At 69.4% G+C, this 56303-nt stretch carries 50 protein-coding genes (2 of these 50 cut by a window edge); 17 read left to right on the forward strand and 33 right to left on the reverse strand.

The window, feature by feature from the left end; genetic code table 11:
- From FHT26_RS17345 to FHT26_RS17355, 3 genes are all read left to right on the forward strand, one after another.
- Positions 1–368 carry the end of a sulfurtransferase gene (locus FHT26_RS17345; RefSeq protein ID WP_168561428.1) on the forward strand. Its footprint begins 373 nt before the window's first position, so 368 of the gene's 741 nt are visible here — the last part of the coding sequence; its start codon lies off the left edge, out of view; it ends in the stop codon at positions 366–368.
- A gap of 46 nt (positions 369–414) precedes the next feature.
- Positions 415–1722 (forward strand): ergothioneine biosynthesis protein EgtB, encoded by a 1308-nt coding sequence (gene egtB / locus FHT26_RS17350; protein ID WP_168561351.1) that lies wholly within the window; start codon positions 415–417, stop codon positions 1720–1722.
- Positions 1723–1811: 89 nt separating this feature from the next.
- The gene (locus tag FHT26_RS17355) at positions 1812–2612 is read left to right on the forward strand and encodes an OTU domain-containing protein (RefSeq protein WP_168561352.1); all 801 of its coding nucleotides are present in this window, start codon (positions 1812–1814) and stop codon (positions 2610–2612) included.
- Here the strand turns inward: FHT26_RS17355 and FHT26_RS17360 are convergent, their stop codons facing one another.
- The 4 genes from FHT26_RS17360 to FHT26_RS17375 all read right to left on the reverse strand — a co-directional run bounded on the left by FHT26_RS17360 (position 2613) and on the right by FHT26_RS17375 (position 4832).
- Positions 2613–3332, reverse strand: a complete 720-nt coding sequence (locus FHT26_RS17360; protein WP_168561353.1) for a DUF599 domain-containing protein — start codon at positions 3330–3332, stop codon at positions 2613–2615.
- Between the two features lie 115 nt (positions 3333–3447).
- Positions 3448–3687, reverse strand: a complete 240-nt coding sequence (locus tag FHT26_RS17365; RefSeq protein WP_210427446.1) for a hypothetical protein — start codon at positions 3685–3687, stop codon at positions 3448–3450.
- Positions 3687–4094 (reverse strand): DoxX family protein, encoded by a 408-nt coding sequence (locus FHT26_RS17370; protein WP_168561354.1) that lies wholly within the window; start codon positions 4092–4094, stop codon positions 3687–3689. Before FHT26_RS17370 ends, FHT26_RS17365 begins: the two co-directional genes overlap by 1 nt.
- A 39-nt stretch (positions 4095–4133) precedes the next feature.
- Positions 4134–4832, reverse strand: a complete 699-nt coding sequence (locus FHT26_RS17375) for a pirin family protein (protein ID WP_168561355.1) — start codon at positions 4830–4832, stop codon at positions 4134–4136.
- Between the two features lie 126 nt (positions 4833–4958).
- Between FHT26_RS17375 and FHT26_RS17380 the strand changes: the two genes are divergently transcribed.
- The 5 genes from FHT26_RS17380 to FHT26_RS17400 all read left to right on the forward strand — a co-directional run bounded on the left by FHT26_RS17380 (position 4959) and on the right by FHT26_RS17400 (position 11666).
- Positions 4959–5966 (forward strand): LysR family transcriptional regulator, encoded by a 1008-nt coding sequence (locus FHT26_RS17380; protein ID WP_168561356.1) that lies wholly within the window; start codon positions 4959–4961, stop codon positions 5964–5966.
- Between the two features lie 5 nt (positions 5967–5971).
- Entirely contained in the window at positions 5972–6865 is an 894-nt protein-coding gene (gene gluQRS, locus FHT26_RS17385; RefSeq protein WP_168561357.1) for a tRNA glutamyl-Q(34) synthetase GluQRS, read from the forward strand.
- Positions 6866–7083: 218 nt separating this feature from the next.
- Complete coding sequence (locus FHT26_RS29555) at positions 7084–9819, forward strand: hypothetical protein (protein ID WP_210427447.1); 2736 nt, start codon at positions 7084–7086, stop codon at positions 9817–9819.
- 75 nt (positions 9820–9894) lie between these two features.
- Positions 9895–11310: a decarboxylating NADP(+)-dependent phosphogluconate dehydrogenase gene (gnd, locus tag FHT26_RS17395; RefSeq protein WP_168561358.1), complete on the forward strand. Its 1416-nt coding sequence runs from the start codon at positions 9895–9897 to the stop codon at positions 11308–11310.
- Positions 11311–11348: 38 nt separating this feature from the next.
- The gene (locus FHT26_RS17400; RefSeq protein WP_168561359.1) at positions 11349–11666 is read left to right on the forward strand and encodes a hypothetical protein; all 318 of its coding nucleotides are present in this window, start codon (positions 11349–11351) and stop codon (positions 11664–11666) included.
- Between the two features lie 9 nt (positions 11667–11675).
- Here FHT26_RS17400 and FHT26_RS17405 read toward each other — a convergent pair whose 3' ends face one another.
- Positions 11676–11966 carry a DUF1294 domain-containing protein gene (locus tag FHT26_RS17405; RefSeq protein WP_168561360.1) on the reverse strand — a complete coding sequence of 97 codons (291 nt, stop codon included), beginning with the start codon at positions 11964–11966 and terminating at the stop codon, positions 11676–11678.
- Positions 11967–12325: 359 nt separating this feature from the next.
- Here FHT26_RS17405 and FHT26_RS17410 point away from each other — a divergent pair, with 359 nt between their 5' ends.
- The gene (locus tag FHT26_RS17410) at positions 12326–12610 is read left to right on the forward strand and encodes a hypothetical protein (RefSeq protein WP_168561052.1); all 285 of its coding nucleotides are present in this window, start codon (positions 12326–12328) and stop codon (positions 12608–12610) included.
- A 16-nt stretch (positions 12611–12626) separates the two neighbouring features.
- Here the strand turns inward: FHT26_RS17410 and FHT26_RS17415 are convergent, their stop codons facing one another.
- The 12 genes from FHT26_RS17415 to FHT26_RS17470 form a co-directional block, all read right to left on the reverse strand.
- Positions 12627–14018 (reverse strand): right-handed parallel beta-helix repeat-containing protein, encoded by a 1392-nt coding sequence (locus tag FHT26_RS17415; RefSeq protein ID WP_168561361.1) that lies wholly within the window; start codon positions 14016–14018, stop codon positions 12627–12629.
- Entirely contained in the window at positions 13972–14760 is a 789-nt protein-coding gene (locus FHT26_RS17420) for a YdcF family protein (RefSeq protein WP_168561362.1), read from the reverse strand. The genes FHT26_RS17415 and FHT26_RS17420 overlap by 47 nt, the downstream gene beginning before the upstream one ends.
- A 117-nt stretch (positions 14761–14877) precedes the next feature.
- On the reverse strand, positions 14878–15735 hold the full coding sequence (locus FHT26_RS17425; protein ID WP_168561363.1) for an XrtA system polysaccharide deacetylase: 858 nt from the start codon (positions 15733–15735) through the stop codon (positions 14878–14880).
- Between the two features lie 17 nt (positions 15736–15752).
- On the reverse strand, positions 15753–17900 hold the full coding sequence (locus tag FHT26_RS17430) for an XrtA/PEP-CTERM system-associated ATPase (protein ID WP_168561364.1): 2148 nt from the start codon (positions 17898–17900) through the stop codon (positions 15753–15755).
- A 7-nt stretch (positions 17901–17907) separates the two neighbouring features.
- A complete protein-coding gene (locus FHT26_RS17435; RefSeq protein ID WP_168561365.1) occupies positions 17908–19524 on the reverse strand; it encodes a TIGR03016 family PEP-CTERM system-associated outer membrane protein in 1617 nt (538 codons plus the stop codon).
- Positions 19525–19529: 5 nt separating this feature from the next.
- Positions 19530–20516, reverse strand: a complete 987-nt coding sequence (locus tag FHT26_RS17440; protein ID WP_168561366.1) for an XrtA-associated tyrosine autokinase — start codon at positions 20514–20516, stop codon at positions 19530–19532.
- Positions 20517–20682: 166 nt separating this feature from the next.
- Positions 20683–22239, reverse strand: coding sequence for an XrtA system polysaccharide chain length determinant (locus tag FHT26_RS17445; protein ID WP_168561367.1), 1557 nt, complete (start codon positions 22237–22239; stop codon positions 20683–20685).
- 75 nt (positions 22240–22314) lie between these two features.
- The gene (locus FHT26_RS17450) at positions 22315–22932 is read right to left on the reverse strand and encodes an XrtA/PEP-CTERM system exopolysaccharide export protein (protein WP_168561368.1); all 618 of its coding nucleotides are present in this window, start codon (positions 22930–22932) and stop codon (positions 22315–22317) included.
- A gap of 35 nt (positions 22933–22967) precedes the next feature.
- Entirely contained in the window at positions 22968–24383 is a 1416-nt protein-coding gene (locus tag FHT26_RS17455) for a TIGR03013 family XrtA/PEP-CTERM system glycosyltransferase (RefSeq protein WP_168561369.1), read from the reverse strand.
- A 166-nt stretch (positions 24384–24549) separates the two neighbouring features.
- Complete coding sequence (gene ubiE / locus FHT26_RS17460; protein ID WP_056812651.1) at positions 24550–25281, reverse strand: bifunctional demethylmenaquinone methyltransferase/2-methoxy-6-polyprenyl-1,4-benzoquinol methylase UbiE; 732 nt, start codon at positions 25279–25281, stop codon at positions 24550–24552.
- Between the two features lie 23 nt (positions 25282–25304).
- Positions 25305–25721 (reverse strand): gamma-butyrobetaine hydroxylase family protein, encoded by a 417-nt coding sequence (locus FHT26_RS17465; protein WP_168561370.1) that lies wholly within the window; start codon positions 25719–25721, stop codon positions 25305–25307.
- A gap of 23 nt (positions 25722–25744) precedes the next feature.
- Positions 25745–26206 (reverse strand): HIT family protein, encoded by a 462-nt coding sequence (locus FHT26_RS17470; protein ID WP_168561371.1) that lies wholly within the window; start codon positions 26204–26206, stop codon positions 25745–25747.
- 61 nt (positions 26207–26267) lie between these two features.
- On the opposite strand from FHT26_RS17470, the gene FHT26_RS17475 reads away from it, so the two are divergent.
- Complete coding sequence (locus FHT26_RS17475; protein WP_168561372.1) at positions 26268–27245, forward strand: Bug family tripartite tricarboxylate transporter substrate binding protein; 978 nt, start codon at positions 26268–26270, stop codon at positions 27243–27245.
- 166 nt (positions 27246–27411) lie between these two features.
- Here the strand turns inward: FHT26_RS17475 and FHT26_RS17480 are convergent, their stop codons facing one another.
- Complete coding sequence (locus tag FHT26_RS17480; RefSeq protein WP_168561373.1) at positions 27412–31329, reverse strand: DUF3683 domain-containing protein; 3918 nt, start codon at positions 31327–31329, stop codon at positions 27412–27414.
- Positions 31330–31865: 536 nt separating this feature from the next.
- On the opposite strand from FHT26_RS17480, the gene ugpB reads away from it, so the two are divergent.
- The 5 genes from ugpB to ugpQ all read left to right on the forward strand — a co-directional run bounded on the left by ugpB (position 31866) and on the right by ugpQ (position 36967).
- Complete coding sequence (gene ugpB, locus FHT26_RS17485; protein ID WP_168561374.1) at positions 31866–33191, forward strand: sn-glycerol-3-phosphate ABC transporter substrate-binding protein UgpB; 1326 nt, start codon at positions 31866–31868, stop codon at positions 33189–33191.
- 112 nt (positions 33192–33303) lie between these two features.
- Positions 33304–34188 carry a sn-glycerol-3-phosphate ABC transporter permease UgpA gene (gene ugpA, locus FHT26_RS17490; RefSeq protein WP_168561375.1) on the forward strand — a complete coding sequence of 295 codons (885 nt, stop codon included), beginning with the start codon at positions 33304–33306 and terminating at the stop codon, positions 34186–34188.
- Positions 34189–34197: 9 nt separating this feature from the next.
- Complete coding sequence (gene ugpE / locus FHT26_RS17495) at positions 34198–35049, forward strand: sn-glycerol-3-phosphate ABC transporter permease UgpE (protein WP_168561376.1); 852 nt, start codon at positions 34198–34200, stop codon at positions 35047–35049.
- A gap of 6 nt (positions 35050–35055) precedes the next feature.
- Positions 35056–36132, forward strand: coding sequence for a sn-glycerol-3-phosphate import ATP-binding protein UgpC (locus FHT26_RS17500; RefSeq protein ID WP_168561377.1), 1077 nt, complete (start codon positions 35056–35058; stop codon positions 36130–36132).
- A gap of 85 nt (positions 36133–36217) precedes the next feature.
- Positions 36218–36967: a glycerophosphodiester phosphodiesterase gene (ugpQ, locus tag FHT26_RS17505; RefSeq protein WP_168561378.1), complete on the forward strand. Its 750-nt coding sequence runs from the start codon at positions 36218–36220 to the stop codon at positions 36965–36967.
- Positions 36968–37035: 68 nt separating this feature from the next.
- On the opposite strand, the gene FHT26_RS17510 is transcribed toward ugpQ, so the two are convergent.
- Positions 37036–38391, reverse strand: coding sequence for an MFS transporter (locus FHT26_RS17510; RefSeq protein WP_246867944.1), 1356 nt, complete (start codon positions 38389–38391; stop codon positions 37036–37038).
- Positions 38392–38522: 131 nt separating this feature from the next.
- Between FHT26_RS17510 and FHT26_RS17515 the strand changes: the two genes are divergently transcribed.
- Entirely contained in the window at positions 38523–40124 is a 1602-nt protein-coding gene (locus FHT26_RS17515; protein ID WP_168561379.1) for a sensor histidine kinase, read from the forward strand.
- A 10-nt stretch (positions 40125–40134) separates the two neighbouring features.
- Here the strand turns inward: FHT26_RS17515 and FHT26_RS17520 are convergent, their stop codons facing one another.
- The 5 genes from FHT26_RS17520 to FHT26_RS17540 all read right to left on the reverse strand — a co-directional run bounded on the left by FHT26_RS17520 (position 40135) and on the right by FHT26_RS17540 (position 45925).
- On the reverse strand, positions 40135–41163 hold the full coding sequence (locus tag FHT26_RS17520) for a cupin-like domain-containing protein (protein ID WP_168561380.1): 1029 nt from the start codon (positions 41161–41163) through the stop codon (positions 40135–40137).
- Complete coding sequence (locus FHT26_RS17525) at positions 41126–42571, reverse strand: tetratricopeptide repeat protein (protein ID WP_210427448.1); 1446 nt, start codon at positions 42569–42571, stop codon at positions 41126–41128. Before FHT26_RS17525 ends, FHT26_RS17520 begins: the two co-directional genes overlap by 38 nt.
- 75 nt (positions 42572–42646) lie before the next feature.
- Positions 42647–42865, reverse strand: a complete 219-nt coding sequence (locus tag FHT26_RS17530; protein ID WP_168561382.1) for a SlyX family protein — start codon at positions 42863–42865, stop codon at positions 42647–42649.
- A 46-nt stretch (positions 42866–42911) separates the two neighbouring features.
- Positions 42912–45389, reverse strand: a complete 2478-nt coding sequence (locus FHT26_RS17535; protein ID WP_168561383.1) for a hypothetical protein — start codon at positions 45387–45389, stop codon at positions 42912–42914.
- Between the two features lie 83 nt (positions 45390–45472).
- Positions 45473–45925 carry a type III secretion system chaperone family protein gene (locus FHT26_RS17540; protein WP_168561384.1) on the reverse strand — a complete coding sequence of 151 codons (453 nt, stop codon included), beginning with the start codon at positions 45923–45925 and terminating at the stop codon, positions 45473–45475.
- A gap of 198 nt (positions 45926–46123) precedes the next feature.
- Here FHT26_RS17540 and FHT26_RS17545 point away from each other — a divergent pair, with 198 nt between their 5' ends.
- Positions 46124–47290, forward strand: coding sequence for an MFS transporter (locus FHT26_RS17545; RefSeq protein WP_168561385.1), 1167 nt, complete (start codon positions 46124–46126; stop codon positions 47288–47290).
- Between the two features lie 35 nt (positions 47291–47325).
- Here FHT26_RS17545 and FHT26_RS17550 read toward each other — a convergent pair whose 3' ends face one another.
- From FHT26_RS17550 to ftsW, 9 genes are all read right to left on the reverse strand, one after another.
- Positions 47326–47568: a hypothetical protein gene (locus tag FHT26_RS17550; protein WP_168561386.1), complete on the reverse strand. Its 243-nt coding sequence runs from the start codon at positions 47566–47568 to the stop codon at positions 47326–47328.
- 28 nt (positions 47569–47596) lie between these two features.
- On the reverse strand, positions 47597–48532 hold the full coding sequence (gene lpxC, locus FHT26_RS17555; RefSeq protein ID WP_168561387.1) for a UDP-3-O-acyl-N-acetylglucosamine deacetylase: 936 nt from the start codon (positions 48530–48532) through the stop codon (positions 47597–47599).
- Positions 48533–48615: 83 nt separating this feature from the next.
- Positions 48616–49815 carry a cell division protein FtsZ gene (ftsZ, locus tag FHT26_RS17560; RefSeq protein ID WP_056813077.1) on the reverse strand — a complete coding sequence of 400 codons (1200 nt, stop codon included), beginning with the start codon at positions 49813–49815 and terminating at the stop codon, positions 48616–48618.
- 159 nt (positions 49816–49974) lie between these two features.
- Positions 49975–51204 carry a cell division protein FtsA gene (gene ftsA, locus FHT26_RS17565; RefSeq protein ID WP_168561431.1) on the reverse strand — a complete coding sequence of 410 codons (1230 nt, stop codon included), beginning with the start codon at positions 51202–51204 and terminating at the stop codon, positions 49975–49977.
- A 16-nt stretch (positions 51205–51220) separates the two neighbouring features.
- Positions 51221–52033 (reverse strand): cell division protein FtsQ/DivIB, encoded by an 813-nt coding sequence (locus FHT26_RS17570; RefSeq protein WP_168561388.1) that lies wholly within the window; start codon positions 52031–52033, stop codon positions 51221–51223.
- A gap of 7 nt (positions 52034–52040) precedes the next feature.
- On the reverse strand, positions 52041–53018 hold the full coding sequence (locus FHT26_RS17575) for a D-alanine--D-alanine ligase (protein WP_168561389.1): 978 nt from the start codon (positions 53016–53018) through the stop codon (positions 52041–52043).
- Complete coding sequence (gene murC, locus FHT26_RS17580; protein WP_168561390.1) at positions 53018–54436, reverse strand: UDP-N-acetylmuramate--L-alanine ligase; 1419 nt, start codon at positions 54434–54436, stop codon at positions 53018–53020. Before murC ends, FHT26_RS17575 begins: the two co-directional genes overlap by 1 nt.
- Entirely contained in the window at positions 54433–55506 is a 1074-nt protein-coding gene (murG, locus tag FHT26_RS17585; protein ID WP_168561391.1) for an undecaprenyldiphospho-muramoylpentapeptide beta-N-acetylglucosaminyltransferase, read from the reverse strand. The genes murC and murG overlap by 4 nt, the downstream gene beginning before the upstream one ends.
- Positions 55503–56303, reverse strand: the 3' portion of a protein-coding gene (ftsW, locus tag FHT26_RS17590; protein ID WP_168561392.1) for a putative lipid II flippase FtsW. 459 nt of this gene lie beyond the right edge of the window; 801 of the gene's 1260 nt are visible here — the last part of the coding sequence; its start codon lies beyond the right edge, outside the window; the stop codon is at positions 55503–55505. Before ftsW ends, murG begins: the two co-directional genes overlap by 4 nt.

Raw genomic sequence — 56303 nt, forward strand, 5'->3', positions numbered from 1 at the left:
GCCGCGACGATGCCGGCCGCGAGGTCGTGATGCTCGACACCCGCAATGCCTTCGAGGTCGACCACGGCCGCTTCGCGCACGCGCTCGACTGGCGCATCGCGAAGTTCACCGAGTTCCCGCAGGCGCTGCGCGCGCATGCGGCCGAGCTGCAGGGCAAGACGGTGGTCAGCTACTGCACCGGCGGCATCCGCTGCGAGAAGGCCGCGCTGTTCATGGCCGAGGCCGGCGTGCAGAACGTGCTGCAGCTCGAAGGCGGCATCCTGAAGTACTTCGAGGAGGCCGGCGGCAAGCACTTCGACGGCCACTGTTTCGTGTTCGACGAAAGGGAATCCGTCGACGCCGAGCTGCTGCCGACGAGATCGGTGTAAGGTGCCTGCGATCGGCGCGACTCAAGGCGCCGCGCAGGAGACACCGATGCAGCCTCACAGCCTGCCCCGCAGCGGCAGCCTTCCCGTCCAGCCGAACAGTCCGCTCGGCAATCGGTATGCCCAAGTCCGCGAGACCAGCCTCGCCCTCGCCGCGCCGCTGTCGCCCGAAGACTGCCAGGTGCAGTCGATGCCCGACGCGAGCCCGACCAAGTGGCACCTGGCGCACGTCACCTGGTTCTTCGAGACCTTCCTGCTGGAGCGCTTCGAGCGCGATTTCCAGCCGCACGACGCGCGCTTCCGCGTGCTCTACAACAGCTACTACAACGGCATCGGCGACCAGTACCCGCGCGCGAAGCGCGGACTGGTGACGCGCCCGGCACTGGCCGACGTGCTGCGCTACCGCGCCGATGTCGATGCGCGCATGCAGGCGCTGATCGTGCAGCGGGCCGGCGACGCCGAACTGGCCGCACTGGTCACGCTGGGGCTGCACCACGAGCAACAGCACCAGGAGCTGCTGCTGACCGACATCAAGCATGCGCTGTCGTTCAGCCCCGGCCACCCGGGCTACGGCAAGCGCTGGCCGATCAGCGCGGTGCAGCCGCAGGCGCTGCGCTGGTTCGGCTACGGCGGCGGGCTGTTCGAGCTGGGCCACGACCCCGAGCGCGACGGCGCGTTCTGCTTCGACAACGAGACGCCGAGGCACCGCAGCTTCATCGCGCCGTTCGAACTCGCATCGCGGCCGGTCAGCCATGGCGAGTGGATGGCCTTCATCGACGACGGCGGCTACCGGCGGCCGGAGCTGTGGCTGTCGCTCGGCTGGGACTGGGTGCGCAGCGGCGGCCACCAGGCGCCGCTGTACTGGCGGCGCGACGGTGACCAGTGGTGCACGCACACGCTGCACGGCGAGATGGCGGTCGACCCGCACACGCCGGCCTGCCACCTGAGCTACTTCGAGGCCGACGCCTATGCGCGCTGGGCCGGCGCGCGGCTGCCGACGGAGGCCGAATGGGAGTTCGCGGCCCGCCAGGCCAGGCCGCAGGCGCGGGCCAACTTCGCCGACAGCGGCGCCTTCCACCCGATGCCGTTGGCCGACGCACCGGCCGACGCGCCGTCGCAGCTGTTCGGCGACGTCTGGGAATGGACGCAGTCGAGCTACCTGCCCTACCCCGGCTACAAGGTGCTGCCCGGCGCGGTCGGCGAGTACAACGGCAAGTTCATGAGCCAGCAGATGGTGCTGCGCGGCGGCTCGTGCGCGACGCCCGCGGGGCATGCGCGGGCGAGCTACCGGAACTTCTTTCCGCCGGAGGTGCAGTGGCAGTTCAGCGGGCTGCGGCTGGCGCGGGACAGCGGCTGAGCCCAGTCAATTGAACCGGCGGTGGAACGGCGTCGTCGGTGGCGTTACCAAGTGCTCGCGCCAGGTGAATCTGGTTGCGGGAGCCTTGCATGCGCGTGGGACTGTCGACGGGAAAGAGGAGAGAGCGGGAGGCGTCTGTGCCAACCCGGGCGCCAACACCGGGCCGCGAGCCTGCGTCAAAACGCGCTCGCCTGCAGGCGAAGGAGACCTGTGCGGCTTTTCCGGACCTGAACACCGTCGAAGGTCAGGACGCGTTCTTCCACATGATCGGCGTGGAAGGCATCGAGCAATGCTTCCGCGAAGACCTGAGGAACGTGGAGCAGCTCTACTGGCAGAAGGCCGCCGAGCACGCGCAATCCGAAGACCCGGCCCCCATCGATCAAGCGCCGGTCCGTGACGCGCCGGTCCGCATCCATCCCACCCGCTTTGCCAATGCGAAGACCCAGCCCGTCACCGGGGACGGTGACTGCGCGCTGGCTGCCATATGCGCTGGCGCCACGCATCTTGGCGACCGGGTGGTGGCGAAACTCCCGTCCACGCCCGCCGGAATGCGCCAGCAGATGGTGGCGCACGTCGAACGCGAATACGTGCGCTGGCGCGACACGCCGGCAAGCGACATGCCGGACGAGAAGCAGTACCTCGCCGTCCTGCCACGCGACGACCATGAGCGACATCGCATGCTGGCTCAGCTCGCCACGCCCGGCAGCTGGCACCACGACATCGGCGACCTGTACGTGGCGATCGCGGCCGACACCTTCGACCTGCAGATCGAGGTCCTCACGCGCTACGCCGACCACGAGCATCCGCTGGTGTTCGGCGCGCCAGATCCCCACAAGCCGCGGCTGGTACTGCGCCTGGAAGGCGGGCACTACGAGACGGTGGTCGACTGATCAGGTGTTCAACACCGCCAGCACGTCCGACCTGAACTCGCGCTGGTACAGCACGTACACCACGCCCGCTGTCGCGAGCATGAAGATCAGCGGCGAGAAGAACCACGCGACTGCGGCGAACGACAGGTAGTACGCCCGCAGCCCGTCGTTGAAGGTCTCGGCCGCCATGCTGACGACGCCGCCGGCCTTCTTCGCGAAGGCCTGCCGGCGCACCTCGCCGTCGGAGCCCTGCTCGAGGAACTGCGTGGCCTCCGGCGCCGCCGCGATCAGCAGCGCACCGAAGGTGTACTGCCGCATCGACCAGGTGAAGCGGAAGAACGCGTAGACGAAGATGCCGAGCAGCAGCACGATCTTCAGGTCGAACACCAGCACCGAGGTGCGGGCCGCGAACGGCAGGTCGCGCACGATCTCGGTGGCCTTGTCGCTCGTGCCCAGCACCGCGAGCAGGCCGCCGATGATCAGGATCGTGGTCGACGCGAAGAACGACGGGCTGGTCGACAGGTTCTGCAGCACCACGCCGTCGATCACGCGCACCTCGCGGTAGGTGGTCTGCAGCATCCATTCGCGCCGCACCCGGTTGGTCGACGCGAGGATCGACGGCTGCGTCAGCGCGCGGCGGTGTGCGAACCAGATGTAGCCGGCCCAGGCGCAGAAGAAGGCCACCAGCGCCGCCCAGTCCGACCAGGGCAGCACCGCCACGAGCTTCAGGATGATGTCCATGGCGGCGACTGTAGCTCGTGAAAAGGGGCCCAGCGGTTGCAGGAAGCCGTTCGGGCTGAGCCTGTAGAAGCCCTGCCACCGGCACCGGCGTTTCGACAAGCTCAGTCCGAACGGATCAGCCCAGCGTCGTCTCGATCCGGGTCTGTCCTTCGAGCACCCGGTGGATCGGGCACTTGCCGGCGATCTCGAGCAGCCGGGCGCGCTCGGCGTGCGGGCTCGGCGCAGCGTCGGTGCTGCCGAGCCTGCGTTCGACGTCGGCAGCCCATGCGTGGCGGCCATTGGTCAGCAGCGTCAGTGCGCTGGCGGCCTGGTCAGCCGCAAAGGGCAGCCGATGAAGGTGGGCGTCGATGGTCATCAGCGCCGCTTCGCATCCAGGCTCAGCGCCCCGGCCCCGAAGGCCACGATCGCGAGCAGCCCGCCGATCACCGAGACGTTCTTCATGAACATCAGGTTCTGCACCATCGCCTGGTCGGCCGGCACGGCCCAGAAGTTGTGGAAGATCACCGTCGCGGCCGCGGTGAACACCGCCAGCACGGCGGCCGCCCAGCGGGCGTTCCAGCCGACGACCAGCGCGATGCCGCCGACGATCTCGACCAGCAGCGCGATCACCGCGCCGACCTGCGGCAGCGGCAGGCCCTTCGATGCGATGTAGCCGACCGTGCCCTCGAAGCCGGTCAGCTTGCTGAAGCCGGCCAGCACGAACATCAGGGCCAGCAGGATGCGCGCGGCCAGCGCGAGCGGGTTTTGAAGGCGTTCAAACATGATGGGTCGTCCTCGGTTGAAGTGAGTGGAACAACAGGGTCACTGCAGATCGAAAACCAGCACTTCGGCGTCGCGCCCGGCGCCGATCTGCAGCGCCGGTTCGTGGTCCAGCATCGCCGCGTCGCCCGCCGACAAGGCCTGGCCGTTCACCTCGACGCTGCCGCGCACCACATGCACATAGGTCTTGCGGTTCGCCGGCAGCGCCAGATCGGCACGCTCGTCGCCGTCGAACAGCCCTGCATACAGCGCCGCGTTCGCGTTCAGCTTGACCGAATCGTCGCGGCCGTCGGGACTCGCGACCAGGCGCAGTGTGCCGCGCTTCTGCGCCGCGTCGAAGTGCTTCTGCTCGTAGCCCGGCTCGATGCCGCGCACGTTGGGCTCGATCCAGATCTGCAGGAAGTGCGTCGTGTCCTGCGCGGCATGGTTGTACTCGCTGTGCTGGATGCCGCGGCCGGCGCTCATGCGCTGCACGTCGCCCGGCACGATCTGCGCGCCGTTGCCGATGCTGTCCTTGTGGCCGAGCGCGCCCGACAACACGTACGACACGATCTCCATGTCGCGGTGGCCGTGCGTGCCGAAGCCGGTGCCGGGGGCGATGCGGTCTTCGTTGATCACGCGCAGGTTGCCGAAGCCCATGTGCTTCGGATCGTAGTAGTCGGCGAACGAGAAGCTGTGGAACGACTTCAGCCAGCCGTGGTCGGCGTAGCCACGTTCAGTCGATTTGCGCAGGGTGAGCATGTCGTGTCCTTTCGGTGGTGATCTCTCGGGTTTGAAGAGACTGTAGGCGCCGCTCCGCGGTCCATCGCGGGCCGCGCATTGAAGCGTTCATTCAAATAAGATGAACGAAACTCCGACGGCCTCGCCATGACCAGTTCCCGCAACGTCCTGACCCCCGAAGCGCTCGCGATGATGGACGTCATCGCCCGCACCGGCAGCTTCGCGGCGGCCGCCCGCGAGCTCGGCAAGGTGCCGTCGGCGTTGACCTACAACGTGCGCCAGCTCGAGGACGCGCTCGACGTGCTGCTGTTCGACCGCCGCTCGCGCCAGGCCAGGCTGACAGCCGCCGGCGAGGAGCTGCTGCACGAGGGCCGGCGGCTGCTGGAGGAGATGGATGCGGTGGCGAACCGCGTCAAGCGCGTCGCGACCGGCTGGGAGACGCAGCTGACGATCGCGGTCGACGGCATCATGTCGCGCGCCACGCTGTTCGAGCTGTGCGAGGCCTTCTATGCGCTGAGCCCGGAGGCGCCGGGCGCCACCGGCGGCGGACCGGGCACGCGGCTGCGGCTGCGCACCGAGGTGCTGGCCGGCACCTGGGAGGCGCTGGTCAGCGGGCAGGCCGACCTGGCGATCGGCGTCGGCGTGGACCGCACGATGCCGCCCGGCATCCAGATGCAGCCGCTCGGCAGCATCAGCTTCGTGTTCGCGATCGCACCGCACCATCCGCTGGCCCACGCCGACGGCGTGCTGAGCGACGCCGACCTCATTCGCCACCGTGCGGTGGCGGTCGCCGATTCGGCGCAGCGCATGGCACCGCTGACGGTGAACCTGCTGCCCGGGCAGGACGTGCTGACCGTCGCGACGATGCAGAACAAGATCGAGGCCCAGCTGCGCTGCCTCGGCTGCGGCTTCCTGCCCGAGCCGCTGGTGCGCGAGCACATCGCCGCCGGCCGGCTGGTCGTCAAGGCGGTGCAGCGGCCGACGCAGGTCGCGCGCCTGGGCTACGCATGGCGCAGCGTGCCGGCCGGCAGCGCGGCACGCAAGCCGCAGCTGGGGCTGGCGCTGCGCTGGTGGTTGTCGCAGCTGGAGAGCCCGGCCACGCGCAGTGCGCTGATCGAGCGGCACAGCGGACTGCTGCCGCTGGGCGGGGCCTGACCACGATGGCCTACCGCGGGCGGTTCGCGCCGTCGCCCACCGGTGCGCTGCACGCCGGCTCGCTGGTCGCGGCGCTCGCAAGCTGGCTCGATGCGCGGGCGCACCGCGGGGCGTGGCTGGTGCGCATCGAGGACGTCGACACGCCGCGCTGCGTGCCGGGCGCCGATGCGCAGATCCTGTCGCAGCTCGCGCAATGCGGGCTGCTGCCCGATGAGCCGCCGGCCTGGCAGTCGCAACGCGGCGCGCACTACGAGGCCGCGCTCGGCATGCTGCGCGCCGCCGGGCAGGTCTACCCCTGCGGCTGCACGCGGCGCGACATCGCGCTCGCGCTGGAAGCCGCCGGCCACGGCAAGCCGCGGCACGGCGAGCTCGTCTACCCGGGCACCTGCCGCCACGGGCTGCACGGCAAGCCGGCGCGCGCGACGCGGGTGCTGAGCTGCAATGCAGACGAAACCGACATCGAGATCGATTGGCACGACCGCCGGCTCGGCGCGCAGCGGCAGAACCTGACGCAGGCGGTCGGCGACTTCGTGCTGCACCGCGCCGACGGGCTGTGGGCCTACCAGCTCGCGGTGGTCGTCGACGACGCGCTGCAAGGCATCACGCATGTCGTGCGCGGCGAAGACCTGGCCGACAACACGCCGCGCCAGATCCACCTGCAGCGGCTGCTCGGCCTGCCGACGCCGCGCTACCTGCACACGCCGCTGGTGCTGGGCGCGAACGGCGAGAAGCTGTCGAAGCAGAACGGCGCGGCGCCGCTCGACCTGGCGCAGCCATCGCTCGCGTTGCGCAATGCCGCCGCGGCGCTGGGCCTGCAAGCGCAGGCCGCCGACGCGCCGACGCTGCTGGCCGAATGCGTCGCGCAATGGCGGGCCGCGGCCGGGCCGCGCGCCGGCTGAAATTGCATCCAATCGCAAGCGCGGCCCGGCCGCGGCATGCGAACTGCTTCGAGGCCTGCATCCAGAACAACCGCAGGCACACGCCGCCTTTCCCGGCAGGATGCGACGCGAACTGAAGCCGGACTGACGCAATGCGTCAGCCGTGCCGCGTCATCCATCGGCGATCGCGATACGTCCGACACCCCCGCATGATGATCCGAAGCAGCCGAGTTGCCCGCATGGGCGGAACCGTTTCCACTCTTTTCCTGTCGATGCTGCTGCTCGGGGGTTGCGGCGCCGGGTCGGATGACGGCGACAAGGCGGCGCCGGCGCCGGTGGGCTCAGCGCCGGCGCCGGCGCCGGCTCCCGCACCTGCTCCCGCACCTGCTCCCGCCCCGGCCCCCGCCCCGGCACCCTCCCCTGCGCCGGCCCCAGCGCCCGCGCCATCCCCCTCGCCGGCGCCTGCTCCCGCACCGGCTCCGTCGCCCGCACCGGCGCCCTCCCCGGCACCGGCGCCCGCCCAACCCGCAGCGCTGACGCTGCCGATCGAAGTGCTCGGCGACGGCTCGCCGAAAGCGCCGCTGGTCGTCGAGACCCGGCTCGACCTCGACAGCAGCAAGCTCGCGTCCGCCACCAGGCTCTACCTGCTGTGCCACCGCTGCGGCTTCTATGGCGCCCCCGAGTTCGAGGCGCTGAACGCGACGCCGCCGAAGGTCAAGGCCAGCCTGCGCGTGCTCGGCGGCGCCGACGCCGCCGGCGAGGCCCAGGTGCCGTGGGTCGACATCACCGACCAGACCGTCACGCTGGCCGACAACGAACGCGTCCACGGCGGCGTCAACGGCGGCTTCTTCACGACCCGCATCACGCTCGCGCTCGACACCGCGACGCGCGCGCGCCTGGTCGCGTGGCCGAAGGGCAACCGCATCCAGTTCCGCTTCAACGGCACCGACGGCGAGAGCAACGGCTTCCGCGTCCTCGACCTGCAGTTGCGCAACGATGCCGATGCCAGCCTCGCGAGCAACCCGGTGGTGCGCGTCGACCCGCTGGTCGAGAAGAACGCCGGCAAGGCGCTGACCGGCGACGTCGAGCCCGGCCGTGCGCTGTGGAGCGCGCGCGGTGCGCTGGCCAAGTCGCCGCTGGTCAGCCGCAAGCTGCAGGCGGCCTGCTCGTCGTGCCATGCGGAAGACGGCCGCGACCTGCAGTACTTCAACTACTCGAACAACGCGATCGTGCAGCGCAGCCGCTACCACGGCCTGAGCGAAGCGCAGGGCAGGCAGATCGCCGCCTTCCTGCGCTACACGCTGCAGGACGTGCCGCATGCCGCGAAGGCGCGGCCGTGGAACCCGCCGTACCAGCCGGGCCCGGGCCTGGACTGCAGCGGCATCGGCTGCGAGACGCAGTGGGCCGCCGGCGCCGGTCTGGAGGCGGTGCTCGACAACGCGACCGACGCCACCAAGGCGCTGTTCGGCAAGCCCCTCGCCGGCGCGCTGAGCGTCACGCAGGCCGAGGTCGACAAGGTGATGGACCCGGCCGCGACGATGAACGCGCGCGAGATGCAGATCCCGATGCAGTTCCCTGACTGGAACGCCTGGCTGCCGACGACCCACCCGTACGACGTGTGGCCGACCACCACCGAAGGCTCGTTCGAGGCCGGCGCGAAGTTCAGCGCGGCCGACGGCAAGAAAGACCCGAACGGCAAGTACAAGGCGCTGCTCGCGTGGCTGACCGCGCACAAGAACCCGAACGGCGTGCACGGCGACTGGAGCCACCTGAAGGTCGACGAGCGCGTGCAGGCCAAGGCCATGTTCACGCAGGCCGGCTGGGAGGGCTACAACTACCTCGGCGGCGGCCGCGGCAACCACATCGCGGCCAGCGGCCAGTACGGCGCGCAGGTCGGCGCGGCCAACCTGCAGAAGCTGGCGTCGGCGGCGACCACGGCGACGAACCCGGCGGCCTTCACGACCAACGCCTTCATCGAGCGCTCGGTGGCCAGCATGCTGCACTGGAACGCGGTGAAGCAGTGGGAGATGGCCCAGGTCTACGGCCTCGAAGGCAACCAGCAGTGGTTCATCGGCGACAAGGACGCCTCCACCGGCGCCTGGAAGGGCCGCGGCGAAGCGCACGGCTGGCCGTTCAACAGCGTCAGCCTGTTCTTCCTCGCGCCGCACATGGTGTACCAGCAGGACACCGACAGCACCGGCAAGATCACCCGCGAGTGGTATGACGCATGGGAGGCCGGCAACATCGTCGGCTCGTACTACCGCACCAACCAGTGGTACCAGCTGCAGATGTCGGTGAACCCGGGGGGGCAGAGCGACTGGGTCAACTTCTCGATGGACTGGCCGTACCTGACGGCCTTCGACGACTACCTGGGCATGAAGGTCGGCACCGCGACGCCGGCGGCCAAGGCGGCCAACGACACGCATTACGTGCGGCTGCTGCAGGCGCGCATCAAGTCGGCGCAGTATGTCAACAACGGCATCGTGCTGTACGACCCGGCGCAGCCCGACCTGTTCGCCAACCGCGGCCGCTACGGCCGCGGCCAGGTCGCCAAGCACCTGGCGGTGGCCAACTTCATCGACACCGCGTCGAACAACGGCAAGGCGCAGAGCAAGTACCGCTTCCTCGACGAGCTGTCGCCGGGGCTGTACCCGCGCGTGGTCAACGGCGCGATCAGCCAGTTCAACGCGTTGTACTCGCAGACCGCGGCGTCGGCCTGGCGCCGCTGCGACCCTGACAACAGCCAGCTCGGCGAGCCCGAGCCGTGGGCCGGCTTCCGCTACTGCCTGGACGCGCAGCGCACGCCGCTCGGCCAGGCGGCCGACGGCAGCTACTTCATGAACCAGGTGAACTACCGTGCCACCACCGAGCAGACCGAGCAGTACGGGCTGTGGAAGGCGACCCAGATGGGGGCCGACCCGGCGCGGCTGAAGGTGTGGTCGGACTGGATCGACCGGATGTGGCCGAAACCTTGAGCCGGCCAGGGCAGCGCGAATGGCGTCAAAATGGCCGCCATTCACAACGTCTTCGGGCCGCGCGCCAACGTCACCATGAAAAGCGATTTCGGATTGATCGGCCTGGCCGTGATGGGCCAGAACCTGGTGCTGAACGTGGAAAGCCACGGCTTCCAGGTCAGCGTGTTCAACCGCACGACGGCGGTCACCGACGAATTCGTCGCCCGCCACCCGGGCAAGAAGCTGGTCGGCGCCGCGACGCTCGAGGCCTTCGTCGAGAGCCTGGCCACGCCGCGCAAGATCCAGATCATGGTGAAGGCCGGTGCGCCGGTCGATGCGGTGATCGAGCAGCTGATCCCGCTGCTGTCGCCCGGCGACATCGTGATCGACGGCGGCAACAGCCTCTACACCGACACAGAGCGGCGCGATGCGTACCTCACCAGCAAGGGCCTGCGCTTCATCGGCGCCGGCGTCTCCGGCGGTGAAGAGGGCGCGCGCAAGGGCCCGTCGATCATGCCCGGCGGGCCGCTGTCGACCTGGGAGGTGATGCAGCCGATCTTCGAGGCCATCTCGGCCAAGGTCGACGGCGAGCCGTGCGTGATCCACATCGGCCCGGGCGGCGCCGGCCACTACGTGAAGATGATCCACAACGGGATCGAGTACGGCGACATGCAGCTGATCTGCGAGGCCTACAGCCTGTTCAAGGCCGCCGGCTTCACGACGCAGGAGATGGCGGCGATCTTCAACCAGTGGAACGAAGGCGAGCTGCAGAGCTACCTGATCCAGATCACCGGCAAGGCACTGGAGCAGGTCGATGCCGAGACCGGCAAGCCGATCGTCGAGCTGATCCTCGACAAGGCCGGCCAGAAGGGCACCGGCCAGTGGACGCTGCTGAACGCGGCCGAGAACGCGGTGGTCATCAGCACGATCAACGCGGCCGTCGAGGCGCGCGTGCTGTCGTCGCAGAAGAAGCAGCGGGTGGCCGCGAGCAGGGAGCTGAAGGGCCCGGAGGTCGACCTGTCGCCGGTGAAGGCGCAGCTGGTCGCGAAGGTGCACGACGCGCTGTATGCGTCGAAGGTCATCAGCTATGCGCAGGGGCTGGACCTGATGAAGACGATGGGCGAGAAGAAGGGTTGGGGGCTCGACCTGGGCCGCATCGCCGCGATCTGGCGCGGCGGCTGCATCATCCGCGCGCGCTTCCTGAACCGCATCACCGACGCGTACCGCGGCAACCCGCAGCTGACCAACCTGATGCTCGACCCGTTCTTCAAGGAGCTGCTGAACCGCACGCAGCAGAACTGGCGCGAGACGGTGGCGCTGGCGGTGACGAACGGCATCCCGGTGCCGGCGTTCAGCGCGTCGCTCGGCTACTACGACAGCTACCGCTCGGCGCGGCTGTCGGCCAACCTGCTGCAGGCGCAGCGCGACTTCTTCGGCGCGCACACCTACGAGCGCATCGACAAGCCGGAAGGCACGATGTTCCACACCGAATGGCCGGAAGTGATCGGTTGATCGACCGGTCGCCGAACGATGCATCGAGGAGCGACAGCATGACCCACGCCCTGCGCACCATCTTGTGGTCGGCGGCCCTGCTGGCCGGCGCCGCGACCGCGGCCCGTGCCGATGAAGAGCCGTCGAAGATCGACCGCGCGGCCTCGGCCGTCGGTCATGCGGCCTCGACGGCGGCCACCAAGACCGGGCATGCGGTGAAGCATGCGGCCGAGGTCACCGGGGCCGCGGTGCAGAAGGGCGCGGAGAAGACCGGCGAGTTCGTCCGCAAGGGCGTCGACAAGACCGGCGAGGTGATGAAGCGAGGCGGGGAGAAGCTGCAGTCGTCGGCGAAGCCGGCGTCGTCATCTGGGGACTGATCCCTTCGTTCATCCGGAGAGGTGGGGGCGCAACGCCCAGCACAGTGCCACGACGCCGAACAGGTTGACGAGGACCGTCAGCCAGAACACGCGGCGGAACGACGCCTTGGCGGACTTGTGGCGCAGCCACCGCTGCGCGAGCAACGCGCCCGGCCAGCCACCGGCGAGGGACAGCAGGTGCAAAGTGCGCTCCGGCGTGCGAGGCCCTCGGCGGCGTGCCGCCGACTTGTCGATCGCGTAGACCACGAACGTGATCGCGCTCAAGCCGCCGTAGGCCACTGCGATCCACTGCGCATTCATCGTCGCTTCCAGGGAGTGAGGAGCGGGATCGTACTTCGGCGCTGGCACAGATGTACTTCGCGCCGTGGTCTGCGCCAAACCCTCTTGGCGCGGTCATCCGACCCCGGATCGCCTACTTTCGGCCGCAGCGATGTCGTCCGGCACCGAGGGCTGCCTGTACAGATGTACCTTCAGCAAATACCGGCGGCGAACCCTCTTGGCACAGCCCTTTGCTTCGCTTGTAATCGTCCGGCCACGTCGTCTGAGCAGTCGTCCTTGGTCGTAGAGAGGGTGTGATGGCGCGAGTCGATCCTCCTCACCCGGAACCTCCCATGACGACGACAACGCCTCCTGCAGCGGCAGTCCCCGAAACACGAACGATGAGCCTCTACACCATCGTGCTCGAGTACGGCGGTGGAACCTATGTCTCGCAGACCCACGCCGACGACAAGGAATCGGCACTCTCGTCCTGGTGCAAGACAGTCCGCACCGACATGGATTTCGGACCTGACTCGTGCCCCTTGGCCGAAGGCATCGAACAGGAAGCGGACGCAGCACGGCTCTCCCTGCTCAACGGGCTTCAGTCGGCCTGGAGCTTCACGACGCTCCTGAAGGGCCAGGTGATCCTCGGGCATGTCATCAAGACAGCGCCACGCCCCGCCTGAAGCACGCCAGCGACCCTCACGGCCGCGGTCCCACCACCTCCGCCGGACACGGCAACCTCGCCCCCACTTTCGCCCTCGGCGGGCACCCCGCCTTCAACGGCTGCACATCGTCCGCCAGCTTCGCGTCCCACCCAGGCCCGCCCAGCTTCGGCTGCAGCGACGTCGTGTCGACGAACCACCCGTCCGCCGACGGCAGCACGACGCTGTGCCGGTCCAGCCCGGTCGCCTCGCGCCAGCGTTCCAGCCCGACCTTCTCGACCCGCTTGTCCTCCCAGCTGAACAGCCCCGGCGCACCGCTGCGCGTGGCGTAGACATTGCGGTCGATCACCAGCGTGCGCGCATCGCTCATCGCGTCCGACGTGATGCGGATGAACGGCAGCTTCGAGCCGCCGACGATCAGGTTGTTGGTGATCGCCACATCGGTGCCACCCTGGTGGATCTCCGATTCGTTCGACACCAGCACCGACCCATGCGTCAGCTGCCCGGTGTTCCAGCAGGTGTTGTGGTGGATGCGCGGTTTCCATGACGACGAAGTCGCGAGACAGGCCCAGCCGACCTCGCTGACCACGTTGTCGCGGATCTCGCCGTCGTAGGTCTCGTACGGGCCGTCGACCAGCCGGTCGTCGTCGGTCTCCTGGCCCAGCATGATCGCGTTCGACCACACCCGCTCGACCCGGTTGAACTCGAACACGGTGTTCCTCGAATTGCCCTTCGCATACAGGCCGATCGACGGGATGTCGTGCACATGGTTGAAGGCCACGCGCGTGCGGTCGGCACCGACGATGTCGACCCCCTGCGCGTTGTCGCCGATCTTCGCGGCCGGGTGGTGGATGCGGTTGTGCAGGATCTCCACGTCGTCGGCGGTTCGCACCAGCTTCACCACGTCGGCCCGCGAGCAGCACAGGTCGTTGCCGACCAGGCGCACCCGCGGCGTGTCGATCTTCACCGTGTAGCCCTCCTCCTGCCCGTCGGCGCTGCCGCGCACTTCCAGGCCACGCACTTCCCAGTACATCGGCTGGCACACCGTGCCCTTCGGCGCCTCTTCGTCGCAGGTGCGGTGGTAGAAGTAGATCGCCGGCCCGCGGCCGGTGCCCTGGATCACCGCGCGCTCGCCGGCATGCGCGCGCAGCGTGATCCAAGCGTCTTCGGTACCGGGGCTGCGGATGACCGCGCCGTCGTAGGTGCCGGCGCGCAACTCGATGGTGTCGCCAGGTTTGACGCGCTGCACCGCGGCATCCAGCGTGCGCAGCGGCGCGTCGAGCGTGCCCACCGCGCGGTCGGTGCCGTCGGGCGCGACGACGAAGCTGCGCGGCTGCGCGTGCGCGGTGGCCGCGCCCACCAGCGCCCCGATCAGCGCCGCGCTACAGCCAACCGCGAAGCGCGTACATCGCGAGACCAAGCCACTCATGCAGCACCTCCTCGAGCGCACCGGGCGCTTCGTTGCTGGGCACGAAATGCTGCCACTTCAGCGCGGTGTCGGCGCGGAAATCGCAGGGATACGGCAGCACGTCCAGCCCGACGCCATGCGCCGCGGCCACCGAACGCGGCAGGTGGATCGCGCTGGTCAGCAGCAACACCCTGCCCTGCGCGCGCAGGCCGAACTGCCGCTCGCTGAACAGCAGGTTCTCGTGGGTGTTGATGGATTTCGTCTCGACGCCGATCGCCGATGCCGGCACGCCCAGCCGCTGCGCAGCCGCCGCCATATGCTGCGCGACCGAGTCAGAGCCGTCGGGCAGCGGCGCGCCGGCGAACATCAGCCGGCCGCCGAAGCGCTGGTGCAGCTCGACCGCCTTCTCGGTGCGCTCCCAGCTCGGCGCGCCCATCACGACGCGGTAGCCGGTGTCGGTCTTGCGGAACCAGCCGGCCGTGAGCACCAGCATGCGCGGGCCGTCGGCGCCGGGCAGGGCCTGCAGCTGTGCATCGGTGGGGACCGGCCACCAGGCTTCCAGGTGCGCGAGCAGCGTGTTCGCGGTCGCGGGGATCGAGATCGCGTAGACGATGCCCCACAGCAGCGCCAGTGCGTGGCGCCATCGATGCCAGCGGCCCGCCTTCGTGCGGTACGCGCGCCACGTCGCCCAGGCGAGGCCGAGCAGCACGTACAGCGGCATCGCGAGCAGCAGGTGAACGAGGTCGGTCAGGAGGGAGCGCATCGCCTCACCGTGTCCGTTCGCCCTGAGCTTGTCGAAGGACCTGAGCCTGTCGGGGGGTGGGTGCCACGGCGCAGGCCTTCGACAAGCTCAGTCCGAACGGGCTTGTGTTCGGCCCTGTCAGCGGGCGATGTTGAAAACCTGGTCCATCCGCCCCCAGCGGAAATCGCCCAGCAGGCGCTCCAGCCGCCCCTCGGTGCGGTGCAGGTTCACGTAGTGGCGAAAGCGCGTCTTCAGTCCCGGGCCGGGCACGCGCGGCTGCAGCGGGTCGATCTCCCACGGGTGCATGTAGAAGATCGCCGGCGCGCGCTCGTCGCGGTTGAAGCGGTCGATCGCCCAGCGCGACACGCTGTACGGCGCGAAGCGGAAGTAGCCGCCACCGCCCGCCGGCAGATTGCGCCCGAGCGCACGCACCGTCGTGATCGGCAGCTCGGTCAGCCCGTCGCGCACCTGGTACGGAAAGCGCGGCGCGTCCGGCATGCCGTAGTGGTCGTGCTGCACCGGGTAGACGCTGGAGCTGTAGACATAGCCGGCTTCCTTCAGCACGTCGAAGGCCCACAGGTTGTCGGTCCCGATCGAGAAACTCGGCGCACGGTAGCCGATCACCGGCACGCCGGCGATGTCTTCGAGGATGCGCTTGGCGCGCGTCACGTCCTGCGCGAACGCCTCGCGCGACAGCTCGCTGGCCCGCTGGTGTCCGTAGCCGTGGCTCGCCAGCTCGTGGCCGTCGGCGACGATGCGGCGCACCACCTGCGGGTAGCGCTCGGCGATCCAGCCGAGCGTGAAGAAGGTGGCCTTCGCGTGGTTGTCGGCAAAGCGGTTCAGCAGCCGGTCGACGTTCGCCTCGACGCGGCACGGGATCGAATCCCAGCGGTCGCGCGCGATGAACGGCGCCAGCGCGGAGACCTGGAAGTAGTCCTCGACGTCGACGGTCAGCGCGTTGGTGATCGGGGCGGGGGTCGGATTCGGGATGTTCATCGGCTCGGCACGGACATTCAGCGGACGGATTCGGCAGCGCGCGCGGTCGACACGCGCATCGACGCCGGCAACCAGCTGCGCAGGTGCTTGGCGATGCGGCTGGCGGTGCCGCCATCCCAGTACTCGGGCACGTCGACCCGCGTGGATTCGGTCAGCAGGATCTCGCGCACGGCCTTCAGCGCCTGCTCGACGTTGCGGCCGACGACGATGCTCGACGGATCGGCCACCGGCATGCCGCTGCGGTCGTTGCCGAGCGTGATGCTGCGCACGCCGAGCGTCACCGCTTCCTCGACCAGCTCGCCTTCGCTGCCGGCGATCAGGCAGCGCGCCTGCTGCAGCAGCCCGATCTCTTCGAGGTAGCCCTGCGCCGGCATCACGATGACGCCGGAATCGGCCAGCCGCGCCTCCTGCCCGGTGGATTTCAACGCGACCAGCGCATCCTCGCGCAGCGGCCACACCAGCGGCAGCTCGCGGCCCAGCGTCGCGAGCATCGGCAGCAGCTCGTCCATGGCCTTGGGCTGCAGCGCGAGGCTCACCAGCCCGAAGCCGCGCGGGTCGTTCAGCACCACCGGCGACAGCTTGGCGCGGGCGAACGATTCGAGCGGCGGCACCGCATGCGGCAGCCCGAAGTGCAGCAGGTTGGCCGCGAGGCTGCCGACGCAATGCACCCGGTCCGACGGGATGCCTTCGCGGTACAGCGTGTAGTAGGTCAGCAGCTTGTTGGTGTAGAGCGCGTCGGCCACGCGGTCGATCAGCACGCCGTTCATCTCGGCGCTGCTGCCGCCGCCGGTGCTGCGCTGGCCGGCGTCGAGCCGAAGCACCGGCACGCCGCGCTTGTTGGCGAGCAGCGTGCACATCAGCACCGCATCCGATTTGCCGACCGCCAGCACCGCGCTCGGCATGAACTCGGCCAGCACCTCGTCGAAGCGCGTCAGCGCCGCGGCCGAACCGTGCGCGACGCCGATCGAGCCGATGCCGAGGTGGATCTCCATCTTCGGCAGCGGCAGCACCGCGGCGCCGGCCGCACCGATCGCCAGGCCCTCTTCGGTGCCCGGCTGCACCGCCATCACCGGCGGCAGGTCGCCGTACTCTTCGAGCACGCGCGACAGCGCGCCGATCTTCAGGAAATCGGTGCGGGTGTCGACCACGCACAGCAGCGGGCGCTGCAGCTTGCTGCCGCTGCGCGAGCGCTGCACCACGCCGAGGCTCGCGTTGCTGCCGATGCCGCTGCCGGCCGCGCCGAAATCGACCGCGGCGTCCAGCACCGGCATCGACGGGTTCGGCGGGATCGTCACGTCGGGCCGGCCGGGATGGGCCACGCTCGACATCAGCATCGGCACGTCGGCCAGTTCGCCGATCTCGCTGCGCAGCTCGCCGGCGGTCTGGTCGACCGTCTCGGCCGCGATCGCGTCCTTGCCCGACAGGAAGGCCGCGAGGAACAGCCGGTTGCACAGCCGGTTGATGCGGCGCGGCACGCCGCCGGTCCAGCGGTGGATCGCATCGAACGCGTCGTCGCTGAACGACGGCGAATCCTTCCAGCCGACGCGGTGCAGCCGGTGCTCGATGTAGGCGCGCGTCTCGGTCTGGTCGAGCGGGCCGAGGTGGCACGACGCGATCACGCGCTGGCGAAGCTGCTCCATCGACTTCGATTGCAGCAGCGTGCGCAGCTCGGGCTGGCCGATCAGGAAGCTCTGCAGCAGCGCATGGTTGCCGAGCTGGAAGTTCGACAGCATGCGCAGCTCTTCGACCGCCTCGTGCTTCAGGTTCTGTGCCTCGTCGACGATCAGCAGCGCGCGCCGGCCCTTCGCGGCCAGCGCGGTCAGGAAGCCTTCGAGGCTCGCGATCAGGTGCGCCTTCGACGCCCCGGCGGTCGGCACGCCGTAGGCGGTCAGGATGGCGCGCAGCAGGTCGCCCGATTCGAGCTGGGTGCTGACCACCTGCGCCGCCACGACGTTGTCGGCGTCCAGCCCTTCGAGCAGCGTGCGCACCAGCGTGGTCTTGCCCGCGCCGATCTCGCCGGTGACGATGATGAAGCCCTCGCCCTGGTGCACGCCGAACTTCAGGTAGGCCAGCGCATTGCTGTGGCCGCGGCTGTCGAAATAGAACGCCGGGTCCGGGTTCAGCTGGAAGGGTGGGCCGCTGAGGCCGAAATGGGACTCGTACATGGGAGGTTTAAAACTTGTAGCGCAGCCCGGCGTAGATGGCCGTCTCGCCGTCGAGATCGACCGAGGTCAGCGTCGTGCTGTTGGATTTGACGGTGAGACGGCGCGCGCCGACGGTGGCCGTGGTGTGCGGCGACAGCGTGCGCGAGCCCTCGACGCGCAGCGAATACTGCGTCGTGTAGCGGCCGAGGTTGGTGCCGCCCAGCCCTTCGATGCGCGAGCCGTCGCCGATCACCGTCAGCGTGGTCAGCGGCCCGAGCTTGTAGTCCCAGCCGAGCGACGCCGATTTCTGCTCGGTGTCGTACGACGGGTCGGGGATGTTGGTCTGGCCGGCCATCTGCAGCGCCTGCTGCTTCAGGTAGCCGACCTGCAGGTAGATGCGGTTGCGCCGGCCTTGCAACGCGGCCTGGAAGCCGGCGCTCTCGCGCAGCTGCGCCACCACCGAATACAGTGCGGCCGGGTTGATGCCGCCGCCCACCGGCACCGGCGACGCGCTGCCGGGCGGCAGCACGCTGTTGTCCGGGATGCCCTGGCTCGACACCGTGCGGCTGGCCTGCAGGCCGATCGTCGTGGTCGCCGAGTTGTGGGCGTAGACGGCGTCCCAGCCGTTGCCGAAGTAGCGGTGCTCGACCGTCACGCGCAGGTTGCTGCGCTCGTCGGGCCGCCAGGTCACGCGGCCGCCGTACAGCGTGTCGGTCGGCGTGTCCGCCAGCAGCGAGGTCTTCTCGCGCCCGCCGACGATGCCCAGCACCAGCTGCGGCTGCGGTTGCCAGTTCAGCCACAGCCGCGCCTCGCGCGTGCTGAGCGTCTGGCCCTGCGTGAAGTCGTCGCTCTCGTCGTGCGCCTTGATTTCGATCTGCAGCCCGAAGCTGCGCGGCGCGCGCTCGTACGAAACGATCTTGTCCAGGCCCTTGGTGGTTCGGGTCTGCTTGGTCAGGAAGTCGGTGATCCGCGCATGCGTGTAGTCGACGCGCGCCAGCATCGAATCGAGCTCGTTGAAGCGGTGCATCAGGTACGGGCTCAGCTCGTAGCGGCGGCGCGGCTCCAGCTTGTACGAGGTGGCGGCTTCCGGGCGCGTCGCGTACGGGTCGTCGAAGGTCGGGTCGATGCGGTACCAGGCGTCGAAGTAGGCCCAGTCCTCGACCAGCTTCGACGCGAGGTCGACGCGGGCGCGCGGCAGCAGCCGCGCCGGCTGGCTGTCGTTCAGGTAGCTCAGCCCGCTGACGGCCGCATTGCCGCTCAGCGTGATGCGCGGACCGCGACGCTCGAACACCACCGACGGCTGCACCTCGAGCACCGTGTCGCTCTGCTTGACGCCGAGGTCGGGCGTCGCGTTGTCGGTGTGGACCAGCCGCGAATCGATCGCGAACTGCACGCGCGTGGCCGGCGGCGGGCCGGCCGGGGCCGACGCCGCGGCGGCGGCCGACGGCGCCGAGATGCTGCCGAACGCGCCGGTGCCGGCCGGTGCGGCGGTGGCGGCCGTGCCCGGCGTGCCGGGTGCCACCACCGGTGCGCCGGCGTACTGCCCCCACGCGCCGAACGCGCAGCCCAGCAGCGGCGCTGCCAGCAGGGCACGGGCGGGGCCGGTGGGGCCGGTGGGGCGGAGGATCCGTCGGCTGGCGCGCACGTCGTTCAAGTCCGGCGGTATTGAGGGTAGCGTTCGTAGCCGGCCGACGCACGCTGGCTGGTGGCCTTGTTCAGCACGCACCACACGGTCTCGCAGGCCTCGACATCGGCGAACGCGCGCGCGACCGAACTCTGCGCGGTCTTCTGCGCCTGCACCACCATCAGCACCTGGCCCATGCGGGCGGCCAGCACGCGCGATTCGCTGGTGGCCAGCAGCGGCGGGCCGTCGAAGATCACGATGCGGTCCGAGTAGCGATCGGCCAGGTCGGCCAGCAGCCGTTCCATCGCGACGCTGGCCAGCAGCTCGGTCGACTGGTCGGTCGGACGGCCGGCCGGCAGCAGCGACAGCTTCGGGATGTTGGTGCGCATCAGCACCTCGGACAGGTCGAGCGACGGCTTGGTCAGCACGTCCAGCATGCCGAGTTCGGCCTCGACGCCCAGGCGCGACATCACCGACGGCCGCACCACGTCGGCATCGACCAGCAGCACCGAATGGTCGACCTCCATCGCGATGCTCATCGCGAGGTTGATCGCGTTGTAGGTCTTGCCCTCGCCCGGCAGCGCGCTGGTCACGAAGATCAGGTTGCCGCCGGCCTTGCCGGCCTCGCGGGCCGCCTGCGCATGCTCGATGATCGGCCGCTTGACGGCGCGCAGCTCCTCGGCGAGGCCCATGCGCGGATCGTCCGGCGTCAGGTAACCTTCGGCCGCGAGGCGGCGCAGGTCGATCTGCACCTCGCGCGAGCGGGCGTTGGTCGGCGCGCGGTCGGCGCGCGTCGGCCGGGCGACGGTGCGCGGCGCGAGCTCGATGGGTTCGGCGACCGGGGTGCGTGCAGCCGGTGCCTGCGGCGCGAGGCCGGCCGGCAGCGTCGCGGTGCCGGCGCCAGTGACAGGACCGAAGCCGGGCTCGGTGGCGTTCGGCGCCCAGCTCGGCACGTCGATGCCGGCGCGGCGCAGTTCCTCGAGGCGACGGGTGGCTTGTTCGATGATGCTCATGATGAGGCAGTGATCCGGGTTTCAATCGACCAGTTCGACCCGGCTGACCCACGCGGCGCAAGCCGCCGTGGCCATCCAGCGGACGCCGCGGAACCGCCTTCGCCGGGCCGCTGGCGGCGCCCCCTGGAGGGGGAGACGCCGAAGGCGTTTCGGGGGTGGTCCATGTCTAGTGGGGCTGGATGCCGCCGGCGAGCAGGACGATCCAGGTCACGTTCAGGGCCATGAACACCACCATCGCGCCGGACAGGCGGATGAGGTCGAAGCGCTGCGCGCGCTCGGCGGCCAGCGACAGATGGCGCGACACGGTACCCAGCACCGGGCGCTTCGCGAAGGCCTGCAGCGCCTCCTGCGTGTCGAAGGTCGGGTAGAGCTTGCCCATGCCGAACGCGGCCGCGCCGCCGGCGGCCAGCGCGAGGATCATCGCGACCACCGCGAGCACGGTGCGGTCCGGGAACGCGGCCTTGGCCGGCACGCGCGGCGGCTCGACGAGGCGGTACTCGGCCATGCTCTTCGACTGGTCGATCTTCAGGCCGAGCGACGCCGCCTCGCGGCGCGACACCAGCATGTCGTACTGCTTGCGCATGATGTCGTAGTCGCGGTTCAGCTGTGCCAGTTCGGCCTCGGCCTGCGGCACGCGGCTCGCGGTGGCCTTGACCTGGTCGAGGCGCTCCTGCTGGCCGCCGAGCTGGCTGCGCAGCGACGCGACATTGGCTTCGGCCTCGGCCAGCGCAATGCGCAGGCGCTGGTACACCGGGTTCGACGACGCGACGCGGCCGCCGTTCTTGGCCGCCGCCTTCGCGCGCTCGGCCTCCTGCTGGCGCTTCTGCGCCTCCAGCTGGCCGATCATCCGGCGCGCCGCGACCACGTCGGGGTGCGCATCGGTGTAGCGGCGCAGCAGGTCGTCGAGCGAGCGGCGTTGCGCATCCAGGCGCGAATCGATCTCGGTCTGCATCGCCATCGGCACCGCCGGCGTCGGGGCATCGACAGCCACGTTCGGCTCTTCGTTCGACAGCTCTCGCTTCAAGGCATCGCGCGACTGCTCGGCGGCGGCCAACGTCATGCGCAGCTTGCCGACTTCGTCGGTCAGCGCCGACATGCGGGCGAAGTAGTCCTGGCCCGACACGCCGGAGACGCCGAAGTTGCGCAGCTTGAAGTCCTTCACGCGGTTCTCTGCCTCGACCAGCTTGACCTCGTAGGCCTTGATCTGCTCGTCGATGAAGCGGCTCGCGTCCTGCGAGTCGCGCTGCTTCGAGTCGTTGCCGGAATCGATGAACAGGTTGACCAGCCCGTCGACCACCGCCTTCGCGCGGTTCGGGTCGCCGTCGCGGTAGCTGATCAGGTACAGGTTGCCGCCGCTGTGCTCGATCTTGATGCGCGCGCTCAGGCGGTCGATCGCCTGTTCGCGCTTCAGGTCGGTCAGCGTGCCCAGGCCGACGCCCGGGTCGCTCATCAGGCGCTCGATGTTCGGGCGCGACAGCAGCGTCTTCGCGAGCATGCGCACCTGCTGGTCGAGATCGGGCTGGAACGCGAGGCCGGCCATCAGCGGCTTCAGCACCGACTGGGTGTCGACGAACAGCTTCGCGGTGGCTTCGTAGCGGTTGGGGATCACCCACACCAGCAGCGCCAGAACGACGGCGGTGGCCCAGGCGACGGCCACCGCCAGCCAGCGGCGCTGCCAGATCGTGCGCAGCACGATCGAGATCTGACGGGTCAACTCATTCATCTTGAAGCTTCTGGAGGGGCCGGCGACCTGCGGGGCCGGGCGTCGGCGGAATGGCCCCGGTCGGAACCGGATCGATCAGAACCAGCTCTGCGGCACGATGATCACGTCGCCGGGCTTGACGTCGACGTTGGCCGAGATGTCGCCGCGCTTGATCAGGTCCTTCAGCCGCACGCTGTACTGCTTGCCCTGCTCGGTGCCACGCACCAGCACGGCGGCATTGCCGTCGGCGAACTCGGTCAGGCCGCCGGCCTGGATCATCACGTCGAGCAGTGTCATGTTCTGGCGGTACGGCACCGACTGCGGGCGGGTCGCCTCGCCGATGATGCGGATCTGCTCCGAGAACGAGCCCTGGAAGTTGTTGACGACGACGGTCACGACTGGGTCGCGGATGTACTTGCCGAGCTTGGCCTCGATGTCGCGCGCCAGGTCGGCCGGGCTGCGGCCGGCCGCGAGCACGTCCTCGACCAGCGGGGTCGAGATGCGCCCGTCGGGCCGCACGGTGACGGTGGACGACAGATCGGCATTGCGCCACACGACGATGTTGATGCTGTCCAGCGCACCGATCAGGTAGCGGTGGTCCGGCGTCTCGGCCACCTTCGGCGCCGGCGGCAGGCCGCTCAGGCTGCCGCAGCCCGCGAGCACCAGGCCGATTGCGGCGGCAGCGGCCCATCCCGACAGTTTCTTGAGGTTCATTCTCGGATTCCCTTGTTGTTTCGGCGCTGCGGGGCTCAGTGAGCACCTTCGCGGAAGAGGACCACGCTGACGGTCTCGATCAGCACCAGCAGGTCCAGCACCAGCGAGTTGTTCTTCACGTAGTACAGGTCGAACTGGTGCTTGCGGCGCGCGTCGTCGACCGACGCGCCGTAGCTGTAGCGCACCTGGGCCCAGCCGGTCACGCCCGGCTTGATGCTGTGGCGCACGTCGTAGAACGGGATCTGTTCCTTCAGCTGCTTGACGAAGCTCGGGCGCTCCGGGCGCGGGCCGACCATGCTCATCTCGCCGCGCAGCACCGACAGCAGCTGCGGCAGTTCGTCGATGCGGGTCTTGCGCATGAAGGCGCCGACGCGCGTCACGCGCGAATCGTTCTTGGTGGCCCAGACCGCGACGCCGTCCTTCTCGGCATCGGTGCGCATGCTGCGGAACTTCATGCACATGAACGACTTGCCGCCGAGGCCGACGCGCTCCTGCTTGTAGATGATCGGGCCGCGCCCTTCGAGGCGGATCGCCAGCACCGCCAGCAGCATCACCGGCGACGCGATCAGCAGCAGGAACGACGAGCTCGCGATGTCGAACATGCGCTTCAGCGCCATGCGCAGGCGGCCCTGCACGAAGCCCTGGCCGTAGACCAGCCAGCTGGCCTTCAGGCTGTCGATCGGCACCTCGGACTTGGCGCGCTCGTAGAAGCCGGCGAGGTCGACGATGGGCACGCCGCGGATGCGGCAGGCGAGCAGCTGGTCCATCGGGACGCCGCCGCCGCGTTGTTCGCGCACCGCGACGATCACCTCGTCGATCTGGTGGTCGCGCACGATGTCCTCGATCGACAGCTCGCGCGAGAACACGCGGTGGCCGCGCAGGCTCGCGACCTGCAGACCGGAGGCGGCGTCGGATTCGGTCGGGAAGAAGCCGGCGACGTTGCGGCGCAGGCGCTTCATCGTCATCAGGTCGCTGGCGACGCTCTGCGCTTCGGCGCCATTGCCGACGATCAGCACCTTCGGGATGGTGGCCATGCGGCTCATCAGGTACATCGCGCCGCGCACCAGCACCAGGCCGACCAGCAGGTACAGCACGGCCGAGGTCATGATCTGCACCGCATAGCCGCCGTTGGCCATGCTGTCGAGCACCAGGTAGGTCACGTAGGCGCCGACGACCAGCGCGGCCAGCGTGCGGCGCAGCATCGCGGCGAAGCCGATCGGGGTCGGGCGGTACAAGCCGGCGAAGGCGTACAGCAGCGACATCACCATCGCGAAGCCGCTGGCGAACAGGAACAGGTGGGGGACCGTCAGGCCGGCCGGCGCGTCCTGCACGCCGGGCAGGATGTGGACCGACGAGGCGGCCAGCACGATGGCGAAGAAGCACAGCAGTCCGTCGGCGATCATCCCGAACAGGGTGGCCACCGAGACATGCAACTGAAACACCTTCAACATGACGCTCATCCTTCAGAACTGCCTCCCGGGGGGTGCCGCCGATCTCTTCGGCGTGCTGCGCGGGACGCAAGCAGATGGCGCGGATTGTCAGTACAGGTGGACCGGCCCCCAATCCTCTAAACGGGGGCCCACCCCCGTGAACAGGGGGGCGGCAGCGAGCGTCAGCTCAACATTTGATGCCGACGTGCAACGCGACGATGCCGGCGCTGAGGTTGTGCACGTCGACGTGGCCGAAACCGGCGGTCTTCATCATCGCCTTCAGCGTCTGCTGGTCGGGATGCATGCGGATCGATTCGGCGAGGTAGCGGTAGCTGTCGGCATCGCCGGCCACCAGCTTGCCGATCTGCGGCAGCGCCTTGAACGAATACCAGTCGTAGAACTTCTCCAGCGGCTTGGCCACCTTCGAGAACTCCAGCACCAGCAGCCGGCCGCCCGGGCGCAGCACGCGGCACATCTCGGCCAGCGCGCGGTCCTTGTGGGTCATGTTGCGCAGCCCGAACGCGACGCTGACGAGATCGAAGCGATCGCTCACAAACGGCAGCTGCTCGGCATCGCAGATCGCGGTCGGCAGCACCAGGCCCTGGTCGAGCATGCGGTCGCGGCCGTGGCGCAGCATCGCCTCGTTGATGTCGGTGTGCACCACCGTGCCGCGCTCGCCGACCTTCTTCGCGAACGCGCCGGCCAGGTCGCCGGTGCCGCCGGCGATGTCGAGCACCGCATCGCCTTCGCGCAGGTTCGCGACGGCCACCGTGTAGGCCTTCCAGGCCCGGTGCATGCCCATCGACAGCACGTCGTTCATCAGGTCGTACTTGGACGCGACCGAGTCGAACACGCCGCGCACGCGCTCGGCCTTGCGGGTCTCGTCGACGGTCTCGAAGCCGAAATGGGTGTTGCTCATGGGGGTCAGTCCGTCCGTCGCAGTCAATGGTGGTGGCCGCAGGCCGACGCGGTCTTGTCGGGCATCGGCGTGTCGCGCGTGGCACCGGCGGCCTGCAGCCGCGCCTCGTACTGCTGCCACAGCTCGGCCTCCTGCGAGCCGAGGAAGTAGAGGTAGTCCCACGAGAAGATGCCGGTCTGGTGGCCATCAGAGAAGGTCGGCTGCACCGCGTAGTTGCCGACCGGTTCGAGCGCCGTGAGCGTCACGTCGCGCTTGCCGGTCTGCAGCGTCTCCTGGCCCGGGCCGTGGCCCTTGACCTCGGCCGACGGCGAGTAGACCCGCATCAGCTCGAACGGGATGCGGAAGCTGCGGCCGTCGGCAAAGGCCACCTCGAGCACGCGCGATTGCTCGTGCACCGTGATCGCGGTGGGTTGCGGGGTCTGGGCAGTGAGGCCGGCCATGGGGAATCCGAGTGTAGGAGGGTTCAGGCGCCGGCCGACAGCGCGGCGGCCACGCGTTCGTCGAGGCCGGCGAGCTCGGCGGCCAGGCGCTCGGCGGCGGGCGGCTGCACCTCGCGCTGGCGGGTGCCCCAGATGGGTTGCGGGAAGTGGCTGTCCCAGTCGAAGCGCGCGATGACGTGCCAGTGCAGGTGCGGTACCAAGTTGCCCAGCGCCGCAAGGTTGACCTTGGTCGGCGCGAGCGCGTCGCGCAGCACGCGTTCGACGGTGGCGACCAGCGTCATCGCATGGGCGCGGGCGGCGGCGTCGAGGTCGGAGAACTCGGCCACGTGCTGGCGCGAGACGACGCGGTAGAAGCCGGGGAAGGCGGCATCGGCGATGCGGATCACGCGCCAGGCATCGTCCTGCCAGACCAGCGCGCCGCCGCTGTTGCGGCACAGCTCGCAGCCGGCGGCGGGTTGGTCGGGTCGCAGGAAGTCGGTGAGCATCGGCGCATTATCGGCGGGCCGATAACATCCAGGCTTCCTCTAGAGAACGAGACATGCCGTGATGACTTCTGCGCTGACACGCCGCCACTTCAACATCGCCCTCGCCGGGGCGCTGACCGCGGCCGGCCCGGCCCGTGCCGACGTCTGGCCCTCGAAGCCGATCCGCTGGGTCGTGGCCTATCCGGCCGGCGGCGGCTCGGATTTCCTCGCGCGGCAGCTCGCGCCGCAGCTGGGCAAGCAGCTCGGCCAGACGATCATCATCGACAACCGCCCCGGTGCCGCCGGCATGATCGGCACCGACAACGCGGCCAAGTCGCCGCCGGACGGCTACACCATCGTCACCGGCGACAACGGCGCGATGGTCTTCAATTCGGCGATGTACAAGAAGGTGCCGTACGAGCCGAAGGACCTGTCGCCGGTCGGCTTCATGGCGCGCTTCCCGCTGATCCTGGCGGTGAACCCGAACGCCGGCTTCGCGAGCGCGCAGCAGCTGCTCGACACGATCAAGAAGAACCCCGGCAAGTACAGCTACGCGTCGCCCGGCATCGGCAGCCCGCACCACCTGGCGATGGAGCTGCTGAAGGACCGCACCGGCAGCTTCGTCGTGCACGTGCCGTACCGCGGCACGGCGCTCGCGGTGCAGGACGTGATCTCCGGCCAGGTGCCGATGATGGTGCTGGACACCGCAGCCGGGCTGCCGCAGATCAGGGGCGGCAAGGTGAAGGCGCTGGCGGTGATGTCGAAGAAGCGCATCGCCTCGCTGCCCGATGTGCCGACGCTCGACGAGCTGGGCATCAAGGATTTCGAGGTGACCGCGTGGCAGGGCCTGTTCGTGCCGCACGGCACGCCGGCCGAGATCGTCGCGCGGCTGACGCAGGAGATGCACAAGGCGATCGCGACGCCGGAGGTGAAGGCGCGGCTGGAGGAGTTCGGCCTGGAGGTCGCGCCGACCGACGGGCCGGCGCTGGCACGCTTCGTCCAGCAGGAGACGACGTTCTGGCATGCGCTGATCAAGGAGCGCAAGCTCAGCGCTGACTGAAACGCCGGCAACCACCGTTCGGGCTGAGCCTGTCGAAGCCGGCAAATCACGCGGGCGGTTCGACAAGCTCAACGCGAACGGGGGGCATCGGTTCCCATCGCAGGCTTCGACAGGCTCAGCCCGAACGGGAGTGGGTCACCAGCGCCCGGGCCCGGAGTGCGCGCACCTACACCAGCACGCGCTCGATCCCGCCGTCGTTCGCCATCTCCACGTACGCCGGCATCCAGTCCGCGCCGAGGATCTTGTTGGCCATCTCGACGACGATGTAGTCCGCTTCCAGCAGCCCGTTCTGCAGGTCGTTGCCGTAGCGCGACAGCCCCTGCAGGCAGCTCGGGCACGAGGTCAGGATCTTCACCGGCCCCTCGGCTGCCACGCCGGTCGCGCGCAGCTTGGCCTCGTCGCGGCGCAGTTCTTCTTCCTTGCGGAAACGCACCTGCGTCGAAATGTCGGGCCGCGTGACGCCCAGCGTGCCGCTCTCGCCGCAGCAGCGCTCGCTCTTCAGCACGCTCTCCGGCCGGTCCCCGCCGACCAGCGCCTTCACCGTCTTCATCGGCTCCTGCAGCTTCATCGGCGAGTGGCAGGGGTCGTGGTACAGGTAGCCGGCGCCCTGCGTCGCATCGAGCGTGATGCCCTTCTCCAGCAGGTACTCGTGGATGTCGATGATCCGGCAGCCGGGGAAGATCTTGTCGAACTGGTAGCCCTGCAGCTGGTCGTAGCAGGTGCCGCAGCTCACCACCACCGTCTTGATGTCGAGGTAGTTCAGCGTGTTGGCCACGCGGTGGAACAGCACCCGGTTGTCGGTGATGATCTTGTCGGCCTTGTCGAACTGCCCCGAACCGCGCTGCGGGTAGCCGCAGCACAGGTAGCCCGGCGGCAGCACCGTCTGCACGCCGGCATGCCACAGCATCGCCTGCGTCGCGAGGCCCACCTGCGAGAACAGCCGTTCCGAGCCGCAGCCCGGGAAATAGAACACCGCCTCGGTCTCGGCAGTGGTCGCCTTCGGGTTGCGGATGATCGGGACGTAGTTCTTGTCCTCGATGTCCAGCAGCGCCCGCGCGGTCTTCTTCGGCAGCCCGCCCGGCAGCTTCTTGTTGATGAAGTGGATCACCTGCTCCTTGATCGGCGCGGTGCCCACCGTCGAGCGCGGCGCGGCGGTCTGCTTCTTCGCGAGGCCGCGCAGCAGGTTGTTGGCCGCGCGCTGCGCCCTGAAGCCCACGTCGACCATCGCGCCGCGCAGCAGCTTGATGGTCTCCGGGTTGGTGGCGTTGAGCATCATCATCGCCATCTTGTTGCCGGGGCGGAAGCTCTTCTTGCCCATCTTGCGCAGCAGGTTGCGCATGTTCATCGACACGTCGCCGAAGTCGATCTTCACCGGGCACGGGCTCAGGCACTTGTGGCACACCGTGCAGTGGTCGGCCACGTCCTCGAACTCCTCCCAGTGCTTGATGCTGACGCCGCGGCGCGTCTGCTCCTCGTACAGGAAGGCCTCGACCAGCAGCGAGGTCGCGAGGATCTTGTTGCGCGGGCTGTACAGCAGGTTGGCGCGCGGCACATGCGTCGCGCACACCGGCTTGCACTTGCCGCAGCGCAGGCAGTCCTTGACCGACGCGGCGATCTCGCCGATGTCGCTCTGCTGCATGATCAGCGACTCGTGCCCCATCAGCCCGAAGCTCGGCGTGTAGGCGTTGGTCAGGTCGGCCTTCAGGCGCACGCCGCCGAAGCTCGCGTCGCGCAGCAGCTTGCCCTTGTTGAAGCGGCCCTCGGGGTCGACGCGCTGCTTGTACGCGGTGAAACCGGCCAGTTCGTCGTCGGTCAGGAACTCGAGCTTGGTGATGCCGATGCCGTGCTCGCCGGAGATCACGCCGTCGAGCGAGCGCGCCAGCTTCATGATGCGCGCCACCGCCTCGTGCGCCGTCTGCAGCATCTCGTAGTTGTCGCTGTTGACGGGGATGTTGGTGTGCACGTTGCCGTCGCCGGCATGCATGTGCAGCGCCACCCACACCCGGCCGCGCAGCACGTCCGCATGGATCTTCTGGCAGGCGTCGACGATCGGCGACAGCGTGGCCCCGGCAAAGATGCCCTGCAGCGGCGTGCGGATCTGCGCCTTCCACGACGCGCGCAGCGTGTGGTCCTGCAGGTCGTCGAACAGGGTGACCCCGCGGTCGGGCTGCACCTGATCGAGGTTCGACAGCCAGTGCGACCACAGCGCGCGCACCTCGCGCAGCAGCACCAGCGCCTGCTGCACCCGGTCTTCGAGCAGTTCGGCCGATGCGATCTGGTTCGCGTCGTCGCTCTTGCCGAGCGGCAGCTGCCCGGCGACGAAGAAGCCTTCGAGGGCGTCGACCAGCGCCAGCTTGTTGCGCAGGCTCAGCTCGATGTTGATGCGCTCGATGCCGTTGGTGTACTCGCCCATGCGCGGCAGCGGGATCACGACGTCTTCGTTGACCTTGAACGCATTGGTGTGCCGGCTGATCGCCGCGGTGCGCTTGCGGTCGAGCCAGAACTTCTTGCGCGCCTCGGCGCTGACCGCGACGAAGCCTTCGCCGGCGCGGCCGTTGGCCAGCCGCACCACCTCGCTGGTGGCGCGTGCCACCGCGTCGGGGTCTTCGCCGGCGATGTCGCCGACCAGCACCATCTTCGGCAGGCCGCCGCGCTTGCTCTTGGTCGCGTAGCCCACCGCCTTCAGGTAGCGGTCGTCCAGGTGCTCCAGCCCGGCCAGGATCGCGCCGCCGGGCTTCTTCGCTTCAGCGAACATGAAGTCCTTGATCTCGACGATAGCCGGCACCGCGTCCTTCGCGTTGCCGAAGAACTCCAGGCACACCGTGCGGGTGTGTGCCGGCATCTTGTGCACCACCCAGCGCGCACTGGTGATCAGGCCGTCGCAGCCTTCCTTCTGGATACCGGGCAGCCCGGCCAGGAACTTGTCGGTGACGTCCTTGCCCAGGCCTTCCTTGCGGAAGGTGCGGCCCGGCACGTCGAGCCGTTCGGTGCGTTCCAGGACCTTGCCGCTGGCGTCGAAGTACTTCAGTTCGAAGCGGGCGACGTCGACGTCGTGGATCTTGCCCATGTTGTGGTCGAGCCGCACCACCTCCAGCCACTTCGCGTCGGGCGTGACCATGCGCCACGAGGCCAGGTTGTCGAGCGCGGTGCCCCACAGCACGGCCTTCTTGCCGCCGGCGTTCATCGCGATGTTGCCGCCGACGCACGAGGCCTCGGCCGAAGTCGGGTCGACCGCGAACACGAAGCCGGCGCGTTCGGCCGCATCGGCCACGCGCTGCGTGACGACGCCGGCCTCGGTCCAGATGGTGGCGACGTCGCGGTCCATGCCGGGCAGGCGCAGGTGCTCCACCTCGGTCATCGCCTCGAGCTTCTCGGTGTTGATGACCGCGCTGTTCCAGGTCAGCGGCACCGCGCCGCCGGTGTAGCCGGTGCCGCCGCCGCGCGGGATGATCGTCAGCCCGAGTTCGATGCAGGCCTTCACCAGTGCCGCCATCTCGGCTTCGGTGTCGGGCGTCAGCACGACGAACGGGTATTCGACGCGCCAGTCGGTCGCGTCGGTCACGTGCGAAACGCGCGACAGCCCGTCGTATTTGACGTTGTCCTTCGCGGTGTGGCGGCCGAGCGCGCGGGTGGCCTTGCGGCGCAGCGCGTCCATCGCGTCGAACTGGTCGGCGAACGATTGCACGGCCTTGTGCGCAGCGTCCAGCAGCTCGCCGACGGAGGCGTCGCGCTGCGCGTCGCCGTCGGGCGTGCGGCGGGCCTGCACCTCGCGCAAGCGGTGGTTCAGCGCCTCGATCAGCAGGCGGCGGCGGCGCGGGTTGTCGAGCAGGTCGTCCTGCAGGTAGGGGTTGCGCTGCACGACCCAGATGTCGCCGAGCACCTCGTAGAGCATGCGGGCCGAGCGGCCGGTCTGGCGTTCGTCGCGCAGGCGGTCCAGCAGCTCCCAGGCCCGCGACCCCAGGATCCGGATCACGATCTCGCGGTCGGAGAACGAGGTGTAGTTGTACGGAATCTCGCGCAGGCGGGGGGCCTGGTGCGCGGCGGTCGCCGCGGCGATCTGGTTCAACGGGATAGGTGCGTTCATGGGGGCCAGGCAGCCTGCTCGCCTGTGGGGCACTTGGTCGCAAATGGTACCTCAGTGCCCTTTTTCGCTCGCTTCGCAGGCGCAGGACGGCGGGCACTCCGGGGCGGGACTGTCCCCCGCCGGCAGACTGCCTCGCGGCAGTCCACCGGCTCCTCCTTTACGTCCCTCCCCGAAGCACCCGCCCTCCTGCGCCCGGGTTGCCTCGTACGAAGAGCGAGAAGAACTCGGTACACACGCCCTTCCCCCACCCACACGCTGCGGAACGCGCGCATGAGGAAACGTCTCGGCTCGAGGTGCTGGGGTGCCCGGGGGCGGGACGTAAAGGAGGAGCCCTCGGTCTGCCGGGAGGCAGAACGAGGGCGGGGGACAGTCCAGCCCCCGAGTACCCCAGCACCCCGAGCAAGCAAACGAAAGACCCAAGAGGGGTATTCCACAGTTGCCGCAGCCCCCCAACAACGACATAAACGGAGTGTCACAAACTCGTAGCACACTGCGCGGCTGGTCAAAAACCAACCCGTCATTTTCCGGAGAAGTACATGACAACGAAAAGATTCGCCGCCGTCGCCGCTGCCGGCTTCGCCGCACTGGCGCTCGCCGGCCCCGCCCAGGCCCAGGTCGAAGTGCAGTGGTGGCACTCGATGACCGGCGGACTGAACGAATGGGTCAACGACCTGGCCACGCAGTTCAACGCGAGCCAGAAGGACTACAAGGTCGTGCCGACCTTCAAGGGCAACTACGACGAGTCGATGACCGCCGCGGTCGCCGCCTTCCGCGCCGGCAACGCACCGCACATCCTGCAGGTGTTCGAGGTCGGTACCGCGACGATGATGTCGGCCAAGGGTGCCATCAAGCCGGTCGGCGAAGTGATGAAGCAGAGCGGCGTCGCCTTCGACCCGAAGGCCTACGTGCCGGCGGTGTCGGGCTACTACACCGCGCCGAACGGCGAGATGCTGTCGTTCCCGTTCAACAGCTCGACGACGATCTTCTACTACAACAAGGATGCCTTCAGGGCCGCCGGCCTCGACCCGAACAAGCCGCCGACCACCTGGCCCGAGGTGACGCTGGCCGCCGCGAAGCTGAAGGCCGCCGGCTCGAAGTGCCCGTACACCACCAGCTGGATGAGCTGGGTGCACCTGGAAAGCTTCTCGACCTGGCACAACACGCTGTTCGCGACGCAGAACAACGGCTTCGGCGGCCCGAGCGCCCGCCTCGCCTTCAACTCGCCGCTGCACCTGCGCCACTTCGAGAACCTGGCCAACATGTCCAAGCAGGGCCTGTTCGTCTACAAGGGCCGGGCGAGCGTCGCGGTGCCGTCGTTCGTGTCGGGCGAATGCGCGATGTTCACCGGCTCGTCCGGCTCGTACGCCGACGTCAGCAAGGGCGCGAAGTTCGCGTACGGCCTGGCCCCGCTGCCGTACTACCAGGACGTGCCCGGCGCGCCGCAGAACACCGCGATCGGCGGCGCCAGCCTGTGGGTGATGGCGGGCAAGAAGCCGGCCGAGTACAAGGGCGTCGCCGAGTTCTTCAAGTACCTGTCGAGTCCCGAAGTGCAGTCGGCCAGCCACAAGCGCACCGGCTACCTGCCGATCACGACCGCCGCCTACGAGCTGACCGACAAGTCGGGCTTCTACAAGGACAAGCCGGGCACCGACGTCGCGGTGACGCAGATGATCCGCAAGACCACCGACAAGTCGCGCGGCATCCGCCTCGGCAACTTCGTCCAGATCCGCACGATCATCGACGAGGAAACCGAGCAGATCTGGTCGGGCAAGAAGGACGCGAAGACGGCACTCGATGACGCGGTGAAGCGCGGCAACGAGCAGCTCGAACGCTTCGAGAAGCAGAACAAGGCACAGCTTTGACCCACCCCCGGAGGCGCTGACGCGCCTCCCCCTCAAGGGGGGCGCCCCCCAGTGGCCCGGCAAAGCCGGTTCCACGGGGGCTGCTTGATCAAACACGTACCATCGCCGCCTCATGGAAAAACGTGTTCGCTTTGACTCGCAGGTCTTGCCGTGGATGCTGGTCGCACCGCAACTGGCAATCTGCGCCGTGTTCTTCTTCTGGCCGGCCGCCCAGGCGTTGCTGCAATCGATGCAGGTGCAGGACAGCTTCGGCCTGTCGACCGAATGGGTCGGCCTGGAGAACTTCAAGACGCTGTTCGGCGATTCGGCCTACCTCGAATCCTTCAAGGTCACCGCGGTGTTCTCGCTGCTGGTGGCGGTGCTGGGCATCGCGCTGTCGCTGATGCTGGCGATCTTCGCCGACCGGGTGGTGCGCGGCGCGCTGTTCTACAAGACGATGCTGATCGTGCCGTACGCGGTGGCGCCGGCGGTCACCGGCGTGCTGTGGGTCTTCATGTTCTCGCCGTCGATCGGCGTCGTCGCGTACGGGCTGGACCGCCTGTTCGGCTTCGAATGGAACCACCTGCTGAACAGCACCCACGCGATGACGCTGATCGTCACCGCCGCGGTGTGGAAGCAGATCTCGTACAACTTCCTGTTCTTCCTGGCCGGGCTGCAGTCGATCCCGAAATCGCTGATCGAGGCCGCCGCGATCGACGGGGCGCGGCCGTGGCGGCGCTTCTGGACCATCCAGTTCCCGCTGCTGTCGCCGACCACCTTCTTCCTGCTGGTGATCAACATGGTGTACGCGTTCTTCGACACCTTCGCGATCATCGACGCCACCACCCACGGCGGCCCCGGCCGCGACAGCGCGATCCTGGTCTACAAGGTCTACCAGGACGGCTTCAAGGGCGGCGACCTCGGCGGCTCGGCCGCGCAGTCGACGGTGCTGATGCTGATCGTCGTCACGCTGACGGTGCTGCAATTCCGCTACGTCGAGAAGAAGGTGAACTATTGATGGCCCGCCATGGTTGAAAGACGCCCCGCCCTCGGCATCCTCGCCCACGCCGTGATGCTCCTCGGCGTGCTGATCGTCGCGTTCCCGCTGTACATCGCGTTCATCGCGTCGACGCACACCTCGCAGGCCATCCTGCAGGTGCCGATGCCGCTGTCGCCCGGCGGGCACTTCTGGGAGAACTACGCCGCGGCGCTGAACGGCCACGGCGGCGGTGCCGGCTCGAACGCGCCGGTCGCCCGCATGATGTGGGTCAGCCTGGTCACCGCGCTGGTGATCACCTTCGGCAAGATCGCGATCTCGCTGTTGTCGGCCTTCGCGCTGGTGTACTTCCGCTTCCCGCTGCGCGGGTTGGTGTTCTGGGCCATCTTCGTCACGCTGATGCTGCCGGTCGAGGTGCGCATCAGCCCGACCTACAAGGTGGTGTCCGACCTCGGCCTGCTGAACACCTATGCCGGCCTGACAGTGCCGCTGATCGCGTCGGCCACCGCGACCTTCCTGTTCCGGCAGTTCTTCCTGACCGTGCCGGACGAGCTGGTCGAGGCCGCCCGCATCGACGGCGCCGGCCCGATGCGCTTCTTCAAGGACATCCTGCTGCCGCTGTCGAAGACCTCGATCGCGGCACTGTTCGTGATCCAGTTCATCTACGGCTGGAACCAGTACCTGTGGCCGCTGATCGCCACCACCGGCGAGCAGATGTACCCGGTGGTGGTGGGCATCCGCATGATGATCGCCGGCGGCGACTCCGGCAACGAATGGAACATCGTGATGGCCACCGCGATCATGGCGATGCTGCCGCCGGCGGCCGTCGTGATCCTGATGCAGCGCTGGTTCGTCAAGGGCCTCGTCGATACCGAGAAGTAAAAAATCATGGCAGCCATTTCCCTGAAGAACGTCGTCAAGCGCTACGGCATCGGCCCGAAGGCCAACCAGGTGATCCACGGCGTCAATGCCGAGATCGGCGACGGCGAGTTCATCGTGATCGTCGGCCCGTCTGGCTGCGGCAAGAGCACGCTGTTGCGCATGGTCGCCGGGCTCGAAGAGGTCTCCGGCGGCGAGATCTCGATCGGCGGACGCGTCGTCAACGACGTCGAGCCTTCGGAACGCGACATCGCGATGGTGTTCCAGAACTACGCCCTCTACCCGCACATGAGCGTGTTCGACAACATGGCCTACGGGCTGAAGATCGCGAAAGTGCCGGTCGCCGACATCAAGACCCGCGTCGACAAGGCGGCGAAGATCCTCGAACTCGGCACGCTGCTGCAGCGCAAGCCGCGCGAGCTGTCGGGCGGCCAGCGCCAGCGCGTCGCGATGGGCCGCGCGATCGTGCGCCAGCCGCAGGTCTTCCTGTTCGACGAGCCGCTGTCCAACCTCGACGCGAAGCTGCGCGGCCAGACCCGCCTCGAGATCCGCAAGCTGCACGCCGAGCTCGGCGTCACCTCGCTGTTCGTCACGCACGACCAGGTCGAGGCGATGACGCTCGCGCAACGCATGATCGTGATGAACGCCGGCCACATGGAGCAGATCGGCTCGCCGGAAGAGGTGTATGCCCGCCCGGCCACCACCTTCGTCGCGAGCTTCATCGGCTCGCCGCCGATGAACCTGCTGACCGGCCGCGCGCACGGGTCGCGCTTCGCGTTCGGCGGCGTCGACCTGCCGCTGCCGGTCGCGGCGCCGCGCGACGGCGAGCTGATCCTCGGCGTGCGCCCGGAGCACCTGGGCCATGCGAGCGTCGCGCACGACGGCGGCTGGCCGCTCGCGATCGAGATGGTCGAGATGCTCGGCGCCGAGCGCCTGGTGCACGGCCGCATCGCCGACCACGGCTTCACGCTGCGCATCGACGGCACGCTCGCGCCGCCGGCCCCCGGCAGCACGCTGCACCTGAAGCCGTCGGCCGAGCACCTGCACTGGTTCGACGCGGCGAACGGCAAGCGGGTCGTGGCATGAGCGGGTCGAGCGCCGGGCCGCTCCCAAGCCGACCCGCCCTCCCCTCGGAGGAGTGGCCGACGTACCCGTCGGACGAGGGGTTGTCATGACCACCTGGCCGTATCCCTTGTGGGTCGCGCACCGCGGCGCCGGGCTGCTGGCCCCCGAGAACACGCTGGCCGCATTCCGGGTCGGCGCCGGCCACGGCTACCGCGCCTTCGAATGCGACGTGAAGCTGAGCGCCGACGGCGTGCCCTTCCTGCTGCATGACGCGACGCTGCAGCGCACGACGCCGGAGCGCGGCCGTGCATCCGACCGCTCCTGGGACCAGCTGTCGCGCCTCGACGCCGGCGGCTGGCACAGCCGCGGCTTCGCCGGCGAGCCGATCCCGAGCTTCGAGGCGATCGCCCGCTACTGCCTGCGCAACGGCTTCGCGCTGAACATCGAGATCAAGCCGACGCCGGGCGACGAGGCGGAGACCGGCCGCGTCGTCGCGCGCGAAGCGGCCCGGCTGTGGGCCGGCGAGGCGCTGAAGCCGCTGCTCAGCTCGTTCAAGCCCGATGCGCTGGCCGCCGCACGCGACAGCGCGGCCGAGCTGCCGCGGGCACTGCTGCTCGACAGCCTGCGCGACGGCTGGTTCGACGAGGCGCAATCGCTCGGCTGCGTTGCCGTGGTCACGCACTACGGGCTGATCGATGCCGCGGTGCTGGCACGCGTGCACGGCGCCGGGCTGCGCGCGCTGGTGTACACGGTGAACGACCCGGCCGAGGCGCGCCGGCTGGTGGGCCTCGGGATCGACGGGATCATCACCGATGCGGTGAACCGCTTTTCACCGGGCGTCGCCGTTCACGATTGAGCGTGATCCCGGGTTGTCGCCCGGGCGACGGACAGGTGTAGCCCGGGTGGCAACCCGGGGACCGTCCGTCACTCGCCGGCCGGCCGCACGTCGGCCTCCGCGCCCACCCAGTCCTCGACGTTCTCCAGCTTCGGCAGCTCGCGCACATTGCGGATCACCGGATGCCGCCCCGCCACCGCGGCCACCAGCAGCACCGAGGTGCCGGCGAACGCCAGCGACGCGCGCAAGCCGACGTGCTCGCCCAGCCAGCCGCCGATGAGCGCCCCGGGACCGGCCGGGATCAGGATCAGCCAGCGCATCGTCGCCGTCATGCGCCCGAGCAGCGGCTCGGGCGTCACCGCCTGCCGCAGCCCGAGGAAGTTGATGAAGATCAGCACCGCGCCGGCCGAGAAGCACAGCAGCATCGCCGCGAACGCCGCGATGCCCCAGGAATTGGCCGGCGCCACCGCCAGCACCAGCCAGCCGACGCCGCAGATCACGAAGCCCAGCACCAGGCACGGCCCCGGCCCGTAGCGCCGGCTGATGCGGTTGCCGTACACGCTCGCCAGGATGGTGCCGCCGCCCATCCCCATGTAGCTCAGCCCGACCGCCTGCTCGCTGAGACCCAGCGTGCGCGTGGCAAACAGGATCTGCACCACCAGCGCCGCGTGGTGGCACATCTGCCACAGGCCGACCGCGGCCGCCAGCGCGATCAGCAGGCGCTGGCTGCGCACGAAGCGCACGCCGGCCTGCAGGTCGCGCCAGAAGTGCGCATCGGCGCGCGGCCGACGGTGCTCGACGACGCGGATGCCGCGCAGGATGCCGGCCGACAGCAGCAGCAGCACCGCATCGACCAGCAGCGCGAGCGGCGCGCCCACCAGCTTGATCAGCGCGCCGGCCAGCCCCGGCCCGGCCACTTCGGCACCGGAGGTGGCCAACGCGTTCTTCGCATGCGCCTCGACCAGCCGCTCGCGCGCCACCACCTGCGTCAGCACGATCTGCGCGGCGGTGCCGGCGGTGGTGTAGACGGTGCCGATCACGAACGCCACGATGTACATCCACGGCATCGTCAGCCAGCCCATCCACCAGGCGAAGGGCACGCTCGCGACGATCGCCGCGAGGCTCGATTCGCCGAGGATGTAGACCGGCAGCTTGCGCACCCGGTCGAGCCAGACGCCGGCCGGCAGCGAGAACAGCACGAACGGCAGCGTCTCCATCATCGTCAGCAGCCCCATCTGCGTGGGCGACGCATGCAGCAGCACCGCGGCGGTCAGCGGCAGCGCGAGCATCGTGACCTGGCCGCCGAACGAGCTGATCAGGATCGAGGTCCAGAGCCGGCGGTAGGTGGCGTCGTGCAGCAGGTCGCCCGGGCGCAGCGAGAGCCGCGCCCGCCAGCGCCGGCGCCAGGCGGCCCAGCGGCCGGATCCCTCGGGCCAGCGCATCATCGTTTTCCTCCGTATTTCGTGCGGCATTGTTCTCAACGCAAGCCGCACAGTGTGCCGTGGTTCGATACCATCCGCAGACGACGGCAGCACACGCCGCACACATCGGGCAGCACATCACGGAGGTGCACGACATGGAAGGCTTGCAGATCCTTCACCTGGAGGACGACACGCTCGATGCGGAGCTCGTCCACCGCGAGGTGGCGCGGCTCGACATCCAGCCCCGCTGGGTGACCGTCAGCTCGAGCGAGCAGTTCTACGACGCGATCGAGAACACCCGCTTCGACGCGATCCTCTCCGACAACCGCGTGCCCGGCATCGAGGGCCTGCAGGCGCTCGAAGTGGCCCGGCAGCGCCGGCCCGGCATGCCGTTCATCTTCGTCAGCGGCAACACCGACCCGCGCTGGGCCGAGCACTGCCTGGAGGCCGGCGCCACCGACTACGTCCCGAAGGACCAGCTGTTCCGCCTGCCGAGCGCGCTGCGCCGGCTGCACGACGCGCGCGAGGCCGAGCGGCTGGCCGCGCTGACACGCGGGCGCGCGCTGCTGGTCGACCTGGTGAAGGAGCTGTCGCTCGCGCGCAGCGTCGACGCGATCGTGCGCATCGTGCGGCGCGGCGCGCGCGAGCTGAACCAGGCCGACGGCGCGACCCTCGTGATGCGCGAAGGCGACTTCTGCCACTACGTCGACGAAGACGCGATCGGCCCGCTGTGGAAGGGCGGCCGCTTCCCGCTCGACGCCTGCATCAGCGGGTGGGCGATGCTGAACCGGCAGGCGGTGGCCATCGCCGACATCTACCAGGACCCGCGCATCCCGCACGACGCCTACCGGCCCACCTTCGTGAAGAGCCTGGTGATGGTGCCGATCCGGGCCGAAGCGCCGATCGGCGCGATCGGCAACTACTGGGCCGACCCGCACGATGCGACGCCCGACGAGGTGCAGCTGATCCAGGCGCTGGCCGACTGCTGCTCGCTGGCGTTCGAGAACGTCGCGGTCTACGAGAACCTGGAGCGCCGCGTGCAGCAGCGCACCGCCGAACTGCAGGAGGCCAACAGCGAGCTCGAGGCCTTCACCTACTCGGTGTCGCACGACCTGCGCGCGCCGCTGCGGGCGGTGCAGGGCTACGGCGAGATGCTGCTGGCCGACACGGTGCCGCCGCTGCAGGGCCAGCCGCTGCTGTTCGCGCAGAACATCCTGGCCGCGTCGCAGCGCATGAACACGCTGATCGAAGACCTGCTCGGGCTGTCGAAGGTGACGCGTGCGCAGGTGCGGGTGCAGTCGGTGCACATCGGCGCGATGGCCCGCGACATCCTGGCCACGCTGCAGACCGCGTGGCCGCAGCGCAGCGTGCGCGTCGAGCTCGACCCGAGCCTGGTGGCCGACGGCGACGCCGGGCTGCTGCGGCTAGCGCTCGAGAACCTGTTGTCGAACGCCTGGAAATTCACCAGCAAGCGCGACGACGCAACGATCTCGTTCGGCGTCGAGGCGCAGAAAGACGGCCGCCTCGTCTACTGCGTGCGCGACAACGGCGCCGGCTTCGACATGGCCTACGTGCAGCAGCTGTTCGAGCCGTTCCGCCGGCTGCACCGCGAATCGGACTTCCCCGGCACCGGCGTGGGCCTGGCGATCGTGCGGCGCGTGATCCAGAAGCACGGCGGCGAGATCTGGGTCGCGGCCGAGAAGGACAAGGGCGCCAGCTTCTTCTTCACGCTGCCGGCGCGCCGCGCGGCGCGCTGACGGTCGGCCGTCAGCGCAAGCGCTCCTTCAGCAGCGCGTGCAGCCGCTGGCGCAGTTCGGGTGTCATCTCGCCGAGCGAGCCGCGGCGGTTCGGCGGGATGTGCGCCGCCGCGTCGCGCTGCGCATCGAACACGTAGTGCTCGAAGATCGCGCTCCAGCCGCGGCGCTCTTCGGCCGGCAGCGATTTCAGGCACAGCAGCGCATGCAGCAGGCTGTCGAGCGCCGACGGCACCGGGTCGTTCGCCGCCAGCGCGCCGCGCCACCAATAGTTCACCAGCATGTTGAAGCCGGCGAGCGATTCGACCTGGTGCCACCACAGCGCCGGGATCAGGATCGCATCGCCCGGCGCCAGTTCGGCCACCTGCGCGGCGGCCATCGCGTCGCGGAATTTCGGGAAGCGCTCGACATCCGGTGCCGCGAAGTTCACCAGGCTGATCGGCGTGCCGGTCGGGGCGTGGTCGAGCGGGCCGATGTACAGGTTGCCGATCTGCTCCGGCGGGAACAGCGTGAAGCGGCGCCGGCCGGCCACCACGCAGGCGATGTTGCTCGATTCGTCGAAGTGCGCCGGCGTCGTGATCGCATTGCCGAGCCAGAGGCGCGGCACGATGCGCCCGCCGAGCAGCGGCAGCGGGTTCTCGTCGACGAAGCCGGGCAGGCAGTCGGGAATCGGCGAGCTCTGCACCGCCACCGCCGGCGGGTTCGGGAACGCCGAGTAGCGCAGCACCTGCTCCAGCACCATCGACAGCGGCAGCTGGTTGCGCATGAAGTTGAAGCCGCTCATGTCGGCGTTGTAGAACAGGCGCCCGTGCTGGTCGGGCGGCGTCATCACCGCCTGCACCTGGCTGCCGTTGTCGTGGTCGGCCAGGTACTGCGCGAGTGCCAGCGGCGAGGCCAGGCCGTGGCGCACCGCCGGCCAGTGCCTGACGAGCCCGCGCAGGATGGTCGGGCGGGCGCTCGCGAGCACCTCGCGGCGCAGCGTCTCGTCGTCGAGGCCTGAGACCTCAGGGATCGGTGTGGTGGTGATCGGCTGGGACGGCATGGTCCGGCGAGGATAGCCGACGCAATGCCTCGCCCAGCGTCGCGACGACCGGTGCCCAGTCGCCGCGCCGGACCTGCCGGAACAAGCGCAGCGCGCCCGGGTACCACGGCGAATCGTCGCGCTCGGCGAACCAGCGCCAGTCGGTCATCTGGTGCGGCAGCAGCACCCAGCAGGGCTTGCCGAGCGCGCCGGCGAGGTGGGCGACCGCGGTGTCGACGCAGACCACCAGGTCGAGCGCCTGCACGATCGCGGCGGTGTCGGCGAAGCTGCCGATCTCGCCGCCCAGGTGCAGCGCGACCGGCGCGCGCGTGGCCTCGCCTTCGCCGGCGCCCTTCTGCAGGCTGATGAACTGCACGCCGGGCAGCGTGGCGAGCGGCGCCAGCAGGTCGATCGACGGCAGCGAGCGCTCGTCGTCGTTCTCGAAGCCGGGGTTGCCTTTCCAGACCAGGCCGACACGCAGCGGGGCCGGCAGGCCGGAAGCCGGCAGCGGGGCCGGCAGGCCGGAAGCCGGCAGCGGGGCCCGCATCCGCGCCTGCCAGCGGGCGACCGCGGCCGGCTCGGCCCGCAGGTACGACGGCGCGGCAGGCAGTGTGTCGGGCCGGACGCCGAGGTGTCGCGGCACGCTGGTCGCGGAGGTCCAGCAGTCCCATCGCGCCGGGGCCAGCGGGCCGTCCGACGACAGCACCTCGTCGACGCCGTCCAGCGTCGACAGCAGCGCCCGCAGCGGCGGCGGGCACAGCAGCGTGACCTGGCGCGCGCCGGCCCGCTTCAGCGTGGTGGCGAAGCGGCTGAACTGGATCATGTCGCCGTAGCCGCCTTCGAGCCCGACCAGCACGGCGCGGCCGTCCAGCGGCTCGCCCTTCCAGCGCGGGCAGGCGGCGCGCGCCGACAGGTCGCACTGCCAGCCGCGCCGCGCGTAATGCGCCCAGCCTTCGTCCCAGCGGCCGTCGCGCAGGCACAGGTAGGCCAGGTTGACGTGCGCGCCGGCGTGGTCGGGGGCCAGCGCGAGGGCGCGCCGGCAGCAGGCTTCGGCATCGGCGTGGCGGCCCAGTTGGACGAGCAGCACGCCGAGGTTGGACCAGGCCGGCGCCGAGTCGGCATCGAGTTCGATCGCCCGCCACGACGCGGCCAGCGCCTCGTCGAAACGCTTCAGGCGCGCCAGCAGCGCGCCGTGGTTCAGGTGGACGGTCGGCAGCGACGGCCGCAGCGAGCGCGCGCGGCGGTAGTGGCCGTCGGCTTCGTCGAGCCGGCCGGCGGCCTCGGCCAGCCAGCCGAGGTTGGCGTGGGCTTCGCCGAGCGCGGGGGACTGATCGACCGCATCGCGGAAGCAGGCCTCGGCCTGCGCGAAGTCGCGCGCGGCGAGGTGGTGGTTGCCTTCGTGAAACAGCTGGGTTGCAGCGTCCTGCATGGACACCATTGGAGCGCGCGCAAGCGTCCGGCAAACGGCGGAATCGCAGGGCGAAGGCCGGCTTGTTCGATCCGGTCAGTAGTGCGGCGGCAACTCGTCGCGCAAGCTGCGGAACGGCGCGGCGTCCTGGCCCGCGGCCTGGCTGCGCATCAGCGCCACCTGCGCAGCCAGCTGCTCGATCTGCTGCTGTTGGCGGGCCACCAGCGCGTTCAGCGTGTCCAGCAGGTCCTCGGTGAAGCTGGCCTTGATTTCGAGGGCGGTAAGGCGGAGGTCGGGGTCGTCGGGGGAGTGCATGCGGCATTGGAACCCAATGCCGCATGCCGGCAAGTGACTGCGTAGCTCAAGTCTTGGCCACCGCGTCATCGGCAGGGGCCAGCAGGCCGGACAACTCCTGCGCGACCAGGCCCACCTGTCCCGCGAGCATTCCGTCCGCCTGCAACGCCTGCAGGTCCGCCAGCAGTACCTGGTTCAGCTTCGCCCGCTGCCCGGCCTGCAGGTGACCGGCGCTCGCATCGAGCGCGGCCCCCACCTGCTTCCGCCAGGGCCCCGCCTGCTGCTGCTCGGCCCGCGCCAGCAGCTGGCCGATGCGCAGGTGGGAGCGCTGCAACGCCGGCGTCCAGCCGGCCTGGGCCCCCCGGTCCGCGACCTGCGCCCAGGCGCGCAGGTGCCTCAGTGCTGCCGAGTCGGCCTTCGCGGGTGCAAGCGTCCGGCTGAACTGGAGCATGCGCCGGTAGACGCCGTCGCCGCCGGCCTTGGGCCCTCGCTTGGCGAACGCCTCGTCCAGCACCTCCATGGAGCGCTGGAACGCGGCACGGTCGACGGCGAGGCCACCGTCCTGCCGCGCATTGAACAGGCATGCGGCGATCGTTTCATCGTCCGCCAGCGCACCGATGCCGTCGATGTGCTTCGCCTTTTTTTCGGCAGCCTCGAAGAACGGCTTGAAGACGCGCGGTTGGATGGCCTCCGACGCACGCGCCGGCGGTGCTGCCAGCAGGCCGCGGATCACCTTCTCGACCGCGTCCACCGCGCCGGCATCGTCGCCTGCATGCAGCTTCGCCAGCACGCCCTGCTCGAGCGCATCGGCGTCGAGGATGCCAAGCCCCAGGCTCAGCAGCATCTTCATCGGGAAGCTGAGCGGCTCGCCGTCTCGGAAGCCATCGACGATCTCGCGGGCCATCATCTCCCATGCCAGCATTTCGTTTCCACCTGAGCCGTAGGTGGTCTCCTTGACCCTGCTGAAGCCCACATCGCCGTTCACGAGCTTGCCCTTGCCGCGCGTGACCTTGAAGCCGTTCATGAAGGTGTCGCACAGCGCGTCGAAGTCGCGGGTGGCCTTCACGGCCTCGCCGCTGCGCTCGCCCTCCTTCTGCGCATGCGCTTCCTTCTGCCGCAGGTGCTGGCGGTAGTACATCAAACCCTGGAACGCGACGAACCCGACCCCGATCAGCGCCGCCCCGGCCTTGCCCGCCACCGCCGCCGTGCCGGCCGCGATGCCCATGCCGAGTGCGGGCCCCAACGCCGCGAACGAGACCGCCCCGCCGCTGGCCCGCAGGAACCCGCTCAGCACGCGCGTGAGGGCGATGGTCATCTCGGTGTCGGCGATGTCTTTCTTGCGCGCGCAATACAGCATCGTCGTCAGCAGGATCTCGCGATGCCGGAGACTCTTCGCCGCCTCGTTCTCGAGTTTCTCCAACTGGTCGAAGCGCCAGCGGAAGTGCTCCTTCGTCGCGCTGGCCCACAGGTGCTCGTCAAAGCCCTGCGGCATGTCGTGGAACATGCCTGCCAGCACGGACATCGGACCGCCGGAGCCGGCCATCATCATGTCGCCCATGAAGTAGAACGCCGCGCGGCCGATCGCGGTGAGGCCGAGCGGGACCGCTCCCAGGACGTCGCGCGTCCAGCCTGTCTTCGCCTGCTTCACGTCGTATGCGTTGCGCACGGCGTTCAGCTCAGCCGTCCGCAGCGCCCCCTGCTGATCCGGTCCCTCGCTGTCCAGGTGTTCGCGGATGGCCGCGGCCATCACCATCCCCCCCTCGGGCCAGGCGGCGAGGGCCGACCAGAACTCGAGCGACTGCATGCCGAGCTGGGCGTCCGGGCGCTCGCCCTTCATCCGGCTGCGCACCACCGCCTCGGCCGCCGCGAAGTTGAGAAGCACCTTGCATTTCGCCTGCTCGGTTGCCGACATCTTGGCCAGCGTCACGCCATCGATGGTGGCCGAATGCCAGGCCAGCGGAACGATGGCTGCGACCTCGGCCGCGCCCTGAACCAAGTAGCCCGCCGCGGCGCCACCGGCAGCCAAGTTGCCCAGCACCTTGGTGGTCCCGAGGATGGTGGTCACACCGTAGTTGTTGCGATGCTTGCGGGTCGTCAACACGTCCGCCGGTGCTTGCAGGTTGAAGGCGGAAGTTGCGCCGATCTCGATCCGTGCCATCTTGCGACGCACACAGGCACCGATCTTCTTCGACCGGTCCTGGCGCTTGTCGATGTGCGACTTTTTCGAGGTCCGTGTCAGCGTGCCACCCGCCGGGCCGAAATCGACAAGCCCGGCTTCGGTCATCTTCCTCGCTTGGCGGGCGACCAGCGGCGCGATGCGGTCGAGGATCCGCGCCGACAGCATCACGTGCTGCTCCAGGCTGTCGACGTACGCGGACGGAACACCTTCGCCGACGATGCTTTCTGCGTAGTTCTGGAAGGCGACCTGATCCAGCGTGCCGAAACGCTTCACCGGGGCCGGTTCGGCGCCCGCCGCGTAGGACTGGATGAATTCGGCATAGCTCGGGGCCTGCAGCCCGGTGGCCGGGCCGGACGGGACGGACACCGGTGTCGAGGCGCCTCCCGGAAGCGGCCGCGCGGTCGTGCGAGGCCCGACCGGGCGCGGCGTTCCAGGTTGAAGGCCGGCCTTCATACCGACACCTCGCGCTGGAACTCTGCCGTGCTGCCAGCGCCCGTCGCCAGGTCGATCGTCTGCAGGTCCGTCTCCAGCCGCGCAACCCACGACGGTATGTCCCAGGACAGCATTCGCCACAGCGCGCCTTCCGGCTCGACCGCATCGATCGCGACCTGGACGACCCCGACGATGTGGCCGCTCTTCGGGTGCAGACCGAGCGCAAGTTGCGTGCCGCCGGCGCGCCGCAGGTTCAGTTCGAGCAGCCGGCGCAGGACGGCCGGCTCGTCGCCATCGGGCATCGGCCCCAGGTCGATCACCAGCCGACAGCTGCCGTCCGGAGCGCAGCCGAGCAGGACGTCGGTGCCGGCCACGTTGACCCGCCCGCGGTGGATCAGGTCCGGCAGGTCGTCCAGATCCAGCTGACTTGCCAGGCGGGACAGCGCTGCATCAAATCTCTCTTGGCTCATTCGGGACATCCTTCGTGGGGGTATCCCTCCCTGGTACCGCGCCGCGCCAGACGAGCTTGATCTGACGCGGCGAGCACTCAGTAACCCGTCGCAGTGCAGCAATTCCCTCGTTCAGTGCCGTCCTGCGCTCTGAACGGTCACCGGGACGCGGGTTATCCCGTAGAGTTCGACACTCTCCTCCGCTGCCGCGCCGTCACCGTGAACCTGCCCCTGCTCGCCCTCGCCGCCGCCGCCTTCGGCATCGGCACCACCGAATTCGTGATCATGGGACTGCTGCCGGACGTCGGCCACGACTTCGGGGTCTCCGCGCCGGTGGCCGGCATGCTGGTCTCCGGCTATGCGTTCGGCGTCACGATCGGCGCGCCGATCCTCGCGATCCTCACCGCCAGCTGGCACCGCAAGCGCGCGCTGGTCGCGCTGATGGGGCTGTTCATCGTCGGCAACGCGCTGTGCGCGGTGTCCCCCAACTACGAATTCCTGATGGTCGCGCGCGTCGTCACCGCGTTCTGCCATGCGGCCTTCTTCGGCATCGGTGCGGTGGTGGCCGCCGGGCTGGTGCCGCACGAGAAGCGGGCGCAGGCGGTCTCGCTGGTGTTCACCGGGCTGACCGTGGCCAACATCCTCGGCGTGCCGCTGGGCACCGCGCTCGGCCATGCCGCCGGCTGGCGCTCCACCTTCTGGGCCGTCACCGGCATCGGGCTGGTCGCCATCACCGCGCTGTGGCGCTGGCTGCCGTCGGCGCTGCCGGCGCAACAGGGCAGCATCCTGCGCGAGTTCCGCGCCATTGCCCGCTTCCAGGTGCAGTGCGCGTTGCTGATCAGCACGCTGGCCTCGGTCAGCATGTTCAGCGTGCTGACCTACATCGCCTACCTGCTGCGCGACGTCACCGGCTTCTCGCCCGACCAGATCAGCTGGGCGCTGATGCTGTTCGGCGGCGGCATCACGGTCGGCGGGCTGCTTGGCGGACGGTTGGCCGACTGGCGGCTGATGCCGGCGATGGCCGGCCTGTTCGCCTGCATCGCGCTGGTGCAACTCACCTTCTCATGGACCGCCCAGTTCGCGCTGCCGGCGATGGTGACGCTGTTCGTGTGGGGCATCGTCTCGTTCGCGATCGGCCCGGCCGCGCAGGTGCGCGTGCTCGACACCGCGACCGGCGCGCCCAACCTCGCGTCGACGCTGAACCAGGGCGCGTTCAACCTCGGCAACGCCGGCGGCGCGTGGCTCGGCGGGCTGCTGATCGCGGCCGACCGGCCGCTGACCGACCTGTGCTGGCTGGGGGCCGGTGTCGCGGTGCTGGCGCTCGGGGTGGTGCTGGTGTCGGCGCAGGTCGACAAGAAGAAGGCGCCGCAGCTGGCGAGGGCCTGAACGCAGGACCCGGATCGGTACCGATCCAGGACGCGTCAATCCGAGGTCGGCAGCTCCACCGCCACCACCGGCGGCTCGCCGCGGAACACCCGCATGATGTGCAGGTAGATCATCGCGTTGACGTAGAACAGCACCACCACCATCGCGATGCGGAACACCTTGACGCCCAGCTTGCGCCAGTCCGAATCGTCCATCGCGAGGAACAACCCCCACGCGATGCCGCTGCCCAGCAACAGCAGCGCGGTGAGGCCGAGCATGATCCAGCTGAAGATCGCCATCAGGGAGTCGGGTTGGAGTTGAGCGGCGTCACCACGCCGGGGCCAGCGCGGCCAGGCCGGCCGGCGCTTCACGTTCGTCCTCGAAGCTGACGATCTCGTAGCTCGACGCATCGGCCAGCACCGCGCGCAGCAGCTTGTTGTTCAGCGCATGGCCCGACTTGTACGCGGTGTATGCGCCGATCAGCGGGTGGCCGGCCACCTGCATGTCGCCGATCGCGTCGAGGATCTTGTGCTTGACGAACTCGTCGTCGTAGCGCAGCCCGTCGGCGTTCAGCACCCGGTAGTCGTCGACGACGATCACGTTGTCCATGCTGCCGCCCAGGCCCAGCCCGCGCGAACGCATCATCTCGACGTCCTTCGTGAAGCCGAAGGTGCGGGCCCGCGCGATGTCGCGCTTGTAGTGGCCCGAGCCCATGTCGAACACCACCCGCTGGCCGGTCTGGTTGACCGCCGGGTGGTCGAAGTCGATCTCGAACGTGAGCCGGTAGCCGCTGTACGGTTCGAGCCGCACCCACTTCAGCCTCGGCCCCTCGCCCTCGCGCACCTCGACCGGCTTCAGGATGCGCATGAAGCGCTTCGGCGCATCCTGCAGCTCGATGCCGGCCGACTGCAGCAGGAACACGAACGACGCGGCCGAGCCGTCGAGGATCGGCACCTCTTCGGCGGTGATGTCGACACGCAGGTTGTCGATGCCCAGCCCGGCGCAGGCCGACAGCAGGTGCTCGATGGTGTTGACCTTCGGCGCGCCCGGATCGCCGTTCAGCGACAGCGTGGTCGCCATGCGGGCTTCCGAGATCGACAGCACCGCCACCGGGATGTCGACCGGCGTCGGCAGGTCGATCCGACGGAACACGATGCCGGTGTCGGGCGGCGCCGGCCGCAGCGTCAGTTCGACGCGCTGGCCGCCGTGCACGCCGACGCCGACGGCGCGGGTCAGTGACTTGAGGGTGCGTTGCGCAAGCATCCCGGGATTCTAGTCAGCGGGCGACCCGGGCACGCCCGGGCCACCCACAGAAATCCCAACCGATTCGATAGCGAGTGCCAACCTCAATCCGCTTGCTTGCGCAGGAACGCCGGGATCTCGATCTCGTCCATCCCGTTGCTGGCCAGCGCATCCACCTTCGCCGCGGCCGTGCGGCCGTTGCGCCACACGCTCGGCACGCTCAGGCTGCTGTAGTCGTGCGCCGCGCCGCCCGGCGGATTGACCGGCTGCGTCAGCACCGGGATGTTGTCGGTGCCGGTGCGTTGCGCGACCTGCGTGTGGACCACGCTGATCGGCGCCGCGACGCGCTTGGCCGGGCTCAGGCCGGTGGCGATCACCGTGACGCGCAGCTGGTCGCCCAGGCTCTCGTCGTACGCGGTGCCGTAGATCACGTGCGCATCGTCCGCGGCATAGCGGCGGATGGTGTTCATCGCATTGCGGCTCTCGCTCAGCTTGAAGCTGCCCTTGCCGGCGGCGATCAGCACCAGCACGCCGCGCGCGCCGGACAGGTCGATGCCCTCCAGCAGCGGGCAGGCCACCGCCGATTCGGCCGCCTTGTGCGCACGGTCCGGGCCGCTGGCCGTGGCGGTGCCCATCATCGCCTTGCCGGGCTCGCTCATCACCGTCTTCACGTCCTCGAAGTCGACGTTGACCAGGCCCGGGATGTGGATGATGTCGCTGATGCCGCCGACCGCGTTCTTCAGCACGTCGTTGGCATGCGCGAAGGCCTCGTCCTGCGTCACGTCGTCGCCCAGCACGTCGAGCAGCTTGTCGTTCAGGATCACGATCAGCGAGTCGACGTTCGCTTCGAGCTCGGCCAGCCCGGCGTCGGCCGCCTTCAGCCGGCGGTTGCCTTCGAAGTCGAACGGCTTGGTGACCACGCCGACCGTCAGGATGCCCATCTCCTTAGCGACGCGCGCGATCACCGGCGCGGCACCGGTGCCGGTGCCGCCGCCCATGCCGGCGGTGATGAAGAGCATGTTCGCGCCCTTGATCGAATCGCGGATGCGGTCGACCGCTTCTTCCGCCGCGGCGCGGCCGGCTTCCGGCTTCGCGCCGGCGCCCAGCCCGGTGGTGCCGAGCTGGATCAGGTGGTGGGCCGTCGAGCGGTTCAGCGCCTGCGCGTCGGTGTTCGCGCAGACGAACTCCACGCCCTGCACGCCGCGCGCGATCATGTGGTCGACCGCGTTGCCGCCGCCGCCGCCGACACCGATCACCTTGATCTGCGTGCCCAGGTCGAAGTCTTCGATCATTTCAATGGCCATGGTGTTCTCCAATCCTTGTTGCAGTTGCCGTTCCGGGGTGGGACTCTGAGAGTCCTCGTCTGGTGTGTTGTTGTTCTTCATGGGGGATACCTGCTGCCACAGAGCTCGAGGCCGAGGCATGCGGGGTTGCGTGTCGTCATGCGCGTTCTCCGTGGTGTTTCAGAAATTGCCGAGGAACCAGTCCTTGGCGCGACCGAAAAGCGTCTTCACCGAGCCGGCCTGCTGCGCGGCCTTGATGCCGCGCGCGCGGCCGAGCCGCGCCTCCTCGAGCAGGCCCATCACGGTGGCCGAACGGGGGCTCGCCACCATGTCGTGCAGCGAGCCGTGGTAGGTCGGGATGCCCTTGCGCACCGGCTTCAGGAAGATGTCCTCGCCCAGCTCGACCATGCCCGGCATCACCGCCGCGCCGCCGGTCAGCACGATGCCGCTGGACAGCAGCTCCTCGTAGCCGCTCTCGCGGATCACCTGGTGCACCAGCGAGAAGATCTCTTCGACGCGCGGCTCGATCACGCCGGCCAGCGCCTGGCGGCTCAGCATGCGCGGCGGGCGGTCGCCGAGGCCGGGCACCTCCAGGTTCTCGCTCGGGTCGGCCAGCAGCTGCTTGGCCACGCCGTACTCGACCTTGATCTCTTCGGCATCCTTGGTGGGCGTGCGCAGCGCCATCGCGATGTCGCTGGTGATCAGGTCGCCGGCGATCGGGATCACCGCGGTGTGGCGGATCGCGCCGTCGGTGAAGATCGCGACGTCGGTGGTGCCGGCGCCGATGTCGACCAGCGCCACGCCGAGGTCCTTCTCGTCCTCGGTCAGCACCGCATGGCTGGACGCGCTCGGGTTCAGCACCAGCTGGTCGACTTCGAGCCCGCAGCGGCGCACGCACTTCACGATGTTCTCGGCCGCGCTCTGCGCGCCGGTCACGATGTGCACCTTCACCTCCAGCCGGCCGCCGCTCATGCCGATCGGCTCCTTCACTTCGTGGCCGTCGATCACGAATTCCTGCGGCTCGACCAGCAGCAGCCGCTGGTCGTTCGGGATGTTGATCGCCTTCGCGGTCTCGACCACCCGCGCCACGTCGACCGGCGTGACCTCCTTGTCGCGCACGATCACCATGCCGGTCGAGTTCTGGCCGCGGATGTGGCTGCCGGTGATGCCGGTGTAGACGCGGGTGATCTTGCAGTCGGCCATCATCTCGGCCTCTTTCAGCGCCTGCTGGATGCTCTGCACCGTCGCGTCGATGTTGACGACCACGCCGCGCTTGAGGCCGTGGGCCGAGGCGATGCCGAGCCCGGCGACGCGCAGCTCGCCGTCGGGCAGCACCTCGGCCACCACCGCCATCACCTTCGCGGTGCCGATGTCGAGGCCGACCACCAGGTCCTTGTATTCCTTGGCCATGTTCCGTGTCACCCTCTCATTTCCGTCTGCCGGAGGCCGGGGCCTCCAGCGTCGTGGTGATGCCCTTGAGCCGCACCGCATAGCCTTCGTTGTGGCGCAGGTCGGCATAGACCAGCGGTCGTTGGTAGCGCGCGATCACCTGCGGCAGCGTGCCGAGGAAGCGCTCGACGCGCGCCTGCATCTCGTCGTCGGTGCCGCGGCCGAGCTCGACCTCGGCACCGCTGTCGAACTCGGCGTGCCACGAGCCGCGCCCGCTCAGCGACAGCGCATCCATCGCCAGCTCCTGCCGCGCGAACAGCGGCGCGAGCCGGCGGAACATCGCGAGCACCTGGCCGGCGCTGCCGTCCGGGCCCGACAGCGTCGGCAGCCCGTCGTCCTCGACATCGCCGAGGTTGGCCTCGAACACCTCGCCCTCGGTGTTGACCAGCTTGTCGCCGCCCTCGTCCTGAGACCACAGCGCCGCGGCGCGGTGTTCCTGCAGTTGCACCGCGAGCCGGTTCGGCCACACGCGGCGCACGATCGCATGGCGCACCCAAGGCACCGACTCGAAGGCCCGCTGGCCGCGCGCCAGGTCGAGCGTGAAGAAGTTGCCGGCCAGCTGCGGCAGCGCGTTGGCGCGGATCGTCGAGACGCTGTTGCGCGCGAGATCGCCCTCGACCCGGATCGCACGGATCGCGAACACCGGCTGGCGCGACAGCCACAGCATCAGCAGCGCCGCGAAGATCGCCGCGGCCAGCAGGAACAGCGCCGACGCGCTGGCGTTGAGCAGGCGCACGTCCACCGGCAGCTCGGCGGCCGGTGTGCGGTGGAGTGCGGTGCTGTGGCGCATGCAGCGGTCAGGTGCGGTGGCTGTCCAGCGTCGCGAGCGACGCCAGGTGCATGCACAGTTGCTCGTAGCTGATGCCGGCCGCCTTGGCCGACATCGGCACCAGCGAGTGCGAGGTCATGCCCGGCGAGGTGTTCATCTCGAGCAGGAAGGGCCGGTTGTCGCTCTTGCGGATCATCAGGTCGGCACGGCCCCAGCCGCGGCAACCCAGCGTGCGGAAGGCCTGCACGACGATGCGCTGGATCTCGGCTTCCAGCGCGGCATCGAGCCCGCTCGGCACGTGGTACTTGACGACGTCGGTGAAGTACTTGTTCTGGTAGTCGTAGGCCCCCTCGGGCGCGGCGATGCGGATCACCGGCAGCGCCTGCGCGCCGGCGCCCTGGCCGAGCACCGGGCAGGTCACCTCGGCGCCGTCGATGAACTCCTCGCACAGCACGTCGGGGTCGTACTTCGCCGACAGCGCGACCGCATCGGCCATGTCGGAATAACCCTGCACCTTGCTGACGCCGATCGACGAGCCTTCGCGCGGCGGCTTCACGATCAGCGGCAGCCCGAGCTCGTCGGGCACCGCCTGCACCTGCGCGCGGTCCTGGCGATCGGGCGCGAGCCACACATAGCGCGGCGTCGGCAGCCCGTCGGCCAGCCAGATGCGCTTGGTCATCACCTTGTCCATCGCGATCGCCGAAGCCATCACGCCGGAGCCGGTGTACGGCACGCCCAGCAGTTCGAGCGCGCCCTGCACCGTGCCGTCTTCGCCATGTCGGCCGTGCAGCGCGATGAAGCAGCGGGCGAAGCCGTCGTGCTTCAGGTCGGCGAGTTCGCGCTCGGCCGGGTCGAACGCATGCGCGTCGACGCCCTGCGACCGCAGCGCGGCCAGCACGCCGCCGCCGGACAGCAGCGAGATCTCGCGCTCGGCGGAGCTGCCGCCCATCAGCACGGCGACCTTGCCGAGCGATGCCGGATCGACGGGATTCAACGGGCTGACCATCACACGCCCTCCTTCAACAGTTCGAGCACCTGGCCCGGAACGGCGCCGATCGAGCCGGCGCCCATCGCGATCACGACATCGCCGTCGCGGGCCTGCGACGCGATGGCCTCGGGCATCTGCGCGATCTCGTCGACGAAGATCGGATCGACCTTGCCGGCCACGCGCAGCGCGCGCGCCAGCGAACGGCCGTCGGCGGCGACGATCGGCGCCTCGCCGGCGGCATACACCTCGGCCAGCAGCACCGCGTCGGCGCTGCCCATCACCTTGACGAAATCCTCGAAGCAGTCGCGCGTGCGGGTGTAGCGGTGCGGCTGGAACGCGATCACCAGGCGCCGGCCGGGGAAGGCGCCGCGCGCCGCCGCGATCACCGCGGCCATCTCGACCGGGTGGTGGCCGTAGTCGTCGATCAGCGTGAAGTGGCCGCCGCCGTTGGTGCTGCGAACGGCCGGGTCGCCATAGCGCTGGAAGCGGCGGCCGACGCCGTGGAACTCGGCCAGCGCCTTCACCAGCGGCGCGTCCGGCAGCTCCAGCTCGGTGGACACCGCCACCGCCGCGAGCGCGTTCAGCACGTTGTGCTCGCCCGGCAGGTTCAGCGTGATCGCCAGGTCCGGCAGCACGACGCCGTTGCGGCGCTGCACCGTGAAGCGCATCTGCCCGCCGGGCAGCGCCTGCACGTCGACCGCGCGCACCTGCACGTCCGGGCCGAGCCCGTAGGTGATCACCGGGCGCGAGACCATCGGGATGATCGAACGCACGCCGGGGTCGTCGCCGCACAGGATGGCCGCGCCGTAGAACGGCATGCGGTGCAGGAACTCGACGAACGCGGCCTTCAGCTTCGCGAAGTCGTGCCCGTAGGTGTCCATGTGGTCGGCATCGATGTTCGTGACGACCGACAGCACCGGCAGCAGGTTCAGGAACGACGCGTCCGACTCGTCGGCCTCGACGACGATGTAGTCGCCCGAGCCGAGCCGCGAGTTCGCGCCGGCGGCGTTCAGCCTGCCGCCGATCACGAAGGTCGGGTCGACGCCGGCTTCGGCCAGCACGCTGGTCACCAGCGAGGTGGTGGTCGTCTTGCCGTGCGTGCCGGCGATCGCGATGCCCTGCTTCAGGCGCATCAGCTCGGCCAGCATCACCGCGCGCGGCACCACCGGGACGCGCTTGCCGCGCGCAGCGATCACCTCGGGGTTGTCGCCCTTCACCGCGGTGGACGTGACCACCGCTTCGGCGCCGGCGATGTGCGACGCGTCATGGCCGACGAACACGCGGATGCCGAGCGAGGCCAGGCGCTGCGTGGTGGCGCCGTCGCTCTGGTCGGAGCCGGAGACGGTGTAGCCGAGGTTGTGCAGGATCTCGGCGATGCCGCTCATGCCGGCGCCGCCGACGCCGACGAAATGGATGTGCTTCACCGCATGTTTCATGCGACCAGCCTTTCGAGTTCATTCGCCACGCGCGCGGCGGCGTGGGGTCGGGCGAGGGCTCGCGCCTTCGTCGCCATCGTGTTCAGTGCCTCGCGCGTCAGGCCGCTCAGCAGGTCGGCCAGGCGCTGCGGCGTCAGGTCGGCCTGCGGCAGGTGAATGCCGGCACCGTGCCCGGCCATCCACGCGGCGTTGTCGCGCTGGTGGCTGGTGGTGCTGACGACCAGCGGCACCATCACGCTCGCGACGCCGGCGGCGCACAGCTCGCTGACCGTCACCGCGCCGGCGCGGCAGACGATCAGGTCGCAGGCGGCGAGGCGCGCGGCCATGTCGTCGATGAAGGGCAGCACCTCGGCGTCGAGCCCGGCCGATGCGTAGGCCGCCAGCACGGTGTCGAGCTGCGCGGCGCCAGTCTGGTGCGTCACGCGCGGACGCGCATCGGCCGGCAGCAGCGCGAGCGCCTGCGGCAGCGTGTCGTTCAGCGCCTTCGCGCCGAGGCTGCCGCCGACCACCAGCACCTGCAGCGGGCCGCTGCGGCCGGCGAAGCGTTCGGCCGGCGGCGGCAGCGATTCGATCTCGGCGCGCACCGGGTTGCCGGTCACGACACCGAGCTTCGTCTTGTGCGCCGCGTCGCCGTCGAAGCCGAACGCGATGCGATCGGCCACCGCCAGCAGGCTCTTGTTGCTCATCAGCAGCGAGGCGTCGGCATTGACCAGCATCAGCGGCTTGCCGAGCAGCGAGGCCATCAGCCCGCCCGGGAAGCAGACGTAGCCGCCCATGCCGAGCACCGCATTCGCGCGGCGGCGGCGCAGGATCTGCAGGCAGCTCCAGAACGCGCCGAGCAGCCGCAGCCCGCCGGTCAGCGTGTGCAGCAGGCCCTTGCCGCGCAGGCCACTGAAGGTGATCGCATCCATCGGGATGCCGCTCGGCGGCACCAGCCGGTTCTCCATGCCGTGCGTGGTGCCGAGCCAGCTGACCGACCAGCCGCGGCCCTGCATCTCGCGCGCGACCGCGAGGCCCGGGATGATGTGGCCGCCGGTGCCGGCGGCCATCACGACCAGGTGCCTGCTCATGCCCGCCCCCCGCGCATCATCTGCCGGTTCTCGATGTCGATGCGCACCACGATCGCCAGCGCGATCAGGTTCATCAGGATGGCCGAGCCGCCATAGCTCATCAGCGGCAGCGTCAGCCCCTTGGTCGGCAGCACGCCCAGGTTCACGCCCATGTTGATGAAGGCCTGCCCACCCATCCAGATGCCGATGCCCTGCGCGAACAGGCCGGCGAACACCCGGTCGAGCGCGACCGCCTGGCGGCCGATGTGGAACACCCGGCGCGACAGCCAGAAGAAGGCCGCGATCACGCAGGCCACGCCGATGAAGCCGAGCTCCTCGCCGATCACCGCCAGCAGGAAGTCGGTGTGCGCCTCCGGCAGGTAGTGCAGCTTCTCGACGCTGGAACCCAGCCCCTGCCCCAGCACCTCGCCGCGGCCGAACGCGATCAGCGAGTGCGACAGCTGGTAGGCCTTGCCGAGCGTGTACTTCTCGTCCCACGGGTTCAGGTACGCGAAGATCCGCTCGCGCCGCCATTCGCTGAAGGTGATCATCAGCACGAACGCGCCGACCAGCACCGCGGTGATCAGGAAGAACATCCGGCCGTTGACGCCGCCGAGGAACAGGATGCCCATCGCGATCGCCGCGATCACCATGAAGGCGCCCATGTCCGGCTCGGCCAGCAGCAACAGGCCCACCACCGCGACCGAGATCGCCATCGGCATCACCGCGCGGAAGAAGTTCTCCTTCACCTCCATCTTGCGCACCATGTAGTTGGCGGCATACAGCGCGATTGCCAGCTTGGCCAGCTCCGACGGCTG

The organism is Rhizobacter sp. SG703, assembly GCF_012275445.1.
GTDB lineage: Bacteria > Pseudomonadota > Gammaproteobacteria > Burkholderiales > Burkholderiaceae_C > Rhizobacter.

Bases quoted from the DNA above. Each gene is read 5' to 3' on its own strand.
- FHT26_RS17500 (WP_168561377.1), top strand. From the start codon at position 35,056: ATGGCAGCCATTTCCCTGAAGAACGTCGTCAAGCGCTACGGCATCGGC.
- FHT26_RS17405 (WP_168561360.1), bottom strand. From the start codon at position 11,966: ATGAATGCGCAGTGGATCGCAGTGGCCTACGGCGGCTTGAGCGCGATC.
- FHT26_RS17370 (WP_168561354.1), bottom strand. From the start codon at position 4,094: ATGTTTGAACGCCTTCAAAACCCGCTCGCGCTGGCCGCGCGCATCCTG.
- FHT26_RS29555 (WP_210427447.1), top strand. From the start codon at position 7,084: ATGGGCGGAACCGTTTCCACTCTTTTCCTGTCGATGCTGCTGCTCGGG.
- FHT26_RS17470 (WP_168561371.1), bottom strand. From the start codon at position 26,206: ATGCTCACCGACTTCCTGCGACCCGACCAACCCGCCGCCGGCTGCGAG.
- gnd (WP_168561358.1), top strand. From the start codon at position 9,895: ATGAAAAGCGATTTCGGATTGATCGGCCTGGCCGTGATGGGCCAGAAC.
- FHT26_RS17415 (WP_168561361.1), bottom strand. From the start codon at position 14,018: ATGAGTGGCTTGGTCTCGCGATGTACGCGCTTCGCGGTTGGCTGTAGC.
- ubiE (WP_056812651.1), bottom strand. From the start codon at position 25,281: ATGAGCAACACCCATTTCGGCTTCGAGACCGTCGACGAGACCCGCAAG.
- FHT26_RS17550 (WP_168561386.1), bottom strand. From the start codon at position 47,568: ATGGCGATCTTCAGCTGGATCATGCTCGGCCTCACCGCGCTGCTGTTG.
- FHT26_RS17475 (WP_168561372.1), top strand. From the start codon at position 26,268: ATGACTTCTGCGCTGACACGCCGCCACTTCAACATCGCCCTCGCCGGG.
- FHT26_RS17445 (WP_168561367.1), bottom strand. From the start codon at position 22,239: ATGAATGAGTTGACCCGTCAGATCTCGATCGTGCTGCGCACGATCTGG.
- FHT26_RS17455 (WP_168561369.1), bottom strand. From the start codon at position 24,383: ATGTTGAAGGTGTTTCAGTTGCATGTCTCGGTGGCCACCCTGTTCGGG.
- ugpQ (WP_168561378.1), top strand. From the start codon at position 36,218: ATGACCACCTGGCCGTATCCCTTGTGGGTCGCGCACCGCGGCGCCGGG.
- FHT26_RS17430 (WP_168561364.1), bottom strand. From the start codon at position 17,900: ATGTACGAGTCCCATTTCGGCCTCAGCGGCCCACCCTTCCAGCTGAAC.
- FHT26_RS17360 (WP_168561353.1), bottom strand. From the start codon at position 3,332: ATGGACATCATCCTGAAGCTCGTGGCGGTGCTGCCCTGGTCGGACTGG.
- FHT26_RS17425 (WP_168561363.1), bottom strand. From the start codon at position 15,735: ATGAACATCCCGAATCCGACCCCCGCCCCGATCACCAACGCGCTGACC.
- FHT26_RS17450 (WP_168561368.1), bottom strand. From the start codon at position 22,932: ATGAACCTCAAGAAACTGTCGGGATGGGCCGCTGCCGCCGCAATCGGC.
- FHT26_RS17410 (WP_168561052.1), top strand. From the start codon at position 12,326: ATGAGCCTCTACACCATCGTGCTCGAGTACGGCGGTGGAACCTATGTC.
- FHT26_RS17575 (WP_168561389.1), bottom strand. From the start codon at position 53,018: ATGGTCAGCCCGTTGAATCCCGTCGATCCGGCATCGCTCGGCAAGGTC.
- FHT26_RS17465 (WP_168561370.1), bottom strand. From the start codon at position 25,721: ATGGCCGGCCTCACTGCCCAGACCCCGCAACCCACCGCGATCACGGTG.
- FHT26_RS17515 (WP_168561379.1), top strand. From the start codon at position 38,523: ATGGAAGGCTTGCAGATCCTTCACCTGGAGGACGACACGCTCGATGCG.
- FHT26_RS17420 (WP_168561362.1), bottom strand. From the start codon at position 14,760: ATGCGCTCCCTCCTGACCGACCTCGTTCACCTGCTGCTCGCGATGCCG.
- FHT26_RS17525 (WP_210427448.1), bottom strand. From the start codon at position 42,571: ATGCAGGACGCTGCAACCCAGCTGTTTCACGAAGGCAACCACCACCTC.
- ftsZ (WP_056813077.1), bottom strand. From the start codon at position 49,815: ATGGCCATTGAAATGATCGAAGACTTCGACCTGGGCACGCAGATCAAG.
- FHT26_RS17570 (WP_168561388.1), bottom strand. From the start codon at position 52,033: ATGCGCCACAGCACCGCACTCCACCGCACACCGGCCGCCGAGCTGCCG.
- FHT26_RS17480 (WP_168561373.1), bottom strand. From the start codon at position 31,329: ATGAACGCACCTATCCCGTTGAACCAGATCGCCGCGGCGACCGCCGCG.
- FHT26_RS17365 (WP_210427446.1), bottom strand. From the start codon at position 3,687: ATGACCATCGACGCCCACCTTCATCGGCTGCCCTTTGCGGCTGACCAG.
- FHT26_RS17380 (WP_168561356.1), top strand. From the start codon at position 4,959: ATGACCAGTTCCCGCAACGTCCTGACCCCCGAAGCGCTCGCGATGATG.
- murC (WP_168561390.1), bottom strand. From the start codon at position 54,436: ATGAAACATGCGGTGAAGCACATCCATTTCGTCGGCGTCGGCGGCGCC.
- egtB (WP_168561351.1), top strand. From the start codon at position 415: ATGCAGCCTCACAGCCTGCCCCGCAGCGGCAGCCTTCCCGTCCAGCCG.
- FHT26_RS17375 (WP_168561355.1), bottom strand. From the start codon at position 4,832: ATGCTCACCCTGCGCAAATCGACTGAACGTGGCTACGCCGACCACGGC.
- ugpA (WP_168561375.1), top strand. From the start codon at position 33,304: ATGGAAAAACGTGTTCGCTTTGACTCGCAGGTCTTGCCGTGGATGCTG.
- FHT26_RS17520 (WP_168561380.1), bottom strand. From the start codon at position 41,163: ATGCCGTCCCAGCCGATCACCACCACACCGATCCCTGAGGTCTCAGGC.
- FHT26_RS17510 (WP_246867944.1), bottom strand. From the start codon at position 38,391: ATGATGCGCTGGCCCGAGGGATCCGGCCGCTGGGCCGCCTGGCGCCGG.
- ftsA (WP_168561431.1), bottom strand. From the start codon at position 51,204: ATGGCCAAGGAATACAAGGACCTGGTGGTCGGCCTCGACATCGGCACC.
- gluQRS (WP_168561357.1), top strand. From the start codon at position 5,972: ATGGCCTACCGCGGGCGGTTCGCGCCGTCGCCCACCGGTGCGCTGCAC.
- ugpB (WP_168561374.1), top strand. From the start codon at position 31,866: ATGACAACGAAAAGATTCGCCGCCGTCGCCGCTGCCGGCTTCGCCGCA.
- murG (WP_168561391.1), bottom strand. From the start codon at position 55,506: ATGAGCAGGCACCTGGTCGTGATGGCCGCCGGCACCGGCGGCCACATC.
- FHT26_RS17355 (WP_168561352.1), top strand. From the start codon at position 1,812: ATGCGCGTGGGACTGTCGACGGGAAAGAGGAGAGAGCGGGAGGCGTCT.
- FHT26_RS17440 (WP_168561366.1), bottom strand. From the start codon at position 20,516: ATGAGCATCATCGAACAAGCCACCCGTCGCCTCGAGGAACTGCGCCGC.
- FHT26_RS17530 (WP_168561382.1), bottom strand. From the start codon at position 42,865: ATGCACTCCCCCGACGACCCCGACCTCCGCCTTACCGCCCTCGAAATC.
- FHT26_RS17400 (WP_168561359.1), top strand. From the start codon at position 11,349: ATGACCCACGCCCTGCGCACCATCTTGTGGTCGGCGGCCCTGCTGGCC.
- ugpE (WP_168561376.1), top strand. From the start codon at position 34,198: ATGGTTGAAAGACGCCCCGCCCTCGGCATCCTCGCCCACGCCGTGATG.
- lpxC (WP_168561387.1), bottom strand. From the start codon at position 48,532: ATGCTTGCGCAACGCACCCTCAAGTCACTGACCCGCGCCGTCGGCGTC.
- FHT26_RS17540 (WP_168561384.1), bottom strand. From the start codon at position 45,925: ATGAGCCAAGAGAGATTTGATGCAGCGCTGTCCCGCCTGGCAAGTCAG.